General features: G+C 67.1%; 43 protein-coding genes and 1 riboswitch (1 of these 44 cut by a window edge). Of the genes, 24 read left to right on the top strand and 19 right to left on the bottom strand.

Going from position 1 to position 57,671, the window contains the following annotated elements; translation table 11 throughout:
* Positions 1-23: 23 nt before the first annotated feature.
* Positions 24-1,616, bottom strand: a complete 1,593-nt coding sequence (locus CFB39_RS30255) for an inorganic phosphate transporter (protein ID WP_089475583.1) — start codon at positions 1,614-1,616, stop codon at positions 24-26.
* Between the two features lie 161 nt (positions 1,617-1,777).
* Positions 1,778-2,389 (bottom strand): histidine phosphatase family protein, encoded by a 612-nt coding sequence (locus CFB39_RS30250; protein ID WP_089475582.1) that lies wholly within the window; start codon positions 2,387-2,389, stop codon positions 1,778-1,780.
* A gap of 45 nt (positions 2,390-2,434) precedes the next feature.
* Positions 2,435-2,577: riboswitch (cobalamin riboswitch) on the top strand.
* A gap of 32 nt (positions 2,578-2,609) precedes the next feature.
* Here CFB39_RS30250 and CFB39_RS30245 point away from each other — a divergent pair.
* Positions 2,610-2,819, top strand: coding sequence for a CbtB-domain containing protein (locus tag CFB39_RS30245; RefSeq protein ID WP_006488502.1), 210 nt, complete (start codon positions 2,610-2,612; stop codon positions 2,817-2,819).
* A 13-nt stretch (positions 2,820-2,832) separates the two neighbouring features.
* A complete protein-coding gene (locus tag CFB39_RS30240; RefSeq protein WP_089433229.1) occupies positions 2,833-3,555 on the top strand; it encodes a CbtA family protein in 723 nt (240 codons plus the stop codon).
* Between the two features lie 20 nt (positions 3,556-3,575).
* Here the strand turns inward: CFB39_RS30240 and CFB39_RS30235 are convergent, their stop codons facing one another.
* Positions 3,576-4,484 carry a LysR family transcriptional regulator gene (locus CFB39_RS30235; RefSeq protein ID WP_089475581.1) on the bottom strand — a complete coding sequence of 303 codons (909 nt, stop codon included), beginning with the start codon at positions 4,482-4,484 and terminating at the stop codon, positions 3,576-3,578.
* A gap of 128 nt (positions 4,485-4,612) precedes the next feature.
* Here CFB39_RS30235 and metE point away from each other — a divergent pair, with 128 nt between their 5' ends.
* Positions 4,613-6,907, top strand: coding sequence for a 5-methyltetrahydropteroyltriglutamate--homocysteine S-methyltransferase (gene metE / locus CFB39_RS30230; RefSeq protein WP_089475580.1), 2,295 nt, complete (start codon positions 4,613-4,615; stop codon positions 6,905-6,907).
* Positions 6,908-7,013: 106 nt separating this feature from the next.
* Here the strand turns inward: metE and CFB39_RS30225 are convergent, their stop codons facing one another.
* The 3 genes from CFB39_RS30225 to speB form a co-directional block, all read right to left on the bottom strand.
* A complete protein-coding gene (locus CFB39_RS30225) occupies positions 7,014-8,516 on the bottom strand; it encodes a cytosine permease (protein ID WP_089475579.1) in 1,503 nt (500 codons plus the stop codon).
* A gap of 172 nt (positions 8,517-8,688) precedes the next feature.
* Positions 8,689-10,014, bottom strand: coding sequence for an MFS transporter (locus CFB39_RS30220; protein ID WP_089475578.1), 1,326 nt, complete (start codon positions 10,012-10,014; stop codon positions 8,689-8,691).
* A 54-nt stretch (positions 10,015-10,068) separates the two neighbouring features.
* Complete coding sequence (speB, locus tag CFB39_RS30215; RefSeq protein WP_011353980.1) at positions 10,069-11,025, bottom strand: agmatinase; 957 nt, start codon at positions 11,023-11,025, stop codon at positions 10,069-10,071.
* Between the two features lie 140 nt (positions 11,026-11,165).
* Between speB and CFB39_RS30210 the strand changes: the two genes are divergently transcribed.
* The gene (locus CFB39_RS30210) at positions 11,166-12,077 is read left to right on the top strand and encodes a LysR family transcriptional regulator (protein ID WP_043181461.1); all 912 of its coding nucleotides are present in this window, start codon (positions 11,166-11,168) and stop codon (positions 12,075-12,077) included.
* Between the two features lie 127 nt (positions 12,078-12,204).
* Here the strand turns inward: CFB39_RS30210 and CFB39_RS30205 are convergent, their stop codons facing one another.
* On the bottom strand, positions 12,205-12,669 hold the full coding sequence (locus CFB39_RS30205; RefSeq protein ID WP_046549763.1) for an Lrp/AsnC family transcriptional regulator: 465 nt from the start codon (positions 12,667-12,669) through the stop codon (positions 12,205-12,207).
* A gap of 134 nt (positions 12,670-12,803) precedes the next feature.
* Here CFB39_RS30205 and CFB39_RS30200 point away from each other — a divergent pair, with 134 nt between their 5' ends.
* From CFB39_RS30200 to CFB39_RS30190, 3 genes are all read left to right on the top strand, one after another.
* Positions 12,804-13,430 (top strand): LysE family translocator, encoded by a 627-nt coding sequence (locus CFB39_RS30200; RefSeq protein ID WP_089475577.1) that lies wholly within the window; start codon positions 12,804-12,806, stop codon positions 13,428-13,430.
* Between the two features lie 248 nt (positions 13,431-13,678).
* Complete coding sequence (locus CFB39_RS30195; protein ID WP_089475576.1) at positions 13,679-15,295, top strand: protease pro-enzyme activation domain-containing protein; 1,617 nt, start codon at positions 13,679-13,681, stop codon at positions 15,293-15,295.
* 75 nt (positions 15,296-15,370) lie between these two features.
* Positions 15,371-17,047, top strand: a complete 1,677-nt coding sequence (locus CFB39_RS30190) for a S10 family peptidase (protein ID WP_089475575.1) — start codon at positions 15,371-15,373, stop codon at positions 17,045-17,047.
* Positions 17,048-17,122: 75 nt separating this feature from the next.
* Here CFB39_RS30190 and nadE read toward each other — a convergent pair whose 3' ends face one another.
* The 3 genes from nadE to CFB39_RS30175 form a co-directional block, all read right to left on the bottom strand.
* Complete coding sequence (nadE, locus tag CFB39_RS30185; RefSeq protein WP_089475574.1) at positions 17,123-17,971, bottom strand: ammonia-dependent NAD(+) synthetase; 849 nt, start codon at positions 17,969-17,971, stop codon at positions 17,123-17,125.
* Between the two features lie 242 nt (positions 17,972-18,213).
* Positions 18,214-19,083, bottom strand: a complete 870-nt coding sequence (locus CFB39_RS30180; protein WP_089475573.1) for a DMT family transporter — start codon at positions 19,081-19,083, stop codon at positions 18,214-18,216.
* A 177-nt stretch (positions 19,084-19,260) separates the two neighbouring features.
* Positions 19,261-19,446, bottom strand: coding sequence for a hypothetical protein (locus tag CFB39_RS30175; RefSeq protein ID WP_006480515.1), 186 nt, complete (start codon positions 19,444-19,446; stop codon positions 19,261-19,263).
* Between the two features lie 208 nt (positions 19,447-19,654).
* Here CFB39_RS30175 and CFB39_RS30170 point away from each other — a divergent pair, with 208 nt between their 5' ends.
* Together CFB39_RS30170 and CFB39_RS30165 are read left to right on the top strand one after the other, a co-directional pair.
* Positions 19,655-20,413, top strand: coding sequence for a DeoR/GlpR family DNA-binding transcription regulator (locus tag CFB39_RS30170; protein ID WP_039339705.1), 759 nt, complete (start codon positions 19,655-19,657; stop codon positions 20,411-20,413).
* A gap of 105 nt (positions 20,414-20,518) precedes the next feature.
* Entirely contained in the window at positions 20,519-22,312 is a 1,794-nt protein-coding gene (locus CFB39_RS30165) for a phospholipase D-like domain-containing protein (protein ID WP_089475572.1), read from the top strand.
* A 75-nt stretch (positions 22,313-22,387) separates the two neighbouring features.
* On the opposite strand, the gene CFB39_RS30160 is transcribed toward CFB39_RS30165, so the two are convergent.
* From CFB39_RS30160 to CFB39_RS30150, 3 genes are all read right to left on the bottom strand, one after another.
* The gene (locus CFB39_RS30160) at positions 22,388-23,062 is read right to left on the bottom strand and encodes a TetR family transcriptional regulator (RefSeq protein ID WP_089426695.1); all 675 of its coding nucleotides are present in this window, start codon (positions 23,060-23,062) and stop codon (positions 22,388-22,390) included.
* A gap of 116 nt (positions 23,063-23,178) precedes the next feature.
* Positions 23,179-24,447: an FAD-binding oxidoreductase gene (locus tag CFB39_RS30155; RefSeq protein WP_089475571.1), complete on the bottom strand. Its 1,269-nt coding sequence runs from the start codon at positions 24,445-24,447 to the stop codon at positions 23,179-23,181.
* 146 nt (positions 24,448-24,593) lie between these two features.
* Positions 24,594-26,174, bottom strand: a complete 1,581-nt coding sequence (locus tag CFB39_RS30150) for an amino acid permease (RefSeq protein ID WP_089426697.1) — start codon at positions 26,172-26,174, stop codon at positions 24,594-24,596.
* A 621-nt stretch (positions 26,175-26,795) separates the two neighbouring features.
* Between CFB39_RS30150 and CFB39_RS30140 the strand changes: the two genes are divergently transcribed.
* Positions 26,796-28,307, top strand: coding sequence for an aldehyde dehydrogenase family protein (locus CFB39_RS30140; RefSeq protein WP_069252500.1), 1,512 nt, complete (start codon positions 26,796-26,798; stop codon positions 28,305-28,307).
* 105 nt (positions 28,308-28,412) lie between these two features.
* Here CFB39_RS30140 and CFB39_RS30135 read toward each other — a convergent pair whose 3' ends face one another.
* A complete protein-coding gene (locus CFB39_RS30135; RefSeq protein WP_089475569.1) occupies positions 28,413-30,860 on the bottom strand; it encodes a DUF3772 domain-containing protein in 2,448 nt (815 codons plus the stop codon).
* Between the two features lie 468 nt (positions 30,861-31,328).
* Here CFB39_RS30135 and CFB39_RS30130 point away from each other — a divergent pair, with 468 nt between their 5' ends.
* The 7 genes from CFB39_RS30130 to CFB39_RS30100 all read left to right on the top strand — a co-directional run bounded on the left by CFB39_RS30130 (position 31,329) and on the right by CFB39_RS30100 (position 42,875).
* Positions 31,329-35,999 carry an RHS repeat-associated core domain-containing protein gene (locus CFB39_RS30130; protein WP_218829814.1) on the top strand — a complete coding sequence of 1,557 codons (4,671 nt, stop codon included), beginning with the start codon at positions 31,329-31,331 and terminating at the stop codon, positions 35,997-35,999.
* Positions 35,989-36,387, top strand: coding sequence for an SMI1/KNR4 family protein (locus CFB39_RS30125; RefSeq protein ID WP_089475567.1), 399 nt, complete (start codon positions 35,989-35,991; stop codon positions 36,385-36,387). The genes CFB39_RS30130 and CFB39_RS30125 overlap by 11 nt, the downstream gene beginning before the upstream one ends.
* 192 nt (positions 36,388-36,579) lie before the next feature.
* Positions 36,580-36,933 (top strand): hypothetical protein, encoded by a 354-nt coding sequence (locus tag CFB39_RS30120; RefSeq protein WP_144030335.1) that lies wholly within the window; start codon positions 36,580-36,582, stop codon positions 36,931-36,933.
* A 461-nt stretch (positions 36,934-37,394) separates the two neighbouring features.
* Positions 37,395-38,822, top strand: coding sequence for an MFS transporter (locus CFB39_RS30115; protein ID WP_089475565.1), 1,428 nt, complete (start codon positions 37,395-37,397; stop codon positions 38,820-38,822).
* A 388-nt stretch (positions 38,823-39,210) separates the two neighbouring features.
* Positions 39,211-40,539: a hypothetical protein gene (locus tag CFB39_RS30110; protein ID WP_089475564.1), complete on the top strand. Its 1,329-nt coding sequence runs from the start codon at positions 39,211-39,213 to the stop codon at positions 40,537-40,539.
* A 160-nt stretch (positions 40,540-40,699) separates the two neighbouring features.
* On the top strand, positions 40,700-41,812 hold the full coding sequence (locus CFB39_RS30105) for a porin (RefSeq protein ID WP_089426704.1): 1,113 nt from the start codon (positions 40,700-40,702) through the stop codon (positions 41,810-41,812).
* A 10-nt stretch (positions 41,813-41,822) separates the two neighbouring features.
* Complete coding sequence (locus CFB39_RS30100; RefSeq protein WP_089433214.1) at positions 41,823-42,875, top strand: nucleoside hydrolase; 1,053 nt, start codon at positions 41,823-41,825, stop codon at positions 42,873-42,875.
* A gap of 6 nt (positions 42,876-42,881) precedes the next feature.
* Here the strand turns inward: CFB39_RS30100 and CFB39_RS30095 are convergent, their stop codons facing one another.
* Positions 42,882-43,793, bottom strand: coding sequence for a LysR family transcriptional regulator (locus tag CFB39_RS30095; protein WP_089433213.1), 912 nt, complete (start codon positions 43,791-43,793; stop codon positions 42,882-42,884).
* A gap of 94 nt (positions 43,794-43,887) precedes the next feature.
* On the opposite strand from CFB39_RS30095, the gene CFB39_RS30090 reads away from it, so the two are divergent.
* Positions 43,888-45,237: an NCS2 family permease gene (locus tag CFB39_RS30090; protein WP_071331954.1), complete on the top strand. Its 1,350-nt coding sequence runs from the start codon at positions 43,888-43,890 to the stop codon at positions 45,235-45,237.
* 46 nt (positions 45,238-45,283) lie between these two features.
* Positions 45,284-46,384, top strand: coding sequence for an adenosine deaminase (add, locus tag CFB39_RS30085; RefSeq protein ID WP_089475563.1), 1,101 nt, complete (start codon positions 45,284-45,286; stop codon positions 46,382-46,384).
* Between the two features lie 30 nt (positions 46,385-46,414).
* Here the strand turns inward: add and CFB39_RS39730 are convergent, their stop codons facing one another.
* The gene (locus CFB39_RS39730; RefSeq protein ID WP_256991474.1) at positions 46,415-46,534 is read right to left on the bottom strand and encodes a nuclear transport factor 2 family protein; all 120 of its coding nucleotides are present in this window, start codon (positions 46,532-46,534) and stop codon (positions 46,415-46,417) included.
* 252 nt (positions 46,535-46,786) lie between these two features.
* Between CFB39_RS39730 and CFB39_RS40970 the strand changes: the two genes are divergently transcribed.
* Both CFB39_RS40970 and CFB39_RS30075 read left to right on the top strand, forming a co-directional pair.
* On the top strand, positions 46,787-48,049 hold the full coding sequence (locus CFB39_RS40970) for a hypothetical protein (RefSeq protein WP_256991473.1): 1,263 nt from the start codon (positions 46,787-46,789) through the stop codon (positions 48,047-48,049).
* Positions 48,050-48,103: 54 nt separating this feature from the next.
* The gene (locus CFB39_RS30075; RefSeq protein WP_089475562.1) at positions 48,104-50,029 is read left to right on the top strand and encodes a WG repeat-containing protein; all 1,926 of its coding nucleotides are present in this window, start codon (positions 48,104-48,106) and stop codon (positions 50,027-50,029) included.
* 46 nt (positions 50,030-50,075) lie between these two features.
* On the opposite strand, the gene CFB39_RS30070 is transcribed toward CFB39_RS30075, so the two are convergent.
* Positions 50,076-52,304, bottom strand: coding sequence for a penicillin-binding protein 1A (locus CFB39_RS30070; protein ID WP_089475561.1), 2,229 nt, complete (start codon positions 52,302-52,304; stop codon positions 50,076-50,078).
* A 193-nt stretch (positions 52,305-52,497) separates the two neighbouring features.
* A complete protein-coding gene (locus CFB39_RS30065) occupies positions 52,498-54,012 on the bottom strand; it encodes a PLP-dependent aminotransferase family protein (RefSeq protein ID WP_089475560.1) in 1,515 nt (504 codons plus the stop codon).
* Between the two features lie 123 nt (positions 54,013-54,135).
* Here CFB39_RS30065 and CFB39_RS30060 point away from each other — a divergent pair, with 123 nt between their 5' ends.
* Positions 54,136-54,774 carry an FMN-binding negative transcriptional regulator gene (locus CFB39_RS30060; protein WP_089475559.1) on the top strand — a complete coding sequence of 213 codons (639 nt, stop codon included), beginning with the start codon at positions 54,136-54,138 and terminating at the stop codon, positions 54,772-54,774.
* A 55-nt stretch (positions 54,775-54,829) separates the two neighbouring features.
* Here CFB39_RS30060 and CFB39_RS30055 read toward each other — a convergent pair whose 3' ends face one another.
* The gene (locus CFB39_RS30055) at positions 54,830-55,411 is read right to left on the bottom strand and encodes a thioredoxin family protein (RefSeq protein WP_089426713.1); all 582 of its coding nucleotides are present in this window, start codon (positions 55,409-55,411) and stop codon (positions 54,830-54,832) included.
* 227 nt (positions 55,412-55,638) lie between these two features.
* On the opposite strand from CFB39_RS30055, the gene CFB39_RS30045 reads away from it, so the two are divergent.
* A complete protein-coding gene (locus tag CFB39_RS30045) occupies positions 55,639-56,379 on the top strand; it encodes a response regulator (RefSeq protein WP_089426714.1) in 741 nt (246 codons plus the stop codon).
* On the top strand, positions 56,376-57,671 hold the 5' portion of the coding sequence (locus tag CFB39_RS30040) for an ATP-binding protein (RefSeq protein ID WP_089475558.1). Its footprint extends 27 nt past the window's final position; only the first 1,296 of its 1,323 coding nucleotides appear in the window; the start codon lies at positions 56,376-56,378; its stop codon lies beyond the right edge, outside the window. Before CFB39_RS30045 ends, CFB39_RS30040 begins: the two co-directional genes overlap by 4 nt.

Raw genomic sequence — 57,671 nt, 5'->3', positions numbered from 1 at the left:
CCGGCTACCCGCTGCATCACCGCTTACGCCACCGACCGGAACAGCCAATAGAGCCCGCCGGCAAGCACGATCGACGCCGGCAGCGTCAGCACCCACGCCAGCACGAGGCTGCGCACCGTGCCCCACTGCAAGCCCGATCCGTTCGCCGCCATCGTGCCCGCGACGCCCGACGACAACACATGCGTCGTCGACACCGGCAATCCGTACACGTCGGCCGCGCCGATCGTGAGCATCGCGACGAGTTCGGCCGATGCGCCCTGTCCGTACGTCAGATGCTGCTTGCCGATTTTCTCGCCGACGGTCACGACGATCCGCTTCCAGCCCACCATCGTGCCGAGGCCCAGTGCGATCGCGACCGCCACCTTCACCCACGTCGGAATGAACTTGGTCGCGTGGTCGAGCTGCTTGCGATAGTTGTCGATCGCGAGCTTGTCGTCGGCGGCAAACGCGGGACGGCCGGACTTCTCGATCAGGCGGATGGCTTCGGATACCAGATACATCGTGTTGCGCACGTTGTCGACGTCACGTTGCGGCACGGCCGCCATCGAGCCCGATGCACCGACGGCGGTCGCGAGCGACGTGGACAACTGCTGTACGGCGGGGATCACGGCTGGCGTCAGTTCGCGATGCTGGACGTAAAGCTCGACGTCGGCACGCGGGTTCGCGGACGCTGCAACGCCGTTCGTGTACTTCCCGAACGTCGCGGCTGCCTGGTTCGCGACCGCCACGAAGGTCTGTGTCTCGGCCGGCGTGACGGCCTTGTTCAGCGCATAGGCGGTCGGCACCGTGCCGATCAGGATCAGCATGATGAGCCCCATCCCTTTCTGGCCGTCGTTCGAGCCGTGCGCGAACGACACGCCCGTGCAGGTCAGGATCAGCAGGCAACGAATCCAGAACGGCGGCGGCTGGTCCTTCGGCGGCTCCTTGTACAGCTCCGGAATCCGCACGAGGGTTTTCAGCACGAGCAGCAGCAGCGCCGCGCACAGGAAGCCGACGAGCGGCGAGAGCAGCAGCGACTTGCCGACGCCAAGCGCCTGGCCCCAGTCGACGCCGCTCGTGCCGGACGGCCCGTGCATCAGCTGGTTCATCAGCCCGACGCCGATGATCGACCCGATCAGCGTATGCGAGCTCGACGACGGCAACCCGAAATACCAGGTCGCGAGATTCCATACGATCGCGGCGATGAGCAGCGCGAACACCATCGCGAAGCCTGCGCCGCTGCCGACCTGCAGGATCAACTCGACCGGCAGCAGTTGCAGGATGCCGAACGCGACGGCGCCGCTCGAGATCATCACGCCGAGGAAGTTCCATAGGCCGGACCAGATCACCGCGACGTTCGGTGTCAGCGAGTGCGTATAGATCACGGTGGCCACCGCGTTCGCGGTGTCGTGGAAACCGTTGACGAATTCGAAGCCGAGCGCGATCAGCAGCGCGGCGCCGAGCATCAGGTACGGGAACAGTGATCCTTCGCGCATCGGCGACAGATCGTCGATCAGGTGCGTGGCGATATAGATCGCGCCGATCGCGAGCACCAGCAGGAAGACGGCATAGCCGAGCTGCTTGGTGCGCTCGACGGAACCCGAATTGCTCGGGGCAGACGAAGCAGGTTGATTCATGACGGTATCTCGTAAGGGAACCGCGACCGATCCTAGCTTCGGCTAGCAGTCAGTTTGATGACAGCAGGGACAACGAACGGGGTGTCTTACAGCGACGTAAGGTGAACATCGCCAGGCAATTGCGATACGACGCGATACGTCGGCTCGTGTCGTGGTCGATATCACGAACGCGACACGGCGGGCGGCCAGGTCGCAGTGTCGCGCCGATCGTCGTCGGCGATCAACGTCCATCCGTGCGGCGACGCAGCGAATGTCGTGCACGACAGCGGTGCGACGTCGATGCGGATTGCCGCGTCGGGATCCATCCGCAGCGCATGCGCGACGGCCGCGCGAACGATCGGTGCATGCGTGATGGCGACGATGTCGCGGCCGTGTTGCAGCGCGTTCAACCATGTGCCGACGCGGCGCATCGCTGCATCGAACGATTCGCCGCCGTGCGGCGACGCGGAGGGATCGCCGATCCACGCGCCCAATTCGGCAGGCAGGTCGCGCGCGAGGTCGTGCAGCCGCTTGCCGCGCCAGTTTCCGTAGTCGATGTCGCGCAGCGCGTCATCGATGTCGGCATGCAGGCCGAGCGCATCGGCGGTCTGCACCGCACAGCGGGCCGGGCTGCACAGCACGAGCGCGCCGGTCACGCGTGCCCATCGGTCGTGCAGCGCCGCGGCGTCGGCGAGCCCGTGCGCGTCGAGCGGATCGTCGTCGGGAAATGTCCCGGTGCGCATCGCCCGGGTCGAGGCGTGTGCGATCAGGCGCAGCGAGGCAGGCGTGTTCATGTCGTGTTTCGGATGATCCGGGACGAGTGAGTTCGATCACCCGTCGCCGCTTCAATACGCGAACGTTCGCGCGTACAATTCGCCCGATACGAAACGCGGAAGCCGGTGCAATCCCGGCGCGGTCGCGCCACTGTAACCGGTGATCCATGATCCCGGAAGCCAGACCTGCCTTCGTACCCATCCAACATTTGTCGGGGCGCGATTCCCCTGAGGTGCATCCATGAGCGAAGCAGTGCTGAAGCCGGCGGTCGTGCCGGCACCCATCCCCGTCCGTGAACTGTTGCCGTGGGCCGTGTTCGTCGGCCTGATCCTGTTGCTCGCACTGTATTTCGTCGGTGCGGAACAAGGCGCGACGTCGCTGGTGCCGGGCATGTATGTCCACGAGTTCGTCCACGACGGCCGCCATCTGCTCGGCTTCCCCTGCCACTGACGCGGAGTTCACGATGGTCGGAAAGCTGCTCATGCGCGGGATGCTCGCAGGCATCGCCGCAGGCCTCCTCACGTTCGGTTTCGCCAAAATCGTCGGCGAACCGCAAGTCGATCAGGCAATCTCCTTCGAGGAAAAAACCGAAGCCGCCCGAGGCGAAGCACCGGAACCCGAACTGGTCAGCCGCCACACGCAAGCCGGCCTCGGTCTGCTGACGGGCGTCGTGACCTACGGCGCGGCATTCGGCGGGCTGTTCTCGCTCGTCTTTGCGTATGCGTATGGCCGAGGCAGCCGTCTCCCGGCACGGCCGCTGGCTGCGTGGCTTGCGCTGGCGTCGTTCGTCGCGCTCGTGATCGTGCCGAACCTCAAGTACCCGGCCAATCCGCCGTCGGTTGGCGACCCCGACACGATCGGCTATCGCACGGGGTTGTTCTTCCTGATGATCGCGATCTCGGTCGCGACGATGGTGTTCTCGGTCAGCGTGCGCCGCCATCTGCTGGCGAAGCTCGGGCAGTGGAACGCGTCGATCGTCGCCGGGCTCGTGTTCGTTGCGATCATCGCGGCCGTGCAGATCGGGCTGCCGTCGGTCAGCGAGTTGCCGGCCGATTTCCCGGCGGCGTTGCTGTGGAAGTTCCGCGTGGCGGCCATCGGCATGCAGGTGATCATGTGGACGACGATCGGCCTGCTGTTCGGCGCATGGGTCGAGCGCGGCGAACGCATCGGCATGCGCGCCGCCTGACACATTCCTCTCGGGCGCGCCTAGCGCAGCATGCGCGGCGCGCTCCACGTCGATTCGCGCGCCAGCGCGACGAACGCGGCCAGATAGTCGATCGATGCATCTGCTTCGCGAATGCCGAGGAAGATCTGCTTCGCGATCCCCTTCTTGCCCAGCTTGACCGGCACGACCGGCATCCGGTCCGCGTATTCGTCGGCAAGCCATCTCGGCAGCGCGGCCACGCCGCGCCCGCTCGCCACCATCTGCAGCATGATGTCGGTCGTCTCGATCGACTTGTGTCGCCTCGGCACGATGCCGGCCGGCGTCAGGAACTGGTTGTAGATGTCGAGCCGGTCGGTTTCGACCGGGTAGGTGATCAGGATCTCGTCGGTCAGCTGCTCGGGCGTCACATAGTCGGCGTTCGCGAACCGGTGTGAATCGGCGACCACCAGCACCTGCTCGTAATCGAACACAGGGTCGAAGCGCAGGCCCGGCTTGTTCAGCGGATCGGGCGTCACGAGCACGTCGATGTCATAGCCGAACAGCGCGCCGATGCCGCCGAACTGGAAGCGCTGCTTCACGTCCACGTCGACGTCGGGCCAGCGCGACAGGTAGGGCGACACGACCTTCAGCAGCCACTGGTAGCACGGGTGGCACTCCATCCCGATACGCAGCGTGCCGCGCTCGCCCTTCGCGTACTGCTTCATCCGCTCCTCGGCGAGCTCGAACTGCGGCAGCAGCCGGTGCGCCAGCTTCAGCAGATACTGCCCGCCCTGCGTGAGCCGCAGGCCGCGACCCTCCCGATCCCAGATCGGCGTGCCGAGCTGCTGCTCGATTTTCCGGACGGTGTGGCTGAGCGCCGATTGCGTGAGGTGCAGCACATGGGCGGCCGCGGTCAGCGAGCCCTGGCGCTCGACCTCACGAATGACGACGAGATGGAATCGTTCCAGCATGGATATCGCTCGCGCGACAAATACATGAGTAGTTTTAATGGATGAATGAAATAATGCCATTTTATTTCATGATTTGAAATCCCTATCATGGCTCCCGGACATTCAATTTCTCTTCTGGACGGCAGCCCATGGTCACGACACACAACCTCGGTTTTCCGCGCATCGGCGCGAAGCGCGAACTCAAGTTCGGTCTCGAACGCTACTGGAAAGGCGAATCGTCGCGCGACGAGCTGAAGGCGCTTGGCGCCGAGCTGCGCCAGCGTCACTGGAACGACCAGCGCGCCCTGGACCTGGCGCCGATCGGCGACTTCGCGTTCTACGATCAGGTGCTGGACATGAGCTTCACGCTCGGCAACCTGCCGAAGCGCGTGCAGGGTTTCCACGGCGACGTGCTCGACAACTATTTCCGTGTCGCGCGCGGCCGTTCGGCGCAGTCGGCACAAGCGCATGCCGCGTGCTGCGGCGGGGTCGCGGCCGGTGAAATGACGAAGTGGTTCGACACGAACTACCACTACATCGTGCCGGAATTCCACGCGGACACGAACTTCTCGCTCGACCCGTCGCGCCTGCTCCAGCAACTGGCGGAAGCGCAGGCGCAGGGCGTGGCCGCGAAGCCGGTGATCCTCGGCCCCGTCACGTATCTGTGGCTCGGCAAGGCGAAGGACGATTCCGACCGCCTCGCACTGCTGCCGAAGCTGCTGCCGGTGTACGGCGCGCTGCTCGACACGCTGACCGCGCAGGGCGTCGAATGGGTGCAGATCGACGAGCCGATCCTCGTCACCGAACTCGACGCCGAGTGGCAACAAGCGTTCAGGACCGCATACGCCGCGCTCGAAACGCGTCGCATCAAGGTGCTGCTCGCGACGTACTTCGGCCAACTGCAGGGCAATCTGGCGCTCGCGAGCTCGCTGTCGGTCGACGGCCTGCATGTCGATGCGATCAACGCACGTGACGAAGTCGACGCGCTGGCGCGTGACCTGCCGGCCGGGCGTGTGTTGTCGGTGGGCGCGATCAACGGCCGCAACATCTGGAAGACCGACCTGAACGCGACGCTCGACTGGCTCGAGCCGCTCGCGAAGCAACTGGGCGATCGCCTGTGGCTCGCACCGTCGTGCTCGCTGCTGCACGTGCCGGTCGATCTCGCGAGCGAGGAGAAGCTCGATGCGGAAATCCGTTCATGGCTCGCGTTCGCGCTGCAGAAGCTCGACGAGCTGAAGGTCCTCGCGACCGCACTGAACGAAGGCCGCGACAAGGTGGCCGAGGCGCTGGCCGCGAACGCCGCCGCGATTCATTCGCGCCGCCAGTCGCCGCGCGTGAACAACCCGGCGGTGAAGGCTGCAATCGCCCGGATCGACGCGCAGCTCGGCAACCGCGTGAGCCCCTATCCGCAGCGCGCGCCGAAGCAGTCGGCACGCCTGAACCTGCCGGCGTTCCCGACGACGACGATCGGCTCGTTCCCGCAGACCGGCGAAATCCGTCAGGCCCGCAGCCAGTTCAAGGCCGGCGCGCTGGATGAAGCCGGTTACCGCGCGGCGATGCAGGCCGAGATCGAACGCAGCGTGCGCGAACAGGAATCGCTCGAACTCGACGTGCTCGTGCACGGCGAAGCCGAGCGCAACGACATGGTCGAGTACTTCGGCGAGCAGCTCGACGGCTACGCGTTCAGCCGGTTCGGCTGGGTGCAGTCGTACGGTTCGCGCTGCGTGAAGCCGCCGATCCTGTTCGGCGACATCAGCCGCCCGAAGGCGATGACGGTCGAATGGATCACGTACGCGCAGTCGCTGACGAACAAGCCGATGAAGGGCATGCTGACCGGCCCCGTGACGATCCTGAACTGGTCGTTCGTCCGTGACGACCAGCCGCGCTCGGTGTCGTGCTACCAGCTCGCACTGGCGATCCGTGAAGAAGTGCTCGATCTCGAGAAGGCCGGCGTGCGCGTGATCCAGATCGACGAGGCCGCGCTGCGCGAAGGGCTGCCGCTGCGCCGCGCGCAGTGGGGCGAGTACCTGAAGTGGGCGGTCGAATCGTTCCGCATCACCGCGAACGGCGTGCGGGACGATACGCAGATCCACACGCACATGTGCTATTCGGAGTTCAACGACATCATCGCGTCGATCGCCGACATGGATGCGGACGTGATCACGATCGAGACGTCGCGCTCGGACATGGAGCTGCTCGACGCGTTCGACACCTTCAAGTATCCGAACGAAATCGGGCCGGGCGTGTACGACATTCATTCGCCGAACATCCCGACGCAGGAGCACATCGTCGGCCTGATGAAGAAGGCGGCCGAGCGGATTCCGGCGGAACGCCTGTGGGTGAACCCGGACTGCGGCCTGAAGACGCGCCAGTGGGCGGAGGTGATTCCGGCGCTGACGAACATGGTCGCCGCCGCGAAGACGCTGCGCAACGCGGTGCAATAACGCGCGCAGGTTGCGTGCCGGCCGCCGCGCTCGATGGTCGGGCGGGGCGGCCGGCGGCGTGATTCATGCCGTGACGGGCGGGCCCGGTGTCACGGGCAGTGCGGGATCATGCGCGTTCGTGTTCGAGGGGGCCCGCGAGCGTCTCGGGTGATGGCGTCTCGGCAATGATCCGGCGTTCGCGTGCGAGGTCGAGCGACCGCGACAGCAGCCAGTACGCCGCACCCGCGACGACCAGACCGACGAGCCACGCGATATCCACGCCGCCGAGCATGCGAGCGAACGGCCCGACGAAAATCTCGCGGTTTGCTTCGGCGTCGAAGATATAGAAGAACGGCACCATCGCCGCGAAGCCGACGAGGTAGGCGACGATGCCGCGCGGTTGCCACGCGCCGTAGAGCCCGTTCGGCATGAAGAAGTGCGCGATCGCATAGTGACCGCGGCGCACGAAGAAATAGTCGACGAGATTCACGGCGGTCCACGGCACGAGGAAGTAGAGCATCAGCGTGAGGAACGTCTGCAGCAGCGCGATGCCGTTGCCGCGGATCGCGAATACGCAGGCCAGCACGAACGTGCTGATCGCGATGATCGATGCGACGCGCGCGCGACGCGTCGGCCGGATCGGCACGATCGAATCGGCGGCGGTCAGTACGGTCAGCATCGCGCTGTACGCGTTGAGCGCGATGATCGGCAGGAAGCCGACCAGCGAGACGATCGCGATCAGCTTGCCGAGGCCCGGCACGAGTGACGTGCCGACGTCGTTCATCGCGACCAGCGCATCGGCCGCATGCAGCTTCTGCGCGAGCCACGCGCCGAGGCCGATCATCCAGGTGCCCGACAGCGACGCGCCGGCGAAGATCACGGCGATCAGCTTCGCGCGGCGCGTGTTTTTCGGCAGATAGCGCGAATAGTCCGACACATACGGGGCATACGAAATGTTGTAGCTCGCGGCGATCGCGAATTGCGTGGCGAACGCGATCCAGTTGAAGCCTGGCGCGGCAACCGGCGCAACGGTGGTGGGTGCCGGCGTCACATGGCCGAACGCGAGCGTGAGTGTCACGAGCGCATAGAGCGGCAGTGTCGCGATCAGCGCCCACGTGAAAGTCCGATGCATCAGGTCATGACCGTAAATGGCGAGCAGCGCGCCCGTCGTCACGGCGGCGACGGCGACGAAGCCGCCATCGATGCCGAATACGTTGTGCACGCCGTCGACCATCAACGACACGTTGACGACGTTGAAGCCGACGAACACGAACAACGTCGCGAGCAGCGCGACGATCACGCCGCGATAGCCGAACTGCGCGCGCGACTGGATCATCTGCGGCAGCCCCATCTCGGGCCCCTGCGAGCCGTGAAACGCCATGAAGATCGTGCCGAACATGATCCCGAGCGCGCCTGCAAGCGTCGTCCAGCCGGCGGACAGGCCCATGCCGGGACCGACGAAGCCGATCGAGATCGTGAAGAAATGGAAATTGCCGAGGAACCAGAACGGGCCCTGGCTGGCGAGCTTCGCGTGGCGCTCGTGTTCGGGAATGTAGTCGATCGAGTGGTGCTCGATCGCAAGGCGGGCCGATTCGGTGCGACCGAGATCGAGGGTGTCGGGGCGGGTCATGACGACTTGTCTCCTGGGTCGTGCGCGGTTCGGCGGGGCGACCGCGTGCGCCCGCCTGCCGCGACGTCCGCGTGGCAAGCGATGAATAGCGTGGAACCGGGAGGCGGTGCGACGCACCGCCGGGGCGTGCAACGAAAAACGGGCAGGCGAGGGGCCTGCCCGTTGCGAGCGATTACGCGGTGCGTGCGCCGCGCGGCAGCGGCGTTTCCTTCCGGTTCGCCGCGCCCGCATCGTCGATGCTCACGCGGCGCGAGATCAGCCACACGCACAGCGACGACAGGATCGCGGCGCTCGTGTACTGGAGCGCAAGCGGCCACCATTGCGGCGCGGTGTTCTGCGCGATGATGGTCGCGACGAGCGGCGTGAGGCCGCCGGCGAGCGCGCCGCACACCTGGTACGCGATCGAGATCGCCGTGTAGCGGATGCGTGCGACGAAGATGCCGCTGACGAAGCCCGCGACCACCGAGTAGTAGCCGGATTCCGCGAGCGTCGCGAGGCCGACGCCGACCGTGATCGACAGCGGCGTGCCCAGGTGCACGAGCGGCAGCATGACGAACGGGACGATCGCGGCCCATGCGCCGGTGATCAGCAGCACGCGCGTGGTGCCGAAGCGCTGCGCGAGGAACGCGGCCGCGAGCTGCACGACGAACTGCAGCACGGCGACAATCGTCATGCAATGCAGCACCATCGACCGGTCGAGCGACAGGAATTGCGTCGCATAGCTGATCATGAAGATGTTGCTGAAATACACGCCGGCGATGCCGTACACGTTCGCACCGATCGCGAGCAGCAGCAGCGGCCAGTACTTGAGCGCCTCGCGCAGCGGTTTTTGCGCGATGTTGCCGCTCTTCTTGACTTCCTCGAACTCGGGAGACTCCGACACGCTCGCGCGGATCACGAAGCCGACGATCAGCAGTACGGAGCTTGCCAGGAACGGCACGCGCCAGCCCCAGCTCATCATGTCTTCCTTCGACAGCGTGCTGATCGCGCCGAACGCGAGCATCGACAGGATCAGGCCGCTCGCGCTGCCGAGCTGCGCGAACGACGCGAAGAACGTGCGCTTGCCTTCCGGCGCATGCTCGCCGGCGAGCAGCACCGCGCCGCCCCATTCGCCGCCGACCGCGATGCCTTGCAGCACGCGCATCAGCACGAGCAGGATCGGGGCGATCACCCCGGCTTGCGCATGGGTCGGCAGCAGGCCGATCGCAACCGTCGACACGGCCATCAGCATCAGCGTCGCGAGCAGCGAGCGCTTGCGGCCGAAGCGGTCGCCGAGGTAGCCGAACATCACGCCGCCGAGCGGGCGCGCGAAGAAGCCGACCGCGAACGAGCCGAACGACGCGAGCAGGCTGATGAAGCGGTTTTCGCCGGGAAAGAACAGCGGCCCGAACACGATGGCGGCGGCGGTCGCGTAGCTATAGAAGTCGTACCACTCGATCGTGGTGCCGACGAACGACGCGAGCGCCGCCCGCTTGGGTTGCTTGACGGAAGTCCCCATCTTTATGTGTGCTCCTCTGAATCCTCTGATTTGGAATAGGTGGCGGCGCGGGGATCAGTCGCGGTACGCGACGCCCGGCAGCACGCACAGCAGCTCGTACGCGAGGTTCGCGCCGAGCAGCGCCGTGGTGCCGAACGGGTCGTACGGCGGCGCGACTTCGACGAGATCGCAGCCGACGATGTTCAGCCCCTTCGCGCCGCGGATGATCTCGAGCGCCTGCGGCACCGTGAGGCCCGCGATTTCCGGCGTGCCGGTGCCCGGCGCGTAGGCCGGGTCGATGCCGTCGATGTCGAAGCTGATGTAGACGGGCGTGTCGCCGACGCGCGCGCGCACTTCTTCCATCAGCGGCGCGAGCGACTTGTTCCAGCATTCCTCGGCCTGCACGACGCGGAAGCCCTGCTCGCGGCACCAGTCGAAATCCTCGGCGGCGTAGCCGGTGCCGCGCAGGCCGATCTGCGTGACCTTGTCGCCGTGCAGCAGGCCTTCCTCGACCGCGCGGCGGAACGGCGTGCCGTGCGCGATCTTTTCGCCCATCATCGTGTCGTTTACGTCGGCGTGTGCATCGACGTGGATCAATGCAACCTTGCCGTGCTTGCGGTGGATCGCGCGCAGGATCGGCAGCGCGATCGTATGGTCGCCGCCGAGCGTGATCGGCTTGCAGTCGTGCTCGAGGATCGCGTCGTACGCCGCTTCGATGCGCGCGATGGAATCGTGCAGGTTGTACGGATTGATCGCGACGTCGCCGATGTCGGCGATCTGCAGCGAATCGAACGGTGCGGCGCGCGTGGCCATGTTGTACGGGCGCAGCAGCACGGATTCGGTACGGATCTGGCGCGGGCCGAAGCGCGCGCCGGTGCGGTTGGAGGTGCCGAGATCGAACGGCACGCCGACGAAACAGGCGTCGAGGCCTTCGGCGCTCGCCACGTGCGGCAGGCGCATCATCGTCGCGATGCCGCCGCAGCGCGGCATTTCATTGCCGCCGAGCGGCTGGAAATGGGTGTGGTCGTTCATGGGGCTGTCTCTTCCGATGTGGGGTTGCCGTATCATGCGACGCGGCTTGACGCACAGTTTTACGCGCTCGGCCCGCAAAGAAGAATGCGAAGATATCGACGTAAACATCGATTTTCATCGATGTATGGAAGGGGATGAACGTGCTGGGGAATCTGTCGACCCTCGATCTGCGGTTGATCCGCGTGTTTCTCGCGGTCACGGACGCGGGCGGCGTCTCGGCCGCGCAGGCGGTGCTGAACGTCGGGCAGTCGACGATCAGCGCGCAGCTTTCGTCGCTCGAGACGCGGCTCGGCTACCGGCTCTGCGAGCGCGGCCGCAGCGGTTTCCGGCTCACGCCGAAGGGCGAGCGGTTTCATGCGATGAGCCGCAAGCTGCTCGCCGCGCTCGACGAATTCGGGATGGCCGCGCGGCACATGGACCGCCAGCTGGTCGGCACGCTGCATATCGGCTTGATCGGCCATACGCCGGTGAGCCAGAACGCGCGGATCGCCGAGGCGATCGCCGCGTTCCGCACCCGCGACGAGGCCGTGCGTTTCTCGATTTCCGTGCGCGCGCCGGGCGATCTCGAGGAGAAGCTGCTGAGCGACGAGATCCAGATCGCGGTCGGCTACTTCTGGCACCGGGTGCCGTCGCTGCACTACACGCCGCTGTTCATCGAGCGCCAGGTCGCGTACTGCGGGCGCGGCCATCCGCTGTTCGACGGCGCCGGCGCGCTGACGCCGGCCGACGTCGCGGGCTTCGAATGGGCGTGGCGCTCGTATCCGCTGCCCGAAGCGCAGATGTCGACGACGCCCGACCGCGTGACCGCGACCGCCGACAACATGGAGGCCGTCGCGCTGCTGATCCTGTCCGGCCACCACCTCGGCTACCTGCCGCAGCACTTCGCGGCGCCGTACGTCGCGCAGGGGCTGCTCACGCCGCTCAATCCGGAGCAACTGCGCTACGACGTGACGTTCCACATGGTCGTCGCGCGCAACGGGCGCGGCAATCCGCTCGTGGAAGCGTTTCTCGAGGATCTCGAACGCGCGCACCAGCCGCCCGACATCGCATAGGCTGCCGGCCTCAACAATGTGAACGAGTGTTGCGGCGGTGCAGCCCGACGCGGCCCACATCGATCGGCGTCGACGTGACGGACCGGGCGGACGGGATCGGCTTGTGCGTGGCGGCCACCCGCCGGCATCACGGTACCGGCAGCCCCGCGTCGTGCTTGACCTCGCGCAGCGACAGTGCCGATTCGATCGACGTCACGCCCGGCAGCATCCGCAGCGATTCGCGCAGGAACGTGCCGTAGTCGTCGAGGTCACGCGCCACGACCTGCAGCAGATAGTCGGCCGTGCCCGCCACGTTGTGGCACGCCAGGATCCGCTCGATGCCAAGGACTTCCCGCTCGAAGCGGTCGGCGGTCTTGCGATCGTGCGTCGCGAACCGCACGAGCACGAATGCGACGACGCCGAAACCGAGCGCCTGGCGTGACAACTGCGCGCGGTAGCGCTCGATATAGCCGTCGTTTTCGAGGCGCTTCAGGCGCCGCGCGCAGGGCGTCTCGGAAAGACCCACGGAATCGGCGAGGCGCGCGATCGGCAGGCGGCCGTCGCGCTGCACCGCGGCAAGGATGGCGCGGTCGGTTTTGTCGAGTTCGGTCATGTTGGCGGAATCCTTTTATGGGTTGCATGATTGTGGCGGATTCCCCTACGGATCGCCAATCCTGAACCAAAGATGGCCAATAATCCCTCGCCCTCTGGCGGCAACATATCGTCGTAAGAGGACAGGGGCAGACCATGATTTCCACGCATTTGCTGTTGATTTATCTCGCCGCGCTGGCGGCCATTTACGCGGTGCCGGGGCCGGACATGGCGCTGGTGCTGCAGACCAGCATCGGCCGCGGCGTGCGGCCGGGGATGGCGGCGGCGGCCGGCCTGTCGCTCGCGCGCACCGCGCACGTGACGCTGTCCGCCTGCGGCGTCGCCGCGCTGATTCGCAGCGCGCCGTGGCTGTACGAAGTGATCCGCTACGGCGGCGCGCTCTATCTCGCCTATGTCGCGATCCAGGTGTTCCGCTCGCCCGTGTTCGCGCTCGGCGACGGCGATGCGGCGGCCTCGGCGGGCGAGCTGCGCCAGTCGTTCGTGAAGGGCCTGCTCACCAACCTGCTGAACCCGAAGGCGCTGCTGTTCTGCTCGGTGCTGCTGCCGCAGTTCGTGCGTCCCGAGACCGGGCCGGTCGTGTTGCAGATGTTCGAGCTGGGCGCACTGCTGGTGGCGGCCGGCGTGTGCTTCGACCTCGCGTGCGTGTTCGGCGCGTCGCGGATCGCCGCGTGGATGCGCGCGCATCCGCTCGCGCAGACCGTGCAGCGCTGGACGTTTTCTGCTGCACTGATCGGCTTCGCGCTGCGTCTGTCGATGGACTGAGTGCCGATGCGGCGTCTCGCCGGCGCAGGTCGCGCGGCGCGTCGCCGCACCGGATGAGGGCCGTGTGCAACGCCGGCCCGCGCGTGCGCCCCGTCGCAGAAGGGCGTGCGCGCAAATCGTCTGACTGTTCTAAACTCCCTGTTACTTCGCGCTGCGCGAACCCGACCGACCGAACGGAACCGTCTCCCGCCGGCCCTGTCCGATTTCCTGGCTGTTCCGTGCAACGCGGTACCAAGGAGGGTCTGAACATGGCAAGGCATCTTCACGCCGACCGTGAACCCCGAATCGTCGCCGAGTCCAAGTGCCTCGGCCCGTGCGATCCGGCAGAACGCATCCACGTCACGATCATGTTGCGGCGGCAGGAAGAAGGGCAACTCGATACGCTGCTTCATCAGCTCGCCACCGGCGACGCGCAAGCGAAACCGGTGTCGCGCGCCACCTTCGCGCAACGCTTTTCCGCCAATCCCGACGATATTCGCAAGGCCGAGGACTTCGCGCATCGTCATCAGCTGACGGTCGATCGTGTCGATCCCGTTGAAAGCGTCGTCGTGCTGTCCGGCACGATCCAGCAGTTCGAAGCCGCGTTCAGCGTCAAGCTCGAGCGCTTCGAGCATCGGTCGATCGGCCAGTATCGCGGCCGCTCCGGCCCGATCGCGCTGCCCGACGATCTTGGCGATGCCGTCACGGCCGTGCTCGGCCTCGACAGCCGTCCGCAGGCGCGGCCGCACTTCCGGCTGCGACCGCCGTTCAAGCCCGCGCGCGGCGGCGCGGCGGGCGTCACGTTCACCCCGATCCAGCTGGCCTCGCTGTACGGCTTCCCGGCCGGCGACGGCGCCGGGCAATGCATCGCGATCATCGAGCTCGGCGGCGGCTACCGCGCGGCCGACATCCAGCAGTATTTCCGCGGGCTCGGCATCACGACGCCGCCGACGCTCGTCGACGTGAACGTCGGCACCGGCCGCAACACGCCGACCGGCGACCCGAGCGGCCCGGACGGCGAAGTCGCGCTCGACATCGAGATCGCCGGCGCGATCGCGCCGGCCGCGAAGATCGCCGTCTACTTCGCGCCGAACAGCGACGCGGGCTTCATCCAGGCCGTCAACGCGGCCGTCAACGACACGACCAACAAGCCGTCGGTGATCTCGATCAGTTGGGGCGGCCCGGAAGCGATCTGGCAGGCGCAGTCCGCGCAGGCGTTCAACCGCGTGCTGCAGGCGGCCGCCGCGCAGGGCATCACGGTGTGCGCGGCATCGGGCGACAGCGGTTCGGGCGACGGGCTGCAGGACGGCGCCGATCATGTCGACTTCCCCGCATCGAGCCCGTACGTGCTCGGCTGCGGCGGCACGCAACTCGACGCGCTGCCCGGGCAGGGCATCCGCAGCGAGGTCACGTGGAACGACGAGGCGGCCGGCGGCGCGGGCGGGGGTGGCGTCAGCACGCTGTTCGACCTGCCGGCGTGGCAGCAGGGGCTGAAGCTCACGCGCGCCGACGGCAGCAGCACGCCGCTCGCGAAACGCGGCGTGCCGGATGTGGCCGGCGACGCGTCGCCGCAGACGGGCTACGAAGTGTCGATCGCGGGCACGGCCACGGTGATGGGCGGCACGAGCGCGGTCGCGCCGCTGTGGGCCGCGTTGATTGCGCGGATCAATGCGGCGGCGAGTGCGGCGGCGAGTGCGGCGGCGGGCGGTGCGACTGCCGGCTGGATCAATCCGGTGCTTTACAAGAATCCGGGTGCGCTGCGCGACATCACGCAGGGATCGAACGGTACGTACGCGGCCGCGCAGGGCTGGGATGCGTGTACGGGCCTCGGCAGCCCGAACGGCGCGCAACTCGCCGCGATCCTGACGCGCAAGCCGTCGAGCTGACGGCCGCGTTACACGTCTTTCCGTATGGCGCGGGCTTCCTGTCCGCGCCTTTTTCTCACCTCCAGGAGCAGCACGATGGGCATCGATTCCGCATCTTCCGGCGGCGTGTATCCGCTGCATCACGGCGACCACAACTCGCATGGCGTGCCGCCGACCATCAACCCGGTCGCGCTGAGCCACGGTCGCGACCAGCCGTTCTTCGATCCGGTCGCGTACGGCAATGGTCCCGACGACTCGGTGACCGACACGACCGAGGCAGCCGCGATCACGCATCACACGATCCTGATCGACGGGAAGCGCATCGCGTACACGGCGACGGCCGGCCACCTCGTGACGGTCGACCCGAGCAGTTCGCAGCCGGCCGCGAAGCTCTTCTACGTCGCGTTCACGGCCGACGGCGCGAAGGAAGAAACGCGGCCCGTGACGTTCTTCTATAACGGCGGGCCGGGCTCGTCGTCGGTGTTCGTGCTGCTGGGCTCGTTCGCGCCGAAGCGCATCAAGACGTCGATGCCGGGCTTCACGCCGCCCGCGCCGTACCAGATGGAAGACAACCCGGACAGCATGATCGACCACAGCGACCTGGTGTTCATCAACCCGGTCGGCACCGGCTATTCGGCAGCGGTTGCGCCGAACAAGAATCGCAACTTCTGGGGCGTCGACCAGGATGCGGATTCGCTGAAGCAGTTCATCAAGCGCTACCTGACGAAGAACAACCGCTGGAATTCGCCGAAATACCTGTTCGGCGAATCGTACGGCACCGCGCGCAGCTGCGTGCTCGCGTACAAGCTGCACGAGGACGGCGTCGACCTGAACGGCATCACGCTGCAGTCGTCGATCCTCGACTACCGGCAGGCCGGCAACCCGGTCGGCGCGCTGCCGACCGCCGCGGCCGATGCGTGGTATCACAAGAAACTCGGCGTCACGCCGGCGCCCGCCGATCTCGGCGCGTTCGTCGAGGAAGTCGCGCAGTTCGCGCGCACCGACTATCTGACCGCATTGCGCAACGTGCCGCATGCCGACCCCGCCGCCGTGAAGAAGCTGTCGCAATACACGGGCATCGACACGGCGACGCTGCAGACGTGGGGGCTCGACATTGCGGGTTACAACGCGCGCGGCAATTCACTGTTCCTGACGACGTTGCTGCAGGCACAGGGGCTGGCGCTCGGTTCGTACGACGGCCGCGTGACCGGGATCTCGTCGGGCATCGCCGGCAAGATCGACCCGAACTCCGGCGGCAACGATCCGACGATGACGGCCGTGACGGGCGTCTATACGGCGATGTGGAACAGTTACCTGAACGAGCAGTTGAAGTTCACGTCGAGTTCCGCGTTCACCGACCTGAACGACCAGGCGTTCCAGAACTGGGATTTCCATCACACCGACCCGACCGGCGCGCAGCAGGGCATCGACGCGCAGGGGAACGTGATCCTCTACACGGCCGGCGATCTCGCGGCGGTGATGGCGTTGAACGTCGACCTGAAGGTGCTGTCGGCGAACGGCCTCTACGATTTCGTCACGCCGTTCTACCAGACCGTGATCGACCTGCAGCAGATGCCGCTCGAGGATCAGAAGGTGCGGCAGAACCTGTCCGCGCGTTTCTATCCGTCGGGGCACATGGTGTATCTCGACGGCGGCTCGCGCACCGCGCTCAAGCGCGATCTCGCGGCGATGTACGACGCGACGGTCAGCGATACGGGTGCGCGGCTGCGGATTCGTGCGCTGCAGGCGACGAAGACCGGCGGGCACGCGTAACGGTGCCCGTCGGCAGGACGCCGCGCGCAGCCGTGACGGTGCGCGCGGCGTTGTTTTTTGGCGTGGGCGGCCGGCTTACGCGGCCGGCCAGTCGAACATCGTGTACGGCAGCGCGCGCTTGTGGCGCGACGCGTCGTAGAAGCGCAGCACGGTTTCGTACACGTGGTCGGCGACGGGCTTGCCTTCGAGGAAATCGTCGATCTCGTCGTAGGTGACGCCGTACGCGTGCTCGTCGGGGCGCAGCGGGCGCAGTTCCTCGAGGTCGGCCGTCGGCACCTTCATCACGATCAGTTCGTCGCCGCCGAGCGCACGGGCCACCGCGCGCACGCGACGCTTGTTCAGCCCCGCGAGCGGCAGGATGTCCGCGCCGCCGTCACCGAACTTCGTGAAGAAACCCATCAGCGACTCGGCCGCGTGATCGGTGCCGATCACGATGCCGCGCCGCGCGCCGGCCACCGCGTACTGCGCGATCATGCGCTCGCGCGCCTTGACGTTGCCGTGCACGAAGTCCTGCTGGGCCGGCGTCTCGAACGCATGGCCGGACGCGACCAGCGCGGCGAGCATCGCGTCGGCGGCCGGCTTCACGTTGACGGTCAATTCTTCGTCCGCACGGACGAACGAGAGCGCGCGCTGTGCATCGGCTTCGTCGTTCTGCACGCCGTTCGGCAAGCGCATCGCGATGAAGCGGGCATCGTAGCCGCCGGCGCGCAGCTTTTCGACCGACAGCTGGGCGAGCCGGCCGGCCGTCGACGAATCGACGCCGCCGCTGATGCCGAGCACGTAGGTCCGCAGGCCGGTTGAACGCAGGTATTGCGCGAGGAACTCGACGCGGCGGGCGATTTCGGCCTCGGCGTCGAAGTGCGGGGCGACGTTCAGTTCGGCAATGATCGCGCGTTGGCGGCTGGCGTAATCGGCGGATGTCATGAAAGGAGTTCCGGAACGAAATCAAGGCGCCCATCATAAGCGCAATCGCGGCGCGGCGCCGCGCCGGGCGTGCGATCCGGCGATTTCGCGTTGCATCGGCGAGACGGGCCGCGTCGTCGTGGTGCACGGTGCGCCGGGCGGGTGCGACGATGCCGCGTAACTGGCGTTCGAGCGGCCGGTATGCGATGCGCGTGGCGGCTGGTGTGGGCGCGGTTGCATGTGCTCCCACACGGTCGGCCGCGTCAGCGCCGCGCGAGCACGACGCCCACCAGCGCGAGCGCGAAGCCGGCGAGCTGGATCGCCGCGAGCGTTTCGCCGAACAGCCAGTAGCCCTGCAGCGCGGCCAGCGGCGGCGCGAGGAACAGCAGCGACGTCGCGCGTGCGGCGTTGCCGCGCCGCAGCATCCACATCAGCATCGTGACCGCGCCGCCGGACAGGAACACGACGCCCCACACGAGCGACACCCACAGCGCCGGCGCGCCGATCCAGCGCGTCTCGTGCAGCAGCACGACGAAGATGGCCGCGACGATCGCCGCACCGAAGTTCTGGATGGCCACCGCCGTGCGCAGGTCGCTTTGCGCGAGCTTGCCTTTCTGGTACAGCGAGCCGGCGGTGATCGACCCGACCGCGAGCACCGAGACGGCGACGACGAGCCACGCCGGCGTGGCGCCCGGCGGCGGCGCGACGCCGCCCGTGACCTTCGGCGCCAGCACGAGCGCGACGCCGGCGAGGCCGAGCGCCATCCCGAGCCAGCCGCGCGCCGGCAGGCGCTCGTTGAACAGCGGGACGGCGAGCACGGCGGTGGCGAGCGGCTGCAATGCGCCGAGCAGCGCCATGACGCCGGCGTTCAGCCCTTGCGCGACGGCCCAGTAGCTCGCGCCGAGATAGACGCCCTGCAGCAGCGCGCCCGCGATCAGGTGGCGCGGCCATTCGCGCCGGGCCGGCCACGGCGCGCGCGAGACGAGCGCGACCGCGCCGAACAGCGCGGCGGTGCCCGCGAAGCGCGCGAGCAGGAACAGGTTGGGATCGGCGTAGGGCTTGATTGCCCGCGCAACGATGAAGCCGGTGGACCAGAGGGCGACGAAAGCGGCGGCGACGAGCGAGGTCAGCATGCGTGGCGGGCCGCGACGCGGCCGGACAGAATCGTGAAGTCGGCCAGTATCGGGGGAAGCGATGCGGGCGTCTTGTCGAATCCTGCACTCAAGCCGCGTGCCGCGCAGGCGGCCGCCGGTGCCGGGAGAAGGCGGGCGCCCCGGGACGCGGAGCGGGCGAGCGTGACGCCGCGGAGATCAGTCGATCGAGAACGTGTCGAGCGGCTGGTTGGCGCGTGCGTCGGTCGCGAAGCGCGCGGCGAGCTGTTCGTAGAGCCGGCGGGCCTCGTCGAGCGTCAGGTCGATCCAGTACGGATCGCCGGCCGCGTCATTGAGACGTTCGGGCGGAAACTGGATTTCGATCACACTGCCTTTGCGATACATGGCGCGAGCCCCTTTGCTTGGTCGGTCGTTCGGCGAAGCGCAAAGTGTAGCAACCGGCGCCGCGCCGATTCGCGCGCGTCAGGCAATACAGAATTTCGCTTTCGGGAAACGCGGCCCGGCGGGTTTCCCGCCGCAGTCAAATGCCGGTCAAACGGCCGTAATACAATGGTCGGCTTACCCATAACCAGTCGCCTCGGGCGCACACGCGATGCTGGCGGAACAACGTCATCAATTCATCCTGTCGGAACTCGGACGGTCGGGCGCATTGTCGGTCGCGGAACTCGTCCGCTCGCTCGACGTGTCGCGCGAGACCGTGCGGCGCGACCTGAACGCACTGGCCGCACGCGGCCTGCTCGTGATGACGCACGGCGGCGCGCTGGCCGCGGATCGCCGCGAGCCGAGCCTGTCCGAACGCGAAGCCGCGAACGCCGAGGCGAAGCGCACGATCGGGCGGCGCGCGGCCGAGTTCGTGCCCGATGATGCGTCGGTGCTGATCGACTCGGGCAGTACGCCGCATGCGGTCGCGCTCGCGCTCGCCGACCGGCACCGGCTGTCGATCTACACGAACGACTGGCGTACCGCGTTCGTGCTCGCGCGGCGCAACGGCAACCGCGTGACGCTGCTCGGCGGCGAGCTGTCCGACGACGAGGACGCCACCTTCGGGCTCGACACGATCCAGCAGCTTGCGCAGTACCACGTTGATTTCGCGTTCGTCGGCGCCGGCGGCATCACGCCCGACGGCGAATGCACCGACTACTCGCGGCTCGCGGCCGAGGTGCGCAGCCGGATGATCGCGGCGGCCGGCACCGCGATGATCGTCGCCGACCATTCGAAATTCGGCCGCGTGACGCCGGTGCGGATCAACGGCACGGCGGCGGCCCGCTATCTCGTGACCGAGCGCGCGCCCGACAAGGCCGTGCGCCGTGCACTGACCGCGCGCGGGATCGAGCTGCTCGTGTGCGACTGACGCGCGTCCGACATACAAGGTTCATCGAACCGTCATCCGCAGGGAAGAACTGCCGTCAAGACTGACCCATTCACCTCGACCGGCCGCCAGGCCAGGGAGCAACGAATGACCGTCAGCGTGCGCAGCTATCTTTCCCCCACTCTGGTCCTGCTGGCCTTCGACTGGCCCGATGCGGCGTCGCGATCCGATTTCCTCGGCTTCGCGATCCGGCGCACGCCGGGCTTCTGGTCGGCCGACGGCAAGACGCGCGCGCCGAACAGCTGGCTGCCGAACCGCCTGACGTTCGATGGCCCCGCCGCACACACGCAGGGCGATGCGCCGACCGACCAGGCGCCGATCCAGAAATTCATGTGGTGGGATGCACGCATCGATCCGCAGGATCGCGGCGCGGCGTTCCGCTACGACGTGTATCCGGTCGTCGGCACGCCGGCGAACCTGCAGGTGCTCGACGCGCAAGCCGGCGTGTGCGACGTGGTGCTGCCCGCGCACATCGAGGACGGCATCGGCACGTGGTTCAACCGCGCGGTGGTCAGCTCGCAGGCCTTCGCGAGGCAGGTGGCGGCGCTGGGCCTCGCGCCGAATGCGGCGCCGAGCGCCGCGCAGGCGCTGAAGCTGCGCACGTGGCTCGCGAACGACATGGAGCAGGTGTTCGCGGAGATGCTCGACCCCGCGTCGCGCGCGGCGTCGGCCGTCTATCACCTGACCGACACGCTGTGGGCGCTGCCCGCGTTCGAAGCGTTCGGGCGCCAGCACGGCGAAGCGTCGCTCGCGATCGTCTATGACGCGCACACGACGGCGCGCAAGGGCAAGCCGCCGCTGCCGTCGCCGAACCAGCCGGCCGTCGACGCGCTGCAAGGCCTCGCGACGCTCGCGCCGCGCGACAAGACGCACATCATGCACGACAAGTTCATCGTGACCGATGCGTCGTCGAATGCGGCGCCCTCACGCGTGCTGACCGGTTCCGCGAACTTCACGACCGAAGGGCTCACGGAGCAGGCGAACGTGCTGCATGCATTCGACTCGCCCGCGCTCGCCGCGCTGTACAACGATCGCGCGCATGCGCTGGCCGGGAATCCGTCGATCGCGGAGACGGCGAAGCTGTCGACGGGCTGGTCGGAACCGATGACGATCGGCAGCGCGCAGGTGCGGCTCGCGTTTTCGCCGGAGCCGGCGGGGCAGCGCACCGAGATCGACACGATCGTCGCCGCGATCGCGGCCGCGAAGCATTCGGTGTCGTTCTGCCTGTTCATGCCGACCGACGCGGCGCTGCGCGACGCGTGTTTCGCGGCCGGCGACCGCGGGCTGATGATGTTCGGGCTGGTGAACAAGATCAACGTCGGCAGCGCGACGAAGGCCGATGCCGGGCAGCAGGCCGGCCAGACGCTCGATGCCGCGACGCTCGCGAACCTCGAGCTATATCACCGCAGCCGCGACAACCACGACGTGATCGATGCCCAGTATTTCTCGCCGGCCACCGTGCCGCAGGGTTTCGAGCCGGAATTGCGGTTGTTCCCGGGGGAGCCGGCGCCGGCTTTTCCGCCCGTCGTGATCCATCACAAGTTCATCGTGATCGATGCGGAGGGCGCGAATCCGGTCGTCTATACGGGCTCGGCGAACATGAGCCGCAATTCCGAGCAGTACAACGACGAGAACCTGCTCGAGATCCGTGACCAGCGGATCGCGGCGATCTATCTCGCGGAATTCCTGCGGCTGTACGAGCACTACCGCGCGCGGGCACTGGCGATCAACGCGAAGCAGCACGGCACGGACGGGGGCACGGGCGCGCATGCGCGACTCGCGCTTGCACCCGATTCGAGCTGGGCGAAGAAGTATTACGTGGCGGGAAGCCCGGAGGCGAAGGCGCGGATCGCACTGGCGTCGACCGCGCCGACGGATTGACCCACGCGAGAAGGCCGGGCGCGGATGTCGCGCGCCCGGTGTCAGTCCGGCAGGGAAACCGGCTGCCGCCGCCGCTTACGCGGCGACGTAGCGCAGCACGGCGTCGGCGATCGTGTCGCGGTGCCGTGCGCGCAGGCGCGGCGCCGACGGATCGCGGCCGAATGCGGCGCCGAACGTGTAACGGTTCGACACGCGGTGGAAGCAGAACGAGCTGATCAGCAGGTGCAGGTCGAATGCGTCGATGTCCTTGCGGAACGCGCCGCTTGCCGCGCCGCGCTCGACCAGTTCCTCGAGCGTCTTGATGATGCTGACGTTGCGGTTCTTGAACGACTTGAGCTGTTCGAGATACTTCGCGCCGTGGATGTTCTCGATCGACACGAGGCGAACGAAGTCGCGATGCTTGTCGTGATAGTCGAACGTGAATTCGACGAGGCGGCGCATGCCCTCGCGCGGCTCCATGTCGCCGACGTGCAGCTCCTGCTCGAGCGCGCGGATGTCGCCGTACACCTTCTCCAGCACGGCCTCGTACAAGCCTTCCTTGCTTTCGAAGTAGTAGTAGAGCATTCGCTTCGTCGTGTTCGTGCGCTCGGCGATGGCGTCGACGCGCGCACCGGCGAGGCCCATCGCGGAGAATTCCTGCGTGGCGACGTCGAGGATGTTGCGCTTGGTTTGCTCGGGATCGTATTTGCGCCGCGCATCGGACGGAAGCGCGCGGGGGTCGGACGTGGCGGCCTTGCTTCCTGCTTTCATGTGGCTTTATTGTGGCTTCGGCGGCTTGGAAAAGCCATTCTAGCATGTGGGAAATTCCCGCCCGGCCGACCTTCCGCTCTAATCGGCAGGGCGGTTTCGGCCGCCGTGGCCGCCGCTCAGCGGCGGCAGGACGCGAGCGCGTCGCGGGCCTGGTACGCGGTGTACGTGAGCTGCGCGGCAGCGAGGCCCGCCAGCCCGAACGTGCGCGTGAGCCCGAACGCGTTGAAGCCTTCCGGCACCGGCCGGCCTTCGGCCAGCGTGGCCGCGAGCACTTCGCCGGCCACCGTGGTCGGCGCCATCCCGTGGCCGCCGAACGCGATCGCGTGCCACACGCCGTCCGCGTCGCGGCCGATCTGCGGCATCTTGTGCCGCGCATAGCTCATCAGTCCGCCCCACGCGTAGTCGACCTTCACGCCTTCCAGTTGCGGATACACGCGCAGCAGGTCGCGCCGCAGCAGGCGCGCGATCGCGTCGGGGCCGCGGTCGAGCACGGAGATCCGGCCGCCCCACAGGATGCGCGTGTCCTTCAGCGGGCGGTAATAGTCGAATGCGAAACGCGTGTCGTAGATCGCGTACGGTGCGTCGATCGCGTCCGGCAGGCGCGCGCCGAGCGGTTCGGTCGCGATCACGTAGGTCGCGATCGGCAGCACCGCGCGCTCGATGCGCGGCGACACGCCGCGCGCGTAGCCGCCACCGGCGAACACGACGTCCTTCGCGCGCACCGTGCCCTGCGCCGTGCGCACGACGTACCCGGCGCCTTCGCGCGCGATGCCGAGCGCGGCCGAGCGTTCGTACACCCGCGCACCGCCGCGCGACGCGGCCGCCGCGACACCGAGCACGTACTTGAGCGGATGGAAGTGGAAGGCGTTCGGCTCGAACAGGCCGCCGTAGTAGCGCTGCGTCTTCAGCCGCTTGCGCAGCGCGTCCGTCGAAACGGGTTCCCAGTCGACGCCGAGTTCGTCCTTCATCAGCGTGCGCACGCTGTCGAGCCGGGACGGATCGTCGAACCAGTTCGCGAGCATCACGCCCTGGTCGACGATGTCGCAGTCGATGCCGTAGCGCGCGATCCGCGCGCGGATCAGGTCGACCGCGTCGACGGTGAGCCGGTACAGCCGGCGCCCCTCGTCGCGGCCGAGCGTGCGCAGCAGGTCGGCGTTGTCGAGGCTGTAGCCGCCGAAGACGAAGCCACCGTTGCGACCCGATGCGCCGAAGCCGACGCGTTCGCTGTCGAGCACGACGACGTCATGCACGCCGCGCTCGACGAGGCCGAGCGCCGTGCACAGGCCGGCGAGGCCGCCGCCGACGATGCAGACCTGCGTGTCGATCGTGCCGGTCAGTTGCGGGTAGGGCTGGCGGGTAACGGTGGCTTCGTAGAAGTTCTGCATGCGATTTCGTTGACTCTTGACGGCGGAAAAACAGGCGGCGCGCGTCGATCTTGCCTGAACGTGCGCGCCGCGTCGAATGGGGGTTGTCTGGGCACCGGCCGCCGCGCCTGGGCGGCGGCCGGTGCGGTGCAGGCCGATCCGCGCGATCAGGCGCCCGGCGTCGGGTTGGCCGGACGGGCGCCGTAGCTCGCGTAGCCGGTTTCAGCTTGGCGGGCGGGCTCGGGCGTCGCGTTGCGTTCGATCCAGGGAGCGATCTCCATGTCTTCGTAGCGCACGAGACGGCATTTGCGCACGATCGCGTAGCCGAGCCAGATCGCGAGGAAGAACGGCAGGCCGATGTAGGTCGCGGCGACGCCGACCCAGTCGATCTTGTCGGAGAGGAACGCCTGGTAATCCTGGCCGAGCGCGATCACCGCGCACAGCGCGAACGCGAACAGCGGGCCGAACGGGAACCACTTCGACCGGTACGGCAACTGGTCGAGCCGGTAGCCCTGCTTCAGGAAGCCCTTGCGGAAGCGGTAGTGGCTGACCGCGATGCCGAGCCACGTGATGAAGCCGGCCATGCCCGACGTGTTCAGCAGCCACAGGTACACGGTCTTGTCGCCGTACAGCGACGTGAGGAAACACAAGGCGCCAACCGCCGTCGTCGCATACAGCGCGTTGCGCGGCACGCCGCCGCGCGACAGCTTCGCGAAGATCTTCGGCGCACGGCCTTCGACCGCGAGGTTGTAGAGCATCCGCGTCGATGCATACATGCCCGAGTTGCCGGCCGACAGCACGGCCGTCAGGATCACCGCGTTCATCACGCCGGCCGCGAACGCGAGGCCCGCGTGACGGAACACGAGCGTGAACGGGCTCACGCCGATGTCGGTCACGTCGCTCTTCAGCAGGCTCGGGTCGGTATAGGGAATCAGCACGCCGATCACGAAGATCGCCAGCACGTAGAACAGCAGGATGCGCCAGAAGATCTGGCTCACCGCACGCGGGATCGTCGTGCGCGGGTTTTCCGATTCGCCGGCCGCGACACCGATCATCTCGGTGCCCTGGAACGAGAAGCCCGCGATCATCGCGACGCCGAGCATCGTCGCCCAGCCGCCGGCGAATGGCGCGTCGCCGATCGTGAAGTTGCCCCAGCCCGCGCTCGGGCCACCCTGCATGATCCCGAAGATCATCAGCAGGCCGACGCCGACGAACGCGAGCACCGTCAGCACCTTGATCAGCGCGAACCAGTATTCGGCTTCGCCGAAGCCGCGCACCGACAGCGCGTTGAGCGCGAAGATCAGCGTGAGGAACAGCGCGCTCCACCAGACGCCCGGCACATGCGGGAACCAGTAGTTCATCACGAGCTGCCCGGCGACGAGCTCCACGGCCAATGTCACGGCCCAGCTGTACCAGTAGTTCCAGCCGAGCGCGAAGCCGAAGCCTTCGTCGACGAACTTCGCGCCGTAGGTCGCGAACGAGCCCGACACCGGCATGAACGCGGCCATCTCGCCGAGGCTCGTCATCAGGAAATAGACCATCAGGCCGATCACCATGTACGCGAGCATGGCGCCGCCGGGGCCGGCCTGCGAAATCGACGCGCCGGACGCGACGAACAGGCCCGTGCCGATCGAGCCGCCGATCGCGATCATCCGCAGATGGCGTGCCTGCAGCGCACGGTGGAGGGACGGCTTCGCGGGTGGCGAGCCGGAGGGGCGGGGCGAATCGGGGCGGGCATCTGAATGCATGGCGGGCGCTGGGCGCTGTCTCCGGGATTGTTTTTTCGGTGACGAAGCGCGACGCGTTGCCGGGCAGCGGTGATGCGGTGCTGAAACGGGCCGGGTGAGCGGGCCGCGATGCGTGTCGCCTTCGTCTGTCGTCCGGCGGCCGTGATGGCGGCCGGCGGCGCGCCGGGTGCGGTGCACCCCGACGTCGCAACGATTGTGTGTGCGCGGTGCACGGGCGGCAAACGATATTTCAGAACAGGGTGATGCGGCTTTGTCATCAACTTGTGCACCGTCACGGCATCGCTGATGCCCGGTCACGGGCCTTGGGCAAGTCTGATATCAGCGAAGAAGCGCACGGTGTCATCGCGCCCGGGTGTTGCGTTTTCGGAATGAAGTCGTGAGTTAATATCAATAGCGGCCCGACTTGTGGCCACCGACAATGTGTTTCATGGATCGTGCCCTGCGAGGCGGGAGCGCGCCGTCCGGCGGGCTTCCGGCGGCGGCGCGGCGCGATGCGCCCGACGGCGCACCGGGCCTGCCGCGCGGCGCATCCGCTTGCACAGGGCGCGCGAACGCGCTCCAATCGAATCACGCGGGCGGCGTTGCCGCCGCACCGATCAATCTGTCCCTGAAGAGGAAGTGATGCAATTCAACGACATTCTTGCCGCGCTCGACATCGATCTCGCCCAGTGGAAAGGCAATGCGCTGACCGCGCGTTCGCCGCTCGACGGCGCGACGCTCGCGACGCTGGCCGTCGACACGCCCGCCGACGCCGAGCGCAAGATCGACGCCGCGCACGACGCGTTCCTCAAGTGGCGCACGGTGCCGGCACCGGTGCGCGGCGAGCTCGTGCGCGTGTTCGGCAACGTGCTGCGCGAGCACAAGGCCGAGCTTGGCCGCCTCGTCACGCTCGAAGCCGGCAAGATCACGTCGGAAGGCCTCGGCGAAGTGCAGGAAATGATCGACATCTGCGATTTCGCGGTCGGTCTGTCGCGCCAGCTTTACGGCCTCACGATCGCCTCGGAGCGCCCGGGCCACCGGATGATGGAAACGTGGCACCCGATCGGCGTGTGCGGCGTGATCTCGGCGTTCAACTTCCCGGTCGCCGTGTGGGCCTGGAATGCCGCGCTCGCATTCGTGTGCGGCGATTCGGTCGTGTGGAAGCCGTCCGAGAAGACGCCGCTCACCGCGATCGCATGCCACGTGCTGCTGCAGAAGGCGATCCGCGAATTCGAGAAGACCCACCCGGGCGTCGCGCCGGCGGAGCTGAGCCAGCTGGTGCTCGGCATGCGCGATGTCGGCGAGGTGCTGACGGCATCGAAGAAGGTGCCGGTGGTCAGCGCGACGGGCAGCGTGCGGATGGGCCAGGAAGTCGCGAAGGTGCTGAGCCAGCGTCTCGCGCGCGGCATCCTCGAACTCGGCGGCAACAACGGGATGATCGTCGCGCCGAGCGCCGATCTGGATCTCGTGGTGCGCGCGGTCACGTTCGCGGCGGTCGGCACGGCCGGCCAGCGCTGCACGACGCTGCGCCGCCTGATCGTGCATCGCAGCCTGGTCGAGCAGCTGCTGCCGCGCATCGAGAAGGCCTACGCGTCGGTGAAGGTCGGCAACCCGCTTGAAGAAGGCACGCTGGTCGGTCCGCTGGTCGATCGCGCGTCGTTCGATGCGATGCAGAAGGCGCTGGGCGATGCACGCGAGCAGGGCGGCGAAGTGAAGGGCGGCGAGCGCGTCGACGTCGGTCACGCGGATGCGTACTACGTGCGTCCGGCCATCGTGCGGATGCCGAAGCAATCGGCGGTGGTCGAGCGCGAGACGTTCGCACCGATCCTGTACGTGATGGTCTACGACAACTTCGACGACGCGATCGAACTGCACAACGCGGTGCCGCAAGGCCTGTCGTCGGCGATCTTCACGAACGACATGCGCGAGGCCGAGCAGTTCATGTCGGCAGCGGGCAGCGACTGCGGGATCGTCAACGTGAACATCGGGACGAGCGGCGCGGAGATCGGCGGCGCGTTCGGCGGCGAGAAGGAAACGGGCGGCGGCCGCGAGTCGGGTTCGGATGCGTGGAAGGCTTACATGCGCCGCGCGACGAACACGATCAACTACAGCCGTCAGTTGCCGCTGGCGCAGGGCGTGAAGTTCGACGTGTGATGCGGGGCGCCCGGACGGGCGCTGCGTGGAAGGAGAAAGGGCCGGCTGCCGCGTTGCGGTGCCGGCCCTTCGTTCATCTGCGCGACGGCAAGCGTGCGAGCCGCGTCATGCGTCTCCCGCCGCCGGCATGTTCTGCACGACCAGCATCTGCGGGCTCGACAGCGTGATGCCCGCCGCGCGCAACTGCTTCAGGATCTCGAACAGCAGGTCGCTCTTCGTCGAGCCGGCGATCCGCGGGCTCGACACGTAGCCCGTCACGCTCAGCGTGATGCCGTCCGGCGTGAGCTGACTGAACGTGACCGACGGCGCCGGCTTCTCGAGAATCGCCGCATGCGAGCGATAGGCTTCGAGCAACAGGTCGCGCACCTGCTCGGGATCGGTGTTCAGCGGGAACGTCAGCACCAGCGTCGCGACGCCCTGCGTGCTGTTGCCCATCGTCACGTTGCGCAGGTTCTGCGAAATCAATTGCGAGTTCGGCACGATCACGGTCGAGCGGTCGCTGAGCTGGATCTCGGTCGCACGCACGTTGATGCGGCGAATGTCGCCTTCGACGCCCGCGATGCTGATCATGTCGCCCACTTTCACCGGGCGCTCGGTCAGCAGGATCAGCCCCGACACGAAGTTCTTCACGATCTCCTGCAGGCCGAAACCGATACCCACCGACAACGCACTGACGATCCACGCGAGGTTGTTCCACCGAACGCCGAGCAGCCCGAGCGTCATCAGCACGAGCAGCACGTAGCCGACGTTGGTGAACAGCGTGATCAGCGACACGCGCATTCCGGTATCCATGCCGAGCGCGGGCATGAACTCGCTGTCGAGCCAGCGGCGCAGCGAGCGCAGCAGGTAGAAGCCGATCGCGAACCCGATCACGGCGTTCATGATCCGGTCGGGCATGATGTTCAGGCTCTGCAGCCGCTGGCTGCCGATCATCGCGACCGCACTGTCCATCAGGTCGCCCGGCGTCGTGCCGAAGCCGCCCGTCAGCAGCGCGATGGCCGCGATCAGCATCAGCAGGCTCGTGCCGAAGCCGGACAGGACCGTGCGAGCCTGGTCGAGGTGACGATCCTCGAGTGCGAACAGGTGCTTGATCTGCTGGCCCGTCGTCAGGCTCGACGAGAACAGGCTTTCGCTCGCGTCGCGCGTCAACTGGATCAGGATGTAGGTGGCGCCCAGCACGATCTCGAACCACACGAGCTCGTAGGTAATGAAGCGCGCGACCGTGATGTAACCGATCAGGAGTGCGATCAGGGTCGCGATGATGGCGAGCGTGACGGCGGCATGGATCAGCCCGGCGAGCGTCGAGCGCTGCTCGGGCGCTTCGCCGGCGGCCGCGAGCGCGCTGCGCGCACGGTTCGAGCGCAGCAACGATGCACCGACCGTCACCGCGACGACCAGCGACACGATCCCGCGGCCGAACAGCGTGACCGACAGGCTGGTGTCGACGATCCGGTTGATCGATTCGAGCGTGCCGGATACCAGCAGCAGCGCGGCCAGGATGCCGGGGAACGGCTTCATCGCGAGCGCGACCGGATCGGCGAGCGCGGGCAGGCGCCACGACGGATGCTTCGTGCAGAGCAGCGCACGGCCGAGCCCGGCGATCAGCGCGCAGGTCGCGGCAAGCTTCGCGAACTGGTCCCACAGATCGTTCAGCGCCGGCGTGAGGTCGTAATGGCGCGCGACGGCGAGGTAAAAGATCTGGACAGCGACGGCGGTTGCCAGCAGCGTCGACAGCGCGGTCGACAACGCCAGCGCGCTGCGGCGCAAACGCGTGGCCGGCAGGCGGTTCACGCAGAACCACGCGAGCCCGCGCTCGATGAGCCGGCGGCCGCCCAACCATGCCGCGAACGCGGCAACCAGCAGCACCACCGTGATCGCCTTTTGCCCGGGCACCCACGACGAGCGCAGCATGTCGAGCATTTCTTCGTCGAAATCCCCGAGCCGCTGGGTGTCGTCCGGCGAAAGATGGAACAACGGCAGCCAGAACTGCGCGCTGAAAATGCCGCCCGAACGGAACGCGAGCTGGTTCTTCAGCAGGCCGCGATGCAGCTTCGCGAACTGCTCGTTCAGGTTCGTGAGGCTGGCCTTCTGCTCGGCGGCCTGCTTCAGCGCTGCGTCGAGCTGCGTCTTGCGCGCGTTCAGCGTGGCCCGTTGCTTCGCGACGGCCGGCGTTTCCGGTGCGGCGCCGTCGGCGGGCGGGGGGCCGAGCACGTCGAGTTGCCCCTGGATCTGCGCACGCTGCGGCACGAGATCGCTCTGCAGCTTCTCGACATCGGTGCTCAGCTCCTGCGTCGAGTCGCTGAGCCCGTCCAGCTCCTTGCTGTTGGACGCGGTCGAGGTCTGCTGCTTGATGCGGTCGAGTTCGGCCTGCATCTGCTTGAGCTGCGCGACGGCGTCGTTCAGCGAGATGGCCGGGACGGGCGCGCCGACGCCGCTCGCGTTCGGGGCCGAGGCGGCCGCCGGAAACGCCGACGCGGTCGCGATCGCCGCGAACTGCAGCAAGGCGATCAGGGCGATCCGGCGAGCGTAGGTGGATAGTCGTTGTATGGACATGGAATGCTTACGATTTGCCGACAGTTCAGGTCGCCGAAAGGCGCCCGGAAGCCGGTGGTTGGCCCGGTAGCATGTTACCGGGGTGTGGGGACGAGCGATGTCCGAATCTGCGGGGGCGGAATTGGGGCGCAGTGAGGCGGTGACGGGCCACGTCCGGCGGCTTGTGCCCCGGTTTACCGGGCTTGCGTCGATCGTGCCACGCAGGAAAGGTCGCGGTTCGTGGTGCCCGGTGACGCTGATCGGCCAGATAGATGGTTACCGAATTTACATAACGTTCGGGGCAAGGCGTGCCAACAAATAGGGTGCAATGGCCCGTTTCGGGGGTGGGCTAGCGAGCCGTGACCTTTCATTTTCCAGTCGTCCATTCGTCGGTACAATGCCGCGGGTCGCTGGCACGACGTCCACGAGATGAACCAGGGACGGCTGCCGCGGGCCGAAAAAACGAACAACGAGAAGAATCCTGAGAGCATGGCAGATCAAAAACTCCCGCCGGGCGCGGAATATGAGCAGGCCACCCCGTGGCTGACCGATGTGCATCCGGACGACGTCGTGGCGTCCGGCGAAGGCTTCAACGCGTGGCTGATCCGCGTGACGGACGGCTACGTGAACGTCGACCGGCTGGCGACGGTGGCCAGCATGATTCCGGTCCTCAACAACCTCATGGCGCTGGCCGACGCGCTGACGGACATCGTCTCGATCATCCGCAAGCGTGGCGGTGAACTGCTCGACTATCTCGGGCTGGCGATCAACCTGATCGGCGTGATTCCGTTTCCGCCGGTACTGGCGCCGATGCGCCTCACGGCACGGCCGCTGCTGGCGCTGATCCGTAACCAGCTTCTGATTCACAAGCGCGACATCGGGGCCGCGGTCGTGTCGATCGTCGTCACGCACGTGCAGGCGTCGTTTTCGACCGAGGTCGAGGATTTCCTGACGAAGCTGCAGGCCGTGGTCAATGACCTGATCGATCACTGCGCGGCGAAAGCGCAGGAGATCTTCACGGGTCTGGCCGACGGCATCGACGCGGTGGTGGCGGGCAAGCTGTTCGATCCGACGAAGAACGAACGGGAAGCCGCCGAATACCGGCAGTTGATGAAGAAGAGCGGATGGCTCAGCAAGGACCTGGTAAAGGGGGCGTGGGGTTATCTGTCCGAGTCCGGTGTGGCACTCGGCAAGCGCAATGCCAACTCGGCCGGCAGCACGGCGGCAGGGCTCGTTCCCGAGAAGTACGTCGCGCCGATTCGCTCGATTGCGGCGTCGTTGCGCACATTGGCACCGGTGGTGGTCGGCAAGATCAACGAACTGAAGGGCAGCGACGAAGGCAAGCTGATGTGGCTGCTGCTGAAGCTGATCAATGCACTGCGGCACAAGCGTGAAGCGATGCGGACGGCAGCGATCAAGTCGCAGGGCACGACGGAAGCAGAGGCCCGGCGGCCGCAGGTACCGCTTGCAGCGGCGAAGAAGGAGGCCAAGGCGAAGGGCTCTGGCGTCAACCATTGCGACGAGTGCGGTAAGGGCGTATCGATCGGTTCGATCAGCTATTCGTTCGGCGACGAGACGTTTTCCCATGCCGATTTTGAATTGCAGGGTGCGATGCCTGTTGTGTGGATGCGGGTCTATCGGTCCCGGCTGGCCGGATACGACGACGGCGAACTGGGTGCGCGCTGGCTGTCGCCGTACATGACGCGGATCGATGTTCGGGGCGGTAAGTGGATCTACAGCGACTCAACCGGCCGCAACATCGAATATCCGGCGCTCGCGGCAGGTGCGGTTCACGACGATCGCGTGGAAGGCGTCACGCTGAGCCGGCTCGACGACACGTGGGTGACTGTCGCGTACGGTCACGATTTGCTTCATGTCTACGAGAAGCGCGGCGATTCGTTCCGCCTCGCATTGCAGAAGGACCGCGCGGGAAATACGATCGCGCTCGATTACGACGACGCGAATCGCCTGGCGCGGCTCGTCAGCTCGGCCGGGCATACGCTCGCGTTTCATCACGACAGTCACGGGCGTATCGCAACGATCGAGCAGATCGTCGACGCGAACACCCGCAGGCCACTCGCGCAGTACCAATACGACGTGAACGGCGACCTGGTTCGGGCAACTGATCGTTACGGTAATGCACGCCAGTATGCGTACCATCGCCACCTGATTACCCGCTACACGGATCGCACGGGCCGCGGCATGAACCTCGAGTGGGAGGGGGCCGAGCGCGACGACAATACGAACGCACGGTGCGTGCGTGAATATGCCGATGACGGCAGTCACGACATTCGCCTGATGTGGCATCCGAATATCCGGTTGACGTATGTGACCGATGCGCTGGGCAACGTCACGCGGTACTACTACAACATCCGCGGGTACATGTACCGGATCGCGTATCCGGATGGGACCGAGGAGTGGATGCGGCGCGACCAGGACAACAACCTGGTGATGCACGTTCATCGCGACGGCGGCATCGAGGAGATGGACTACGACGCGCGCGGGAACTTGACGAAGCATTATCGCGTCGATGGGGCGGTTGTCGCGATGGAGTACGACGACAAGGATCAGCTCGTTCGGCTCAAGGATCCCGAAGGGTACGTGTGGGAGCGTTCGTATGACGACGCGGGCAATCTCGTGGGGCAGAAGGACCCGCTCGGGCGTGAGACGAAGTACGCGTACAACGCGGCGGGGATGCCGGTCAAGATGGTCGATGCCAAGGGTGGCGCGAAGGCGCTCGTCTACGCCGCCGCCGGGCAATTGCTGCAGTACACCGACTGTTCCGGCAAGGTGACGAAGTGGCGCTACGATACCGATGGGCGACTCGCGCAGTCGATCGACGCTGCGGGCAATGCCACGGTCTACCAGTATGGCAAGAATGGCGAGTTGAGCGAGGTCTCGTCGGCGGCGGGCACTATCCGATTCACGCATGATGCAGAAGGCCGGTTGCTTTCCCAAACCGATCCGATGGAGCGCGTCACGCGTTTTTCGTACGACGTGGCGGGGCGTGTGGCAAGCCGCGTCGATGCGCTCGGCTATACGCTTTCATATCGCTATGATCGTCTCGGTCGCTTGACTGCATTGACCGATGCGAATCGCGCGACCTATCAGTTCCATTACGATCCTGCGGGGCGCTTGCTGGAAGAGATCGGTTTCGACGGCAAGCGGACGACGTATGGATACGCCGAAGGCACGCTGCAGCCGGTGAAGATCGATGAGGCCGGGCAGGTGACGGAACTCGAGTTCGATCAGGCTGGCCGGATTACGCGCCGAATCTCGGGTGCTAGCGAAGAGCGGTTCGCGTACGACGCGAGCGGTCGGCTCATCGAGGCGCGCAACAGTCATAGCCGGATGCAGGTGTTCTTCGATCCGGTCGGTAATCCGGTTCGCGAGCATCACGCTTACCGGTTGTTCGGCGAATCGCGCAGCTACGTTTGGCATCACGAATACGATGAAATCGGCACGCGGATCAAGACGGTTCGACCCGATGGGCATGTGCTGGACTGGCTGACCTATGGCTCTGGTCACGTACACGGGCTCGTGCTCGATGGCGAGGAGCGAATCCAGTTCGAGCGTGACGATCTGCACCGCGAAACGGGGCGGACGCTGTCGAGCAAGCTGGCTCAGCAGACGCAATACGATCCGGCCGGCCGGATTGCCCGGCAGGCGGTTCGGCGATCGAACGCGCCGGCTGCGCTGGCCGAGCGCCGGTATCGGTACGATGCCGTTGGACAGCTCGAACATATCGAGGACAGCCGCAAGGGGCTGATCAGTTATCGCTATGACCCGATCGGCCGCCTCATTGCGGCGATCGGGCCGCTCGGCGCGGAGCATTTTGCGTTCGACCCGGCGAGCAACATCGTTGATCCAGGCAGTCCCAAGCACGCGCGCACGCCGGGGCTGGCGAAAGCGAGCCCGGTGGTGCCGGACAGCGTGGACAGCACGTTGCCGCCCGAAGTGCCGAAGGTGCTCGGCAATCTGTTGAAGGAATACGCTGGCACGCACTTCGAATACGATGCGCGCGGGAATTTGATCGGGAAGCGTTCGCCGTCGGGTAGGCAGCAGTACGAGTGGGACGGATTCAACCGGTTGAGAGTCGCGCATGTCGAGGAATCTGAGCGGCAGCATGAAGCGCGGTATTTCTACGATCCCTTTGGACGTCGGATCGGCAAGGATGTCGATGGCGTGCGGACGGTGTTCGGCTGGGATGGCGATCAGCTTGCTTATGAAAGCAGCGAGGGCGGCGCGACGCAGTATGTGTACGAGCCGGAATCGTTTGTGCCGCTTGCCCAATATGTGACGGCGCAGCCGGTTGCGGGGATTCAGACGCCGGTGTGGCAGGAAGGTGAGCCGTATGTGCCGGAGAATGATCCGCTGCAACGTGTGCCGGAACGGCAGTCGGACGCGCATTTGTTTTACTACCACTGTGACCAGATCGGTACGCCGTTGCTGATGACGGACGAGGCCGGCGAGGTAGTGTGGGAGGCGGCGTATCGGGCCTGGGGCGAAGCACGGGAGGTGATCGCGCGGGTGTCGCAGCGGGCAGGTATCGTGGCGAGGAACCCGATTCGGTTTCAAGGGCAGCAGGAGGATGCGGAGACGGGGCTGAGGTATAACCGGAATCGGTACTATGATCCGAGTAGTGGGCGATTCGTCAGCAAGGATCCGATCGGGTTGGCAGGAGGGATCAATGTTTACCAGTACGCGCCTAACTCGATAAGCTGGATTGACCCGCTTGGCTTGGCATGCCGCCGACCGGGCGGCTATCGCGTGAATGATGCAGATCAACACGGCAACCTTAGCCCACAAGCGAATCGAGCGCCGGGTAACACGAATACGGTTGCCGACGGGCTGGTGCAGTCGCATCATGCGATTCAGCAGGAATGGGCAAAGCAGCAGGTGTTCCCCAACGGGACCTATAGTTCACGAGCTGCTCCGGCGGTTTTGCTGCCGAGCACTTCGGGATCCGTCCACGCCCAAATCTCAGGTATGCAGCGGGCATTCCGAAATCAAAACGGCTTCAATACCGATGTACGGACAGAGTTTAACGAGGCTGCTCGGCAGATGAGGGCAGCAGGTGTCCCAGAAGCTGTCGTGCGACGAGCGATACGGCAGAATTACAAATATTTCGACTGTTTGGGAGCTTTCAATGCTAAATAAAGCGTATCTTGGCCAACACTTCGAACTCAGAATCCCGGCGACCCTTAGCCAGATTAATGTTGCAGAGGCGAAGTCTGGGTTGTCTTTTCCTAAAGAATACGTTGACTTTCTTTCGATTACTAACGGTCTAAATTCGGCGGGTTGCTTGGCTCTTCATGAAATAGAAATTTTGCCTGAGAGAAATGTCGAATATGAAGTCCAGAAGTATCTTCCTGGATATTTCATGATCGGGGATGATAGCGGTGGCCAAGCAATTCTGATTAACTCTGCCGGAGAAGTATTTGAAGTGGGGATGGGGGTAATGAACCCGAATTTTTTGGAGAAATCGGCTGACTCGCTGACCGATCTGTTGGTGAATCTCAAAGGCTTGACGCTTGGGGAGAGGTGAGCCCAAGGTCGCGCCACTCGGAGCCGTTGATCAAAAGTCCGGTGGCTTGGTGTTGTTTGTGCGCACGGACCCAATATCAATGTGAGAAGCAAGACGGCCAGATGAGGCCGGTGGTACAAAAGGGGCGTGAGTACTTCTGCTGATGCTTGGGATTAGCGATAGTTGGATTTGCCGGGCGAGGAACTGTCTGCCGTGAAGTATTACGTTCTGTCTCAAAGAGCGGACCCGGGATGCCCGATCGGCATGCTGAATGGCGCGCTGTACGACAAGTACTATCAGGACACCACGAGTGTAGGCGTCGGATACTTCCCCTGGTATGCAAACCCGTCGCGCGGGAAGGCGCACGAAAAATTTCCGGATGGCGTCGTCTTCATCACCCAAGACGATCGGTACGATTTCGATGTCCGCGCAGACTTGGGTTTTTATTACCTGATGAGCGAAAGATTTGGCGCTGTTGTCTCTGAGCTGAACGTCCCGATGGTGGACGTCGCACCGGTCAGGATTTTGTCTTTGGAAGGAGAGCCCGCATCGAGAGACGGCTATTGAGTTGCGATCTTCCCGAGCTTTTGGCCTGAAGAGGCGGATGGCGGCGAGTCGAAGTTTTTAGGCGGGAAATTTTGGCGGAATCGCAAGAATAAGGAAGCTGGTTGTATTCGACGATTTCGTATGTCCTGTCTTCAAGCTGAATGGCATGGAGGGGAGCAGCAACTCGCTGATCTGCTCCGAAGAATTTCACGACGAAGCCATCAGGCGTGGCATCAAGGGAGTCGAATTTCTGGATGCAGAGAGCGTCGATTGGCCGGCGGTGAAGCCCGTATGTCGTTGTGCTCCGATCGCCAGTGACGGTGGAACTGGCTTGATCAAGGCTGCTCCTATGCGTTGCGGCGCGCGACCGCGCGTCAGATGACTGATGTGTTCCGCCGCTCGCCTCGCTAAAATGCGCGAAGCCGCTCGCCAACGCCCCTCTGGTAGCGCCAGGACAATCAAGAATCCGGAGACTTGCCACCATGGCATCCACCCAGCCCGACCCGCTCGCCGCAGCGGGCGCCACCCGCGTCGCGGCGATCGACCCCGGCTCCATCTCGGCCCGCCTCGACCGCCTGCCGCCCACCCGCACCGTCTGGAAGCTCGTCGTCCTGCTGAGCCTCGGCTTCTTCTTCGAGCTCTACGACCTGCTCTATAGCGGCTACGTCGCCCCCGGCCTCGTGAAAAGCGGAATCCTGTCGGCGACGACGCACGGCCTGTTCGGCACCACGGGCGTCGCGAGCTTCATCGCCGCGCTGTTCTCCGGGCTCTTCATCGGCACGATCGCCTGCGGCTTCCTCGCCGACCGTTTCGGCCGCCGCGCGATCTTCACGTGGTCGCTGCTGTGGTACACGGCCGCCAACGTCGTGATGGCGTTCCAGGACACCGCCGCCGGGCTGAACTTCTGGCGCTTCGTCGTCGGTCTCGGCCTTGGCGTCGAGATGGTGACGATCGGCACGTACATCTCCGAACTCGTCCCGAAGCAGATCCGCGGTCGCGCATTCGCGTGCGAGCAGGCGGTCGGGTTCGTCGCGGTGCCGGTGGTCGCGTTCCTCGCGTACCTGCTCGTGCCGCACGCCCCGTTCGGCCTCGACGGCTGGCGCTGGGTCGTGCTGATCGGCGCGCACGGCGCGCTGTTCGTGTGGTGGATTCGCCGCGAACTGCCGGAAAGCCCGCGCTGGCTCGCGCAGCAGGGCCGGGTCGAAGAAGCCGATCGCATCATGCGTGCGCTCGAGGCGAAGGTCGAAGCCGAATACGGCCGGCCGCTGCCGCCGCCCGCGCCTGCCGAGCCCGTGCCGCCGCGCGGCAGCTTCCGCGACATGTGGGTGCAGCCGTATCGCAGCCGCACGATCATGATGACGATCTTCAACGTGTTCCAGACGGTCGGCTTCTACGGCTTCGCGAACTGGGTGCCGACGCTGCTGATCAAGCAGGGCATCACCATCACGTCGAGCCTGATGTATTCGAGCGTGATCGCGCTCGCCGCGCCGATCGGCCCGCTGATCGGTCTCGTGATCGCCGACCGCTTCGAGCGCAAGTCGGTGATCGTCGCGATGGCGGCGGCGATCGTCGTCTGCGGGCTGCTGTTCAGCCAGACGACGGTGGGTGCATTCCTGATCGTGCTCGGCATCGGCCTCACGCTCGCCAGCAACATCATGTCGTACAGCTTCCACGCGTATCAGGCCGAGCTGTTCCCGACGTCGATCCGCGCACGGGCCGTCGGTTTCGTCTATTCGTGGAGCCGCTTCTCGGCGATCTTCTCGTCGTTCGTGATCGCGGCGGTGCTGAAGGGATTCGGCACGTTCGGCGTGTTCGCGTTCATCGCGGGCGCGATGGTGATCGTGATGGCCGCGATCGGGTTCATGGGGCCGCGCACGAAGGGCATCGCGCTCGAAACCATCTCGAAGTAACCGGTGGTTGCGCACGCATGCCGCATGGTTCGTGCGGCGTGCGTGCGATGCGATGGCGATTGCATCGTGCGTACGGCATGTACCGCGTATCGGGAGTAATCTGGTATCCGAATTGATTTGAAGACCAGGTCATGCCTTGGCGAAACACACAGCTTCCTGTATCGATCGCAAACGCCCAATAAATCAGACTGCCACGTAACGAACAAGCAAGCGGCAACGAGTTGAAACAAAGCGTGACGAAGCGCAAAACCACGACGTTCGCCCCTACCGATTCCTGCAGGGACGCGTAAAATGAAGGGCCTGACGACTCATTAGCCGCCATCGGACCGACCGCGTTGCAACAGCGAACGGCTCCGCCGCGAAGAGGCGTCGGCGCCGGGCGCACACGATGCGCCGGACGTGTCGATGGCTTGCGCGGAAGATGCGCCGCCCGCAACAGCAGCATGCGGCGGCCGGATCGGCCGATGGCTTCGAACGTATGATGCCTTTCAGCTTCACGCGGCGATTTGCGAAGCCGCGTTGCCTTGCCCGTGTCGCCGCTGCGTGTATCGGGATCGCCGCGGCACTGCCGATCTCCATGCTCGTCGAGCGGCCTGCCTTTGCGGCGTCCGACGCATCGGCGCCCGTCGCTACGTCGTCCTCATCAGTCGAGTCACCCGCATCGGCAGCTTCTCGGGCGCATCCCGCTTCGACGGCGCATGCATCGTCGGGTGCGTCGACGGCCAAGCCCGCGCCTGCCGCATCACACGCGCATCCCGTGGAGCCTGCCAGCCCGGCGTCGGGCGCATCGAGTGCATCGGGCGCATCCGCAGCTTCCGCCGCTTCCGCAGCTTCCACCGCCGCACCTGCATCGGCCGCTTCCGCTGCGCCCGCCAGCGAAGCCGAGCCACCCGCACCGACACCGCCGCGCCAGCATCCTCCCCTGTCGGCCGAAGAGGCAAAAAATGCGACGGCGCACGCGATCGACATGCGCAAGCGCTTCACGCAGGAAGTCACGCGGCGCCTGAACGTGCCCGCAAGTGAGCAACGCGCGTACGGCGAGCGCCTCCAGAAAGCGCTCGTCGATGCGGACCTCGGCGACCTCGCCGGCGAATACATCGCGATGGTCGACCGCGCGCCGAACGTCCAGGCGCTGTTCATCTACTTCCGCGCGACGCCGGCCAACGCGTGGATGATGATCGGCGCATCGCCGGTCGGCACCGGGCTGCCGGGCACGTACGACCATTTCCTGACGCCGCTCGGCGTGTTCCATCACTCGCCGGACAACATGGATTTCCGCGCGGAAGGCACGACGAACGAGAACGGCATTCGCGGCTATGGGCACCGCGACATGCGCATCTACGATTTCGGCTGGGTGGACGGCGAGCGTGGGTGGGGCAAGGGCGGCGTGTCGCCGATGCGCTTCCAGATGCATGCGACCGATCCCGATCGCCTCGAAGCGCTGCTGGGCATCCGGCACTCGAAAGGGTGCGTGCGCATTCCCGCCTCGCTGAACACGTTCTTCGACCAGCACGGCCTGCTCGACGACGACTACCAGGCGCGCGTCGAGGCCGGCAAGTCGCTGTGGGTGCTGCGGCGCGATCGCGACATCACGCCGATCGCGGGCCGCTACCTGGTCGTGATCGACAGCGCACGCAAGACGCGGCCGGGATGGTCGCCGTTGCCGGGGCGCAAGGCGTGGTCGAAGCTGCCGAAGGGCGGCGACACGGCGGACTGACGGCCGGCGAGGCTGGCACGGGAGCGATGCGGATGAGAATAAATCCGTTTTATTGAACCATAATAAAAGCAAACTTTTATTATCCGATCCGGGTTCGTATAGTCGAGGCCAGTTTCGCGGAACCCTGCCGCGCCTGGACCACCACCGATCACACGACCCGATGAAAACTCTCTACAAGCTCGCCCCGCTCGCGATGCTCGGCGCCTTCGCGACGCATGCCTGTGCGCAAAGCAGCATCACGCTGTACGGTCTCATCTCGGCCGGTGTCGGGTTCGCGACCAACCAGGGCGGCAAGAACGCCTGGCAGGCGCTGTCCGGCACGAACCAGAACCCGCGCTGGGGGCTGAAGGGCAAGGAGGATCTCGGGCAGGGGCTGTCCGCGGTCTTCCAGCTGGAGAACGGCTTCAACGTGATGACCGGCACGGCCGCGCAGAACGGCCGCGAGTTCGGGCGGATGGCCTACGTCGGCCTGGCCGACCGCACCTACGGCTCGCTGACGTTCGGCCGCCAGTACGACGCGATCCACGACTACATCGGGCCGGTGATCATCGCGAGCAACGGCGTGAACATCGGCGACAACGACAACGGCTACAACGACATCCGCGTGCAGAACTCGGTGAAGTACGTGAGCCCCGTCTACTACGGCCTGAAATTCACCGCGCTGTACGGCTTCAGCAACGCGACCGGCTTCGCGAACAACAGCGCATACAGCTTCGGGCTCGGCTACGAGCAGGGCCCGCTGCGCTGGAGCGTGGTCTACGCGCAGTACAACCATCCGTACAGCGCGACGAACCAGGACGGCGCGATCGCGAACGACTATGCGTCGCCGCTGCTGATCTTCAGCAAGAGCGCGATGTCGCCGGCGGCGTACGCGAGCCGGCAGCGGATCGCAGGCACGGGCGGCTTCTACACGATCGGCCGCGCGCAGTTCGCGGCGATGTTTACCGACGTGCGCTACGATTACCTCGACAATTCGCACCTGCACCTGCAGAACCTCGGCGTGAACGTCGTCTATACGATGACGCCGCAGCTCTTCCTCGGCGCCGCGTATGCGTTCACGAACGGCAAGTACGACGTGATCGACAAGCGGCCGAAATGGCACCAGGTGAACCTGCAGGCCGATTACTTCCTGTCGAAACGCACCGACGTCGCGCTGACGGTGATCGCGCAGCAGGCGGCCGGCGACGCGGACCATGCGCAGATCTTCGCGTACGCACGGTCGACCGGCACGCGCCAGATGATGGCGACGCTTGGCGTCCGGCATGTTTTCTGAGCGCCCGACCATGACCCATCCGATCGCATCCCGCCGCACCTTCCTGAAACTGTCCGCCGCGCTGGCCGGCACCGCGCTGCTGCCCGAAACGGGCGCGTTCGCGGCCGGCGGCGACGCCGCGCGCCGCACGGTGATCATCGATACCGACCCGGGGCAGGACGACGCCATCGCGATCCTGTTCGCGCTGGGCGCGCACGACAGGCTCGACGTGCGCGCGTTGACCGCCGTCGCCGGCAACGTGCCGCTCGACCTGACCGAACGCAATGCGCGGATCATTCGCGACTGGGCCGGCCGCACGAAGACGCTGCCCGTCTACGCCGGCTGCCCGCGTCCGCTCGTGCGCGACCTCGTGACGGCGGCGAACGTGCATGGCAAGACCGGGCTCGAAGGCGTCGAGTTGCACGAGCCGCGCGCACCGCTTGCCGCCGGTCACGCGGTGGCGTATCTCGTCGATACGCTGAGCCGCGCGGCGCCGGGCAGCGTGACGCTGTGCGCGCTCGGCCCGCTGACGAACCTCGCGACCGCGTTGGTCGAAGCGCCGCAGATTCGCGGCGCGCTGCGCGAGATCGTGCTGATGGGCGGCGCGTTCTTCGAGCGCGGCAACATCACGCCGGCCGCCGAATTCAACCTCTACGTCGATCCGCAGGCGGCCGAAGTCGTATTCGGCAGCGGCGTGCCGATCGTCGTGCTGCCGCGCGATGTCGCGGTGAAAGCGCCGATCACGCCGGCGCGCGTCGCGCCGTTCCGCGCGCTCGGCAACCGCTGCGGCGCGATCGTCGCGGACATCATGGAGGCCGAACTCGCGTACAACAAGAAGCGGCGCGGCGTCGAAGATGCGCCGATGTACGATCCGACCGCGGTCGGCTATCTCGTCGATCCGACGTTGTTCGGCGGACGCAAGGTGAACGTGATGGTCGAGACGACCGGGCAGTGGACGCTCGGTGAGACGGTCGTCGACTGGAACGGGCGCAGCGGCCGTACGGCGAACGCGACGTGGATCAACGAGGTCGATGCGGACCGCTTCTACGCGGCGCTCGTCGAGCGCATCGCGAAGCTGCCCTGAAGACATTCAGATGTGCTTTGCAATCCATTCGCGGCACGCCCGCACGTGCGGGCCGCGATCGTCGCCGGTGAGCGAGATCAGCGAGATCGCGCGCGTGACGCGCGGCTTGTCGACGCGCAGCGCGACGAGTTCGGGATCGTGCAGATGCATCGTGTAAAGGCTTGGCAGCACGGCGGTCGCGAGGCCGTTGCGCGCAAGCGCGTAGAGCGGCTCGGTGTATTCCATCCGGTACGTGACGTTCAGGCGCAGCTTCTCGGCGCCGCCGGTGCGATGCAGCGATTCGCTGACGCTGCCGCGCACGAACACCGCGAGCTCGCGATCGACGAGCCTGGCCCACGTGACGCTCTTCGCGCGGGCAAGCGGATCGTCATGCCGCACGACGATCACGATCTCGTCCTCGAAGAGCTGCTGGTAGCGCAGCGTGCCGTCGTCGCTGTCCGGTTCGCGCACGCCGATGCCGAGATCCGCGACGCTGTCGCGCACGGCTTCGACGAGCGCGCTGTTCGGCAGATCGGTGAGGGTGAAGCGCAGCGTCGGATGCGCGTCGCGCAGTGCATTGAGCGCGGGCAGCAGGCGGCCCGCGACCGACGGGATGAACGCGATGCGCACGGTCTGGATGCGTTCGCCGATGAGCCGCGTCATGTCGTCGAAGGTGCCGCGCGCCTGGTTGAGCAGGCGTTCGGCGAGCGGCAGCACGGCTTCGCCCGCGGAGGTGAGCGTGAGCCGGTGCGCGGAGCGCGCGAAGAGGCGCCCGCCGAGCAGGAACTCGATCTGGCGGATCGACGCGGTGAGCGCGGGCTGCGTGAGCGACAGCGCCTGCGCGGCCTGCGTGAAGCTGCGTGCGTGGGCGAGCACGACGAAGTGCTGGACCTGCCGCAGCGTGAGCGCGGGCAGCAGCGACGAGCGGTCGGACGACATCGGGCAATGACGGTCGGGATGCGGTACGCGGCAGTATAAGACCGCGCTGCGTGAATCGACACAGGACAATATTCGGAATCACAGGAGAACCACCATGTCAGCGACTGACACGATGCCGGCGCGCGCGCCGGCCAACTGGCTCGAACGCCGCTTCGCGCTCGCCGCGCGCGGCACGAGCGTGCGCACCGAGACGATCGCGGGCGTCACGTCGTTTCTCGCGGCCGCGTACCTGCTCGTCGTGATCCCGTCGCTGCTCGCGACGGGCGGCATGGAGCGCGGCGCGGCGACGACCGCGACGATCATCGTGTTCGTGCTGTTCACCACGCTGATGGGGCTCTATGCGAACCTGCCGTTCCTCGTCGGCCCCGGCATCGGCGGCTCGGTGATCATCGGCGTGACGCTCGCGACGACCGAGCACGTCGGTTGGCAAACGGGCCTGGGCATCGCCTGCGTATCGGGCGTGCTGTTCTTCCTGCTGACGATCCTCGGCGCGCGCGGCGTGGTGGTGCGGCTGATTCCGGTGCAGATCAAGCTCGGGCTCGGCGCGTCGATCGGGCTGTTCGTGACGATGCTCGGGCTGCGCAACGCGGGGATGGTCGTCGCGAACGCGAAGACCAACGCGTTCGCGCTCGGCGATTTCTCGCGGCCGGGCGCGCTCGTTGCGCTGATCGGCCTCGCGGTCGCGATCGTGCTGCAGGCGCGCAAGGTGCCCGGCGCGATCCTGATCGCGATCCTCGTGGCGGCCGCGGCCGGCGTGCCGCTCGGCGTCACGCATCTGCCCGCGTCGTTCGTGTCGCTGCCGCACAGCATCGCGCCGATCGCGTTCAAGCTCGACATCGGCAGCGCGTTGAGCCTCGCGGCCGCACCGTACCTGTTCGCGTTCTTCGCGGCGGAATTCTTCTCGACGCTCGGCACCGCGCTCGCGGTCGGCGCGAAGGCGAACCTGCTCGACGAGCAGGGCAACCTGCCGAACATCAACCGGCCGTTCCTCGTCGATTCGCTCGCGGCGACGCTCGGCCCCGTGTTCGGCATTCCCGCGCTGACCGCGCTGATCGAATCGGCGGCGGGCGTCGAGGCCGGCGGCCGCAGCGGGCTGTCGTCGCTGGCGGCGGCCGTGCTGTTCGCCGCGATGCTGCTGTTCGTGCCGGTCGCGCTCGCGATCCCGAAAGAGGCGACCGCGCCGGCGCTGATCCTGATCGGGCTGTCGATGTTCGCGACGATCCGCCATACGCATTTCGACGACTTCACCGATGCGTTGCCCGTGATGTCGATGGTGCTGCTCACGCTGATGTCGAACAGCTTCGGCACCGGCATCGCGGGCGGGCTGCTGTGCTACGTGCTCGTCAAGCTGCTGGCCGGCCGCTGGCGCGACGTGTCGTGGGGGCTCGTCGTGCTCGCGCTTCCGCTCGGCTACTACTTCTGGACCGTCGTGAAGCCGCACTGAGAGACGGCTTTCGCGACGCATCGGCACTACCCATAACGAGACTGCAATGAAGGCAACACCAGGTAACGTCCCGGCCGCGCGCACGGGCATCGAGATCACGCCGGCCCACCAGGCCTTCTTCCACGCGCTGCCGAAGGTCGAGCTGCATTGCCACCTGCTCGGCGCGGTGCGGCACGACACGTTCGTCGCGCTCGCGGCGCGCAGCGGCGCGCCGATCGAGCGCGCGGAGATCGACGCGTTCTATGCACGCGGCGAGAAGCCGGTCGGCGTGCTGCATGTGCTGCGCGCGCTCGACCGGCATCTGCTCACGCAGCCCGACGACCTGCGGCGGATCGCGTACGAGTATCTGGAGGATGCGGCCGCGCACCACGTCCGGCATGCGGAATTCTTCTGGAATCCGACGGGTACGGTGCGCGTGTCGGGGATCGCGTATGCGGATGCACAGGCCGCGATCGTGACGGGTATTCGCGACGCCGCACGCGACTTCGGGATCGGCGCGCGCCTGATCCCGAGCATCGACCGCGAGCAGGATCCTGACGAAGCGGTGGCGATCGTCGAATGGATGAAGGCGAACCGCGCGGACGAAGTCGCGGGGCTCGGGATCGACTATCGCGAGAACGACCGGCCGCCGGAGCTGTTCTGGAAGGCTTACCGCAATGCACGCGCGGCGGGCTTTCGCACGACCGCGCATGCGGGCGAGTTCGGGATGCCGTGGCGCAACGTCGAGACGGCCGTCGATCTGCTGCAGGTCGATCGCATCGATCACGGTTACACGATCGTCGACAACCCGGAGTTGTGCGCGCGCTATGCGGAGCGCGGGATCGTCTTTACCGTCGTGCCGACGAACTCGTACTACCTGCGCACGCTGCCGCCGGAGCAATGGGCGGAACTTCACCCGATGCGCAAGATGCCGGGCCTCGGGCTGAAGATCCATCCGAACACCGACGATCCGACGCTGCACAAGGTCAATCCGTCGGAGGCATGGGAGCTGATGTTCAGCCATTTCGGGTTCACCGTGGCCGAGCTGAAGCAGTTCATGCTGAACGGGATCGACGGCGCATGGGTGGACGACGCGACGAAGGCTGCGTGGCGTGCGGCGTGGGCGCCGGAGTTCGACGTGCTGGCTGCCACGCTCGCGGCGGCCTGAACGCGGCGGCGTTTTACGCCGGCCGGTGCTTCAACCGGCCGGCGACTCGTTGTGCTGGAACAGCTTCGCGACGCCCGGCAGGCCGCCGGCGTCGAGCAATTCCGCGTAGCGGTACAGCAGGTTCGCGATCGCGACTGCGCTCTGGGTCATGCGGGCTCTTCTCTCGTTGAGCGATGACGACGATGGTGCGCGGCGGCTCCGCTTCGTCCGGGTGGCCTGAGCCGGCACACGCCTCTCCATACCTTTTCATTTCCTGCACATCGCCGTCATGGGCACGCGCCCGCTGGCACGCGTCGCCCGTGTTCGCTATATTGGCGTCCGGTAGCGATTGGTCGTGTCGCAGCCGCCGTGCGCTGTCGCGCCGGATATTCCCAAAACAATTCGAAGAGAGAGGCTTCAGCCGTGCGTACCCCCTTGTTCTGTCTGCTGTTGCTCGCGTCGCTATCCGCGCGGGCCGGCACTGCCTGCGATGCGTTGCTCGGCGATTACGCGCCGGCGGCCGGCAAACCCGCGACGCTGCGCGTCGAGAAAGTGGGCGGCGAGATCGTGCTGCGTGTGCGCGACGCCGGCCAGTGGAGTGTCGAAACGGCGCCGACGCACGAGGCCGAGCTGGAAACCGACGGTCCCGACAAGGCGCCGCCGGGCACCTGCGTGCTCGACGTGCCGGGCGGCGAACTGATCAAGCTGCCGATCGGCGCGCCGTATCAGGTCACATCGATTGCCGGCAAGAACTTCGAGACGAAGCATTCGACGACTGGCGTCGTGATGCTGGCGATACAGGGTTTTCAGGTCAACGGCATGGAACTGTATCCGGTCGCGCGCAGCGGCGATTCGCCGCCGGAGCCCGTGAAGGCGGTGGCGGGGCGGGAGATTGCCGGCGCGGGCCCGTGCCCGGGCCACCGTCCGCCCGACATGAGCCAGGCCGACTTCGATGCGCTACCGGAGGCCGCGCACACGTATTTCGCCGAACTCGATCCGGTGCGGCAGCGCGCGTTCGTGTGCGGCCAGACGCTCGACGAGATCGTTGGCGACGGCCTGATGTCGAACGACGACAAGGAAATCGATACGATGTGGCGCCGGCTCGGCATGCTGTTGCGCGCGCACCAGGTGCCGCGTGACGAACTCGGCCGCGACGATCGCTGGCGCGTGGCCGGCCAGTTGCTGCGGCAGATCCGGCCCGACGCAGGCGCGCAGGCGTCGCCCGATCGCGCGCGCCGGCAGGCACTCGTGCTCGACGCGCTGGTGCCGAACCTGCCGCCGCCCGACACGCTGCGCGATGGCCGCGAAGAGCACGCGAGCGACCTCATCGCCGAAATCGTGCAACTGCCGGAACCGGAGGCACTCGCCGCGCTCGGCAAGTTGCAGGCGCGCGGCGTGCTGCGCTGGCAGCTCCATGACAACAACCCGTACCGGCTTGCCGACGTCGCATTGCCGGACGCATTGAATCCGCCCGTGGCCGCTTCGGTCTTCGTGCTGCTCGCGAAGGATGCGAACCCGGACGTGCTGCATGACGATGCACTGCTCGACGGCGAGGTGACTGCGCGCCGTGTCGACGGCGTGCAGCGCCTGCTCGACGCCGGCGTGAAGCCGTCCGCGAAAGTGCTGGCGGATGCGGCCGACACGCCGGAGATCCTGCGGCTGCTGAAGGCATCCACCGCACGCTGATGGCGGGCGAACCGACGCAATACGACGACAACAAGAACGAGGGCGACCCTTCCAATGGGCAATCGATCATGGCTGTATCTCCAGGCCGGTGACGGCGACGACGCGCGGACGATCGCGCTGGCGGAATCCAACAATCACTTTCCGCTGCTGTGGCGCGTACTGCTCGCCGACGGCGGCGCGGGCGACGCGATCACCGATCAGCGCGTGTTCGGCGATGCCGGCACGCCGAATCTCACCAGCGACGCGCGCGCCGCGCTTGCGCGACTCAGCCGGCTCGCGTCGTTCGTCGTCGCGTATCCGCTGCCCGGCGACGATCCGGCGCTCGCGCGCCAGTTCGATGCGGTCGTCCGGCATCTCGGCGAATCGATCGATGCGCTCGGCGACACGCACGGCGCTCCCCGGTTTTCCGCGAATCTCGACGAGTTGTCGTGGCTCGACGGCGGCGATCCGAACGACTACATCGACCAGGAACGCGATACTTGCACGCGGCTGTGGTGGCAGGTCGCGAACTGCATGGATTTCCGCGACGTGCGCGGCGTGCGCGATGCGCTCGAGATCGAGTCGCCGCCCGACTGGCGCGACTGGGCGTGGGGCTTCGGGTTCGGCGGCCTGTTGCATCACTATTTCGTTCGTCAGGAACCGCGCGGCGTGGCGTTTGCCGAGCTGTTCGATGCCGGCGAAGTGCACGGCGACCGGCTCGGCTACGGCACGTTCAGCTTTCGCGCACGCAACGGGCTGTGGGGTGTGCGACGTGAAACCAACGATGCGTGGCATGTGATCGTGCCGCCCGAGTGGACGAACCTGTGGACGAGCGGCGCGCGTGACGACCGGCTCCTGTGGGCCGAACGCGACGGGAAGGTCGGCCTGCTGTTCGCCGATGGCGATGTCGACCGCGACGGCGATGGCGACGGCGACGAGATGCGGATCGTGCGCGAACCGTCGTTCGACGCCGTGTGGGATTTCAGCGGCGACGTTGCCTGCGTGCGCGTCGGCGAGCGATTCGGGCTCGTGCGCACGGACGGCACGTGGGTGCTCGAACCGTCGCTCGACGATTTCGGCGACTTCACGGGCGGAGTCGCGTCCGCGAGCCTGGACGGCCGCTGGGGCTTCGTCGACACGCGCGGTGCGTGGGCGATTCCGCCGCGTTTCGACGATGCGCACGAGTTCGAGAACGGCACCGTCGCGGCGGTATCCGAGGGCGAACGGTGGGGGCTGATCGGGCGCGACGGACAATGGCGCGCGCAGCCCGAGTGGGACGCGCTCGAATGGTCGTCCGAATGCGGCGCCTTCGTCGCGCGGCGCAACGGTCACGTCGGCCTCGTCGACGCGAAAGGCCGCGTCGTCGTCGAGCCGCATTATGCGGAAGTCGCCAGGCTGACCGACGACGAACGAACGGACATGCTGACCGAGCTCGGCGCGATCCGCCATATCGTGCGGCGCGACGACGGGCGTTGCGCGATCGTCGACGGGCAGGGCCGCGTGCTGACGCCGTTCGACTTCGTCAACATTGGGGCGCTGCCGTGGTTGCCCGATGACGAAGCCGTGCCGGGCGAGCTGTTCACGCGTTACGCGATCGGTGTCCTGCCGGGTGAGCCGGTGCAGCTCGCGATCTGCGATCTCGAGACGGGCGCGACGCTCGTGCAGGGGCGCTACGACGACGTGGCCGGCCTGTTCTGGGGCGCCGGTCACGGCTGGCTGGCGTGTGTGGAGGAAGAGGGCGGCAACGACGTGCGTGCGACGGTGCTTCGCGCGGACGGCACCGTGCTGCATCCGGCGCGTTACACGCGCATCGGTGACGATGCGCTGTTCGACGACGATCGCGACGCCGCCGACGGACACGCGATGCTGATGCCGTGGTTCGTCCGCCGTGTCGCGGTCGCGCAGAACTGGAGCCTGGGCGAACCGGTCGCCGCCTTGCGCGACGACGGCGTGCCCGTATGGCTGTACGCGGACGGGCAAGCGACGACGACGCTTCGATAGGCCGAGCCGTTGTCATGGAGGCCGGCGTGGCGCGCCGGCATGCCGATCAGCGGAAGAACTTCAGCCAGTCGAACAGGCCCGGATGCGGCGTGCGCCGCCGCGGCGCCGGCGCGCTGCGCGGCCGGAAATCCGGCGAGAACTGCGCGTGCGGATCGATCGCCCGCGCGCGCAGCGCCGCATCGTAGAAACTGCCGACGATCGGCAGCGCGCTGTGCGCGCCCGCGCCCCAGTAGTCGCTGCGCAGCGTCACGCTGCCATCGTCGAAGCCGACCCACGCACCGGCCACGAGCTGCGGATGCATCAGGATGAACCAGCCGTCCGCGTTGTCCTGCGTCGTGCCCGTCTTGCCGGCGACGTCGACGCGAATGCCATACCGTGAACGGATGTCGGCGCCGGTGCCGCGATCGACGACATCGCGCATCACGTCGACCAGCGTCTGCGCGGCGGGCTCGGGCAACGCACGTTCGGGCGGCGCGCTGCCGAAGACGGCGAGCACCTTGCCGTCGCGATCCTCGATGCGCGTGATCGTCTGCGGTGCGACGTATACGCCGCGGTTCGCGATCGTGCCGTACGCGGACACCATCTCCTTCAGCGTGACGGGGCTCGTACCGAGCGCGAGCGACGGCACCGCGTCGAGCGGGCTCTCGCGCACGCCCATCGCGCGGGCGAGCTGCGCGACCTTCGCGGCGCCTTCGTGCTGCATCACCTGCGCGGTGATGCGGTTGCGCGACAGCGCGAGCGCATCGCGCAGCGTCATCGGCTCATCGGTCGGCGGCTCGGCATCGGTCGGGCGCCAGACCGCGCGCCCGTCGATCGGGATCGCCACGGGGCGGTCCATGAACGTATCGCCCGGCCGCATGCCGTCCGCGAACGCGGCGCCATAGACGAACGGCTTGAACGTCGAGCCGGGCTGGCGCCGCGCCTGCGACACGTGATCGAACGGCTCACTGCCGAAATCGGGGCTGCCGACCCACGCACGGATCGCGCCGTTGCGCGGATCGATCGCGACGAAGCCGGCCTGCACCTGCGTCTTGCGCTCGCACAGCGCGCGCATGAAATCGCGATTGGCGCCGAGCCGCTTCAGCGCCACGACATCGGTCAGCCCCGCGTCGCGCGCCTGCCGATAGTCGGGCGTCTGGCGGATGAAGCCGCGGAACAGGTCGTTGCGCAGCCCGCAGCCGGACGGGCCGCGCCACGCGCTGTCGGCGATCGCCTGCAGCCGTTCGGTCTGCCGCGTCAGCGCCTGCGTCGCCATGTCCTGCAGCCGCGCGTCGAGCGTCGTGCGCACGACGAGTCCATCGGAGTACAGATCGTAGTTGTTGCGATCGGCCCACGCGATCAGCCATTTGCGCAACTGCACCGCGAAGTGCGGGGCGAGGCCGGGCTGCCCCGATTGCGGCTCGAAGTCGACGCGCAGCGGCTGGCGCTGCAGTTTCGCGAGCTGCTGCGGCGTCAGCATGTGCATCTGCGCCATCCGGTCGAGCACGATGTTGCGTCGCTGTACCGCGCGCTCCGGGTTCAGCACCGGGTTGTAGTAGCTGTTGCCCTTCAGCATCCCGACGAGCGTGGCGCTTTCGACGATGTCGAGCTGGTCGGCCGACTTGCCGAAGTAGGTGCGCGCGGCCATTTCGACGCCGTACGCGTTGTACAGGAACGGCACGGTGTTCAGGTAGGTCTCGAGAATCTCGTCCTTGCTGTACACCGACTCGATCTTGAACGCGGTGATCAGCTCCTTCACCTTGCGGGTGAGCGTCGGCGCGCGGCCGACTTCATCCGGATACAGGTTGCGTGCAAGCTGCTGCGTGATCGTCGAGCCGCCCTGGCGGTCGCCCGAGAACGTGTGCAGCCCGGCCGCGAGCGTGCGGCGCACGTCGATGCCGTGATGCGCGTAGAAACGGTGGTCCTCGGTCGCGATCAGCGCGTCGACCATGTGCGGCGAGATCTGCTTGAGCGGTACCCATTCGCGGTTGACGGGGCGGAACTCGGCGATCAGCTGGCCGTCGGCGGACAGCACGCGCGCGGGACGATCGATGCGCGCCTTGCGGATGTCGCCGATGCTCGGCGTGAACGGGACGAACGCGAGCAGCACCAGCAGGCCCAGCACCGGGATCGCGGCGAGCGTCAGCGCGACGCCGCGTCGCGTCGGATGACGCAGGCGATGCAGCACGCCGGCGCCCAGCGCGCGGAGGCGCACGCCGCAGGCGGCGGCGAACGGTACGACGCGGGCGCGGCAACGGAGCCAGGCGTCTCGGAGAAGCGGCACGAAGCGATTCAAGGCGGCAGGAGCGCGGATGGAAGAGGCGCGATCCTAGCAAACGGCACGCGTGCGACGCCCGCCAAAACAGCCGTTTGCTTGCAGGATTTACAGACGATTACGTTTGTTGCCCGCCGACAACCTTTTACGGCGCGGCGTGGCGCGATTCTCCCGACGAATCGCGCCAGGCCCGCCCGTGCTCGAAGCCGTCGGGTCAGCGTGGCACGGCGCCGTCGGCGGCCATTGCGACCACCTCCGCGAGCCGCTGCGCGGCCGCTTCCATCTGCGCGCGGCCGAACCCGCCGAAGCCGAGCACGAGCCCCGGGCGGGCCGTGCCCGGCGCGAACATCGGCGACACCGCGCGCACCGCGACGCCGGCTTGCGCGGCGCGCTCGACCACGTCGAGATCGTCGATCCCTTCCGCGAGCCACAGCACGACATGCATGCCCTGATCGCCCGGCTGCACCCACGCGCGTTCGCGCGGCAGCCGCGCGCCGAGCGTGTCGATCAGCAGCGTGCGCTGTTCCGCATACACGCCGCGCACGCGGCGGATGTGGCGGTCGAGGTGGCCTTCCGCGATGAACGCGGCCAGCACGTGCTGGTCGGCGGTCGGCACATGACGATCCATCAGCACGCGGGCGCCACAGAACGCGGGCACGAGATCGTCGGGCGCGATCACGTAGCCGAGCCGCAGCGACGGAAACAGGATCTTGCTGAACGTGCCGAGGTAGATCACGCGGTCGGGGTCGAGCCCTTGCAGCGACGGGAACGGATGGCCTTCGTAGCGCAGCTCGCTGTCGTAATCGTCCTCGACCACCCACGCGCGTTGCCCACGCGCCCAGGCGAGCAGCGCATTGCGCCGCGCCATGCTGAGCGGCATGCCGAGCGGATACTGGTGCGACGGCGTGACGAACGCGACCCGCGCATGCGGCGCGAGACGGATGCCGGCGTCGACGTCGATGCCGTCGGCGTCGACCGGCACCCGCACCATCGCGTCGCGCCGCCCGGTGCTGTCGAGCAGCGCGGTGATGCCGCGATAGGCCGGATTCTCGACCCACGCCTGATCGCCCGCGCCGAGCAGCACCTGGCTCGCGAGATGCAGCCCCTGCTGCGTGCCGCTGGTGATCACGACCTGGTCGGCATGGCAGCGCACCGAGCGCGAGCGGCGCACGTAGTCGGCGATCGCCTCGCGCAGCGGCAGCGCGCCATGCGGATCGGCATAGCCGGACGGCGCGCCGGCGCCGCGCGCGCGCAGGCGGTTGCCGAGCCGGCGCCAGATGTCGTCGGGCGCGGTGAGGCCGATCGGCACCGAGATCGCGAACGGCATGGCCGGCAGCGGGCGGAATTCGCCGGCGATTCGCGCGAAGGTGGCGGCCGGCTCGGGCAGGCCGGCACGTGCCGGCGGGCGCCGCCGCGCAGGCGGTTCGGGGGCGTTGACGGGCGGCGGCTCGGCGAGCGCGAGCGCGTTTGCGACCCGCGTGCCCGCGCCGCCGCGCGATTCGAGAAAGCCTTCGGCGATGAGCTGCGCATACGCATCGACGACGGTGCCGCGCGCCACTTGCAGCGACGCGGCGAGCAGCCGTGTGGACGGCAGCGCGTCGCCCGGGTGGACGTCGCCGCGCCGCACGGCGTCGCGCAGCGCCTGCGCGAGCTGGCGGCTCAGGTCGCCGGCTGCACGATCGAGCGCGCCGAGCGACGGGATGTCGACGTACCGGGCCGTTCTTGCCATGATTCTGGTCTGCTGAAATTGTTTCAAACCGGCTCTACAGCATAAACCAGTTTGGCGCGACAATCGGCGCATGACGGGCCAGCGCCCGATCCATTCCCACCCCCGCATGACCGTGGAGCCGCCATGTACGTCCCCGCCGATTTCAACGAACCCAACCCCGACGCGCTGCGCGAGCTGATCGTGCAGCATCCGTTCGGCAGCCTGATCACGCACGGCAAGAGCGGGCTCGACGCGAATCACATCCCGTTCGAGCTGCTGCCGAGCGACGGCGGGCTCGGCGAACTGCATGCGCACGTCTCGCGCGCGAATCCGGTCTGGCAGGACGTCGCGAACGGCGACGAAGTGCTCGTGATCTTCCGCGCGGGCGACGCGTATATCTCGCCGACCTGGTATCCGAGCAAGCATGTCGCGCACCGGCAGGTGCCGACGTGGAACTACGTGGTCGTGCATGCGCACGGCCGCATCACGGTGCGCGACGACGCGAAGTTCGTGCGCGGCGTGGTCGCCCGGCTGACGCGCACGCACGAGGCGTCGCAGCCGGTGCCGTGGAAGATGGGCGACGCGCCGGCGGATTATCTCGACGCGATGCTGCAGGCGATCGTCGGGCTGCAGATCGAGATCACGCGGCTCGTCGGCAAGCGCAAGCTCGGGCAGAACAAGGACGAGGCCGATATCCGCGGCGCCGGCGACGCGCTGGTCGCGAACGGCAGCCTCGCGATCGGGGAAGCGATGATCGCGGCGGCCGACGCGAAGCGCGGGTGAGCGCCGGCGACGGGCAGGCATGCGCGGGCAAGCGCCACGCCCGCACGCCGGCCCGTCACTGCGTGCGCGTCGCGCCCTTCGCGCCTTCACCGGCCTGCGCGAGCGCGCCGCGGATCGCGGCCTCGGTCTTGTCGTACCCGCCTTCGCCATAGCGCGTGTAGACGACCTTCCCGTTCGCGTCGATCAGGTACAGCGCGGGCCAGTACTGGTTGCCGTACGCGCGCCACGTGTCGTAGCGGTTGTCCTGCGCGACCGGATACCGGATGCCGAAGCGCTTGATCGCATCGGCGACGTTGCCCGCGTCGCGCTCGAACGGATACTCGGGCGTATGCACGCCGACCACGACGAGCCCCTGGTCGCGATACTTCCGGTCCCATTCCTTCACGTACGGAATCGTATGAATGCAGTTGATGCACGAGTACGTCCAGAAATCGACGAGCACGACCTTGCCGTGCAACTGGCCGAGCGTCAGCGGCGCGCTGTTGTGCCAGCGGTCGATGCCGGTGAAATCGGGTGCGGCCATGCCGGCCTGCGAAGTCGGCATGCCCGCGTCGTCGCGGGTGCCCGCGAAGGCGGCGAGCCCGGCCGTGGCGGCAAGGGCGAAGACGAGGGCGGCGATCTTGAGGCGGGGCAGCATGGCGTTCTCCTGAGCGGGAGGCCGCCGCGCGGTGGCGGCGGCCGGACGGGTTTCGACAGGCCCCATTAAGCGGCGCCGACGTATCTGCGATGTGTCCGGCGAGCCACGCGTGTGCAATGTTGTGTGTCGTCACGGCGGCGCGATACATTGGGATACAAACGCATGCCCGCCGTGAGGTATAAAAGCGGACATCACCTGCCCGAATACCTCGACACCGACCACGACTCATGGACAAGATCGACCACGTGCTGATCGTCGACGACGACCGCGCGATCCGCGAACTGATCGCGGATTACCTGGAGAAGAACGGCATGCGCGTGTCGCTGGCCGCGAACGGCCGCGAGATGCGCAACGTGCTGGACGACGGCGCGCCCGACCTGATCGTGCTCGACCTGATGATGCCGGGCGAGGACGGCCTCACGCTGTGCCGCGACCTGCGCGCCGGCAAGTTCCGTACGGTGCCCGTGCTGATGCTCACCGCCCGCGGCGAGGAAACCGACCGCATCATCGGCCTCGAGATGGGCGCCGACGATTACCTGGCCAAGCCGTTCGCGGTGCGCGAACTGCTCGCGCGGATCCGCTCGGTGCTGCGCCGTGCGCGCATGCTGCCGCCCGGCATGCAGGTGACGGAAACCGCGGAGATGCTCGCGTTCGGCGAATGGCGGCTCGACACGACCGGGCGCCACCTGCTCGATGCGGAAGGCACGCTGGTTGCGCTGAGCGGCGCCGAATACCGGCTGCTGCGCGTATTCCTCGACAACCCGCAACGCGTGCTGACGCGCGACCAGTTGCTCAATCTCACGCAGGGTCGGCAGTCCGATCCGTTCGACCGGTCGATCGACCTGCTCGTGAGCCGGCTGCGCCAGCGCCTGCGCGACGGCGCGCGCGAACCGCGCTACATCAAGACGCTGCGCAACGAGGGCTATGTGTTCTCGTCGGCCGTGACCGCCGTCGACGGTGCCCCATGAGCGCGCGCATCCCGTGGCGCTGGCCGCGCTCGCTGTTCGCGCGGCTCGCGCTGATCCTGTGCGTGGGCCTCGCGCTCGCGCAGACGCTGTCGTTCTGGCTCACCGTGACCGAGCGCGACCAGGCGACCACCAACCTGATGATGGGCTACATCGAGCGCGAGGTCGCGAGCTCGGTCGCGCTGCTCGACCACCTGCCGCCGGCCGAGCGGGCCGCGTGGGTGCCGCGCCTCGCGCGGCGCAGCTACGCGTTCATCCTCGGGCCCGGCGAGACCGGCACGCCGCCGGAAGCGCGGCTGTCGGCGCGCGTCGAGCGCTCGATTTCCGACGGCATCGGCGGCGACTACCCGCTGACCGCGAACGCGATTCCCGGCGATCGCGAACATCTGCAGGTGCATCTGCGCCTGACCGACGGATCGCCGCTGACGATCGACATCCATCCGATGTCGACGGTGCCGCTGTCGGGCTGGCTGCCGGTCGTGCTCGTGCTGCAGCTCGCGGTGCTGGCCGCGTGCTGCTGGCTCGCGGTGCGGCTCGCGACGCGGCCGCTCAAGCAGCTCGCGCAGGCCGCCGATGCGCTCGGCCCCGACCTGAAGGGCGAGCGGCTGAACGAGGGCGGGCCGTCGGAAGTCGCGCGCGCCGCCCGCGCGTTCAACGCGATGCAGGATCGCATCGCGCAGTACATGGCCGAGCGCATGCAGATCCTCGCGTCGATCTCGCACGACCTGCAGACGCCGATCACGCGGATGCGCCTGCGCGCCGACATGATGGACGACGACGCGCAGGGCGCGAAGCTGCGCCAGGACCTGCTCGAGATGGAGCATCTGGTGAAGGAGGGCGTCGCGTATGCGCGGACGCTGCACGGCAACGAGGAAGCCGCGCGCCGGATCGATCTCGATGCGCTGCTCGACAGCATCGTGTGCGACTACACGGATGCGGGGCAGGACGTCGCGCTGCACAGCCGCGCGCCGCTCGCGCTCGTCACGCGGCCGAAGGCGCTGCGCCGCATCGTCGGCAACCTCGTCGACAACGCGCTGAAGTTCGCGGGCGCGGCCGAGATCGACGTGCACGCCGCGCCGGACGGCGGCGCGGTGATCGCCGTGCTCGACCGCGGGCCCGGCATTCCGGACGATCAGCTCGACGCGGTGTTCGAGCCGTTCCGGCGCGTGGAGACGTCGCGCAACCGCGAGACGGGCGGCACGGGGCTCGGCCTCGCGATCGCGCGGCAGCTTGCGCTGGCGATGGGCGGCACGCTCACGCTGACCAACCGGGCGGACGGCGGCGGGCTCGAGGCG

Origin of the sequence: Burkholderia sp. AU6039 (assembly GCF_002223365.1) — a bacterium.
Lineage (GTDB): Bacteria > Pseudomonadota > Gammaproteobacteria > Burkholderiales > Burkholderiaceae > Burkholderia.
This window is presented reverse-complemented; position numbering and strand designations above follow the sequence as displayed.

Coding starts and splice junctions, on each gene's coding strand:
- CFB39_RS30165 (WP_089475572.1), top strand. CDS start 20,519: ATGACCGTCAGCGTGCGCAGCTATCTTTCCCCCACTCTGGTCCTGCTG.
- metE (WP_089475580.1), top strand. CDS start 4,613: ATGGTCACGACACACAACCTCGGTTTTCCGCGCATCGGCGCGAAGCGC.
- CFB39_RS30075 (WP_089475562.1), top strand. CDS start 48,104: ATGGGCAATCGATCATGGCTGTATCTCCAGGCCGGTGACGGCGACGAC.
- CFB39_RS30155 (WP_089475571.1), bottom strand. CDS start 24,447: ATGCAGAACTTCTACGAAGCCACCGTTACCCGCCAGCCCTACCCGCAA.
- CFB39_RS30100 (WP_089433214.1), top strand. CDS start 41,823: ATGACCCATCCGATCGCATCCCGCCGCACCTTCCTGAAACTGTCCGCC.
- CFB39_RS30190 (WP_089475575.1), top strand. CDS start 15,371: ATGGGCATCGATTCCGCATCTTCCGGCGGCGTGTATCCGCTGCATCAC.
- CFB39_RS30170 (WP_039339705.1), top strand. CDS start 19,655: ATGCTGGCGGAACAACGTCATCAATTCATCCTGTCGGAACTCGGACGG.
- CFB39_RS30240 (WP_089433229.1), top strand. CDS start 2,833: ATGGTCGGAAAGCTGCTCATGCGCGGGATGCTCGCAGGCATCGCCGCA.
- CFB39_RS30255 (WP_089475583.1), bottom strand. CDS start 1,616: ATGAATCAACCTGCTTCGTCTGCCCCGAGCAATTCGGGTTCCGTCGAG.
- CFB39_RS30135 (WP_089475569.1), bottom strand. CDS start 30,860: ATGTCCATACAACGACTATCCACCTACGCTCGCCGGATCGCCCTGATC.
- CFB39_RS30235 (WP_089475581.1), bottom strand. CDS start 4,484: ATGCTGGAACGATTCCATCTCGTCGTCATTCGTGAGGTCGAGCGCCAG.
- CFB39_RS30250 (WP_089475582.1), bottom strand. CDS start 2,389: ATGAACACGCCTGCCTCGCTGCGCCTGATCGCACACGCCTCGACCCGG.
- CFB39_RS30130 (WP_218829814.1), top strand. CDS start 31,329: ATGGCAGATCAAAAACTCCCGCCGGGCGCGGAATATGAGCAGGCCACC.
- CFB39_RS30225 (WP_089475579.1), bottom strand. CDS start 8,516: ATGACCCGCCCCGACACCCTCGATCTCGGTCGCACCGAATCGGCCCGC.
- CFB39_RS30095 (WP_089433213.1), bottom strand. CDS start 43,793: ATGTCGTCCGACCGCTCGTCGCTGCTGCCCGCGCTCACGCTGCGGCAG.
- CFB39_RS30245 (WP_006488502.1), top strand. CDS start 2,610: ATGAGCGAAGCAGTGCTGAAGCCGGCGGTCGTGCCGGCACCCATCCCC.
- CFB39_RS30195 (WP_089475576.1), top strand. CDS start 13,679: ATGGCAAGGCATCTTCACGCCGACCGTGAACCCCGAATCGTCGCCGAG.
- CFB39_RS30200 (WP_089475577.1), top strand. CDS start 12,804: ATGATTTCCACGCATTTGCTGTTGATTTATCTCGCCGCGCTGGCGGCC.
- CFB39_RS30220 (WP_089475578.1), bottom strand. CDS start 10,014: ATGGGGACTTCCGTCAAGCAACCCAAGCGGGCGGCGCTCGCGTCGTTC.
- CFB39_RS39730 (WP_256991474.1), bottom strand. CDS start 46,534: ATGACCCAGAGCGCAGTCGCGATCGCGAACCTGCTGTACCGCTACGCG.
- CFB39_RS30065 (WP_089475560.1), bottom strand. CDS start 54,012: ATGGCAAGAACGGCCCGGTACGTCGACATCCCGTCGCTCGGCGCGCTC.
- CFB39_RS30115 (WP_089475565.1), top strand. CDS start 37,395: ATGGCATCCACCCAGCCCGACCCGCTCGCCGCAGCGGGCGCCACCCGC.
- CFB39_RS30160 (WP_089426695.1), bottom strand. CDS start 23,062: ATGAAAGCAGGAAGCAAGGCCGCCACGTCCGACCCCCGCGCGCTTCCG.
- CFB39_RS30125 (WP_089475567.1), top strand. CDS start 35,989: ATGCTAAATAAAGCGTATCTTGGCCAACACTTCGAACTCAGAATCCCG.
- CFB39_RS30110 (WP_089475564.1), top strand. CDS start 39,211: ATGCGCCGGACGTGTCGATGGCTTGCGCGGAAGATGCGCCGCCCGCAA.
- CFB39_RS30090 (WP_071331954.1), top strand. CDS start 43,888: ATGTCAGCGACTGACACGATGCCGGCGCGCGCGCCGGCCAACTGGCTC.
- CFB39_RS30105 (WP_089426704.1), top strand. CDS start 40,700: ATGAAAACTCTCTACAAGCTCGCCCCGCTCGCGATGCTCGGCGCCTTC.
- nadE (WP_089475574.1), bottom strand. CDS start 17,971: ATGACATCCGCCGATTACGCCAGCCGCCAACGCGCGATCATTGCCGAA.
- CFB39_RS30180 (WP_089475573.1), bottom strand. CDS start 19,083: ATGCTGACCTCGCTCGTCGCCGCCGCTTTCGTCGCCCTCTGGTCCACC.
- add (WP_089475563.1), top strand. CDS start 45,284: ATGAAGGCAACACCAGGTAACGTCCCGGCCGCGCGCACGGGCATCGAG.
- speB (WP_011353980.1), bottom strand. CDS start 11,025: ATGAACGACCACACCCATTTCCAGCCGCTCGGCGGCAATGAAATGCCG.
- CFB39_RS30175 (WP_006480515.1), bottom strand. CDS start 19,446: ATGTATCGCAAAGGCAGTGTGATCGAAATCCAGTTTCCGCCCGAACGT.
- CFB39_RS30045 (WP_089426714.1), top strand. CDS start 55,639: ATGGACAAGATCGACCACGTGCTGATCGTCGACGACGACCGCGCGATC.
- CFB39_RS30140 (WP_069252500.1), top strand. CDS start 26,796: ATGCAATTCAACGACATTCTTGCCGCGCTCGACATCGATCTCGCCCAG.
- CFB39_RS30055 (WP_089426713.1), bottom strand. CDS start 55,411: ATGCTGCCCCGCCTCAAGATCGCCGCCCTCGTCTTCGCCCTTGCCGCC.
- CFB39_RS30150 (WP_089426697.1), bottom strand. CDS start 26,174: ATGCATTCAGATGCCCGCCCCGATTCGCCCCGCCCCTCCGGCTCGCCA.
- CFB39_RS30205 (WP_046549763.1), bottom strand. CDS start 12,669: ATGACCGAACTCGACAAAACCGACCGCGCCATCCTTGCCGCGGTGCAG.
- CFB39_RS30060 (WP_089475559.1), top strand. CDS start 54,136: ATGTACGTCCCCGCCGATTTCAACGAACCCAACCCCGACGCGCTGCGC.